At 61.0% G+C, this 56799-nt stretch carries 59 protein-coding genes (1 of these 59 only partly in view); 31 read left to right on the top strand and 28 right to left on the bottom strand.

Annotation, left to right across the window (positions count from 1 at the left end):
• The 5 genes from LC298_RS10275 to LC298_RS10255 all read left to right on the top strand — a co-directional run.
• A protein-coding gene (locus LC298_RS10275) for a cupin domain-containing protein (protein WP_131566706.1) crosses the window boundary here: on the top strand, positions 1-660 show its 3' portion. 333 nt of this gene lie to the left of the window's left edge; the window shows 660 of its 993 coding nt (coding positions 334-993); its start codon lies off the left edge, out of view; its stop codon occupies positions 658-660.
• A complete protein-coding gene (locus tag LC298_RS10270) occupies positions 657-1790 on the top strand; it encodes a cobalamin-independent methionine synthase II family protein (RefSeq protein WP_131566703.1) in 1134 nt (377 codons plus the stop codon). Before LC298_RS10275 ends, LC298_RS10270 begins: the two co-directional genes overlap by 4 nt.
• A gap of 2 nt (positions 1791-1792) precedes the next feature.
• Entirely contained in the window at positions 1793-2500 is a 708-nt protein-coding gene (locus LC298_RS10265; RefSeq protein ID WP_131566700.1) for an alpha/beta fold hydrolase, read from the top strand.
• Positions 2501-2586: 86 nt separating this feature from the next.
• On the top strand, positions 2587-2844 hold the full coding sequence (locus tag LC298_RS10260; RefSeq protein WP_131566697.1) for a hypothetical protein: 258 nt from the start codon (positions 2587-2589) through the stop codon (positions 2842-2844).
• Between the two features lie 58 nt (positions 2845-2902).
• On the top strand, positions 2903-3568 hold the full coding sequence (locus tag LC298_RS10255; RefSeq protein WP_131566695.1) for a ferredoxin reductase domain-containing protein: 666 nt from the start codon (positions 2903-2905) through the stop codon (positions 3566-3568).
• A gap of 90 nt (positions 3569-3658) precedes the next feature.
• On the opposite strand, the gene LC298_RS10250 is transcribed toward LC298_RS10255, so the two are convergent.
• From LC298_RS10250 to LC298_RS10235, 4 genes are all read right to left on the bottom strand, one after another.
• A complete protein-coding gene (locus tag LC298_RS10250; protein ID WP_131566692.1) occupies positions 3659-4093 on the bottom strand; it encodes a hypothetical protein in 435 nt (144 codons plus the stop codon).
• Between the two features lie 2 nt (positions 4094-4095).
• Positions 4096-4440: an ElaB/YgaM/YqjD family protein gene (locus LC298_RS10245; protein ID WP_131566689.1), complete on the bottom strand. Its 345-nt coding sequence runs from the start codon at positions 4438-4440 to the stop codon at positions 4096-4098.
• The gene (locus LC298_RS10240; protein WP_131566686.1) at positions 4437-5579 is read right to left on the bottom strand and encodes an AI-2E family transporter; all 1143 of its coding nucleotides are present in this window, start codon (positions 5577-5579) and stop codon (positions 4437-4439) included. The genes LC298_RS10245 and LC298_RS10240 overlap by 4 nt, the downstream gene beginning before the upstream one ends.
• A 61-nt stretch (positions 5580-5640) precedes the next feature.
• Positions 5641-6591, bottom strand: a complete 951-nt coding sequence (locus tag LC298_RS10235; RefSeq protein ID WP_158284706.1) for a PRC-barrel domain-containing protein — start codon at positions 6589-6591, stop codon at positions 5641-5643.
• Positions 6592-6867: 276 nt separating this feature from the next.
• Here LC298_RS10235 and LC298_RS10230 point away from each other — a divergent pair, with 276 nt between their 5' ends.
• From LC298_RS10230 to LC298_RS10205, 6 genes are all read left to right on the top strand, one after another.
• A complete protein-coding gene (locus LC298_RS10230; RefSeq protein ID WP_131566680.1) occupies positions 6868-8478 on the top strand; it encodes a phospholipase D-like domain-containing protein in 1611 nt (536 codons plus the stop codon).
• A gap of 78 nt (positions 8479-8556) precedes the next feature.
• Positions 8557-8724 carry a hypothetical protein gene (locus tag LC298_RS10225; RefSeq protein ID WP_199223220.1) on the top strand — a complete coding sequence of 56 codons (168 nt, stop codon included), beginning with the start codon at positions 8557-8559 and terminating at the stop codon, positions 8722-8724.
• Between the two features lie 62 nt (positions 8725-8786).
• Positions 8787-8981: a PLDc N-terminal domain-containing protein gene (locus LC298_RS10220; protein ID WP_131566674.1), complete on the top strand. Its 195-nt coding sequence runs from the start codon at positions 8787-8789 to the stop codon at positions 8979-8981.
• Positions 8982-8996: 15 nt separating this feature from the next.
• Positions 8997-9224, top strand: a complete 228-nt coding sequence (locus tag LC298_RS10215; RefSeq protein ID WP_131566671.1) for a hypothetical protein — start codon at positions 8997-8999, stop codon at positions 9222-9224.
• Positions 9221-10300: a DNA topoisomerase IB gene (locus LC298_RS10210; protein ID WP_131566668.1), complete on the top strand. Its 1080-nt coding sequence runs from the start codon at positions 9221-9223 to the stop codon at positions 10298-10300. Before LC298_RS10215 ends, LC298_RS10210 begins: the two co-directional genes overlap by 4 nt.
• Positions 10301-10444: 144 nt before the next feature.
• Complete coding sequence (locus LC298_RS10205; RefSeq protein ID WP_131566665.1) at positions 10445-10804, top strand: response regulator; 360 nt, start codon at positions 10445-10447, stop codon at positions 10802-10804.
• On the opposite strand, the gene LC298_RS10200 is transcribed toward LC298_RS10205, so the two are convergent.
• Complete coding sequence (locus LC298_RS10200) at positions 10805-11365, bottom strand: sigma-70 family RNA polymerase sigma factor (protein WP_131566663.1); 561 nt, start codon at positions 11363-11365, stop codon at positions 10805-10807. It lies immediately after the preceding gene.
• Entirely contained in the window at positions 11358-11627 is a 270-nt protein-coding gene (locus tag LC298_RS10195) for a NepR family anti-sigma factor (protein WP_223385628.1), read from the bottom strand. Before LC298_RS10195 ends, LC298_RS10200 begins: the two co-directional genes overlap by 8 nt.
• Positions 11628-11692: 65 nt before the next feature.
• Between LC298_RS10195 and LC298_RS10190 the strand changes: the two genes are divergently transcribed.
• The 3 genes from LC298_RS10190 (at position 11693) to LC298_RS10180 (ending at position 13754) form a co-directional block, all read left to right on the top strand.
• Positions 11693-12484: a response regulator gene (locus LC298_RS10190; RefSeq protein ID WP_131566657.1), complete on the top strand. Its 792-nt coding sequence runs from the start codon at positions 11693-11695 to the stop codon at positions 12482-12484.
• Positions 12485-12556: 72 nt separating this feature from the next.
• A complete protein-coding gene (locus LC298_RS10185; RefSeq protein ID WP_131566654.1) occupies positions 12557-12721 on the top strand; it encodes a DUF1328 domain-containing protein in 165 nt (54 codons plus the stop codon).
• Positions 12722-12791: 70 nt separating this feature from the next.
• Positions 12792-13754, top strand: coding sequence for a sensor histidine kinase (locus LC298_RS10180; protein WP_158284704.1), 963 nt, complete (start codon positions 12792-12794; stop codon positions 13752-13754).
• A 4-nt stretch (positions 13755-13758) separates the two neighbouring features.
• Here the strand turns inward: LC298_RS10180 and LC298_RS10175 are convergent, their stop codons facing one another.
• Positions 13759-15120: an NAD-dependent succinate-semialdehyde dehydrogenase gene (locus tag LC298_RS10175; RefSeq protein ID WP_131566648.1), complete on the bottom strand. Its 1362-nt coding sequence runs from the start codon at positions 15118-15120 to the stop codon at positions 13759-13761.
• A gap of 440 nt (positions 15121-15560) precedes the next feature.
• Positions 15561-15917 carry a hypothetical protein gene (locus LC298_RS10170; RefSeq protein ID WP_131566646.1) on the bottom strand — a complete coding sequence of 119 codons (357 nt, stop codon included), beginning with the start codon at positions 15915-15917 and terminating at the stop codon, positions 15561-15563.
• A 305-nt stretch (positions 15918-16222) separates the two neighbouring features.
• On the opposite strand from LC298_RS10170, the gene LC298_RS10165 reads away from it, so the two are divergent.
• Positions 16223-17497, top strand: a complete 1275-nt coding sequence (locus LC298_RS10165) for a DUF2254 domain-containing protein (protein ID WP_158284703.1) — start codon at positions 16223-16225, stop codon at positions 17495-17497.
• Positions 17498-17499: 2 nt separating this feature from the next.
• Positions 17500-17682, top strand: coding sequence for a hypothetical protein (locus LC298_RS10160; RefSeq protein WP_131566641.1), 183 nt, complete (start codon positions 17500-17502; stop codon positions 17680-17682).
• A gap of 51 nt (positions 17683-17733) precedes the next feature.
• Here LC298_RS10160 and LC298_RS10155 read toward each other — a convergent pair whose 3' ends face one another.
• From LC298_RS10155 to LC298_RS10140, 4 genes are all read right to left on the bottom strand, one after another.
• The gene (locus tag LC298_RS10155; protein ID WP_131566638.1) at positions 17734-17931 is read right to left on the bottom strand and encodes a CsbD family protein; all 198 of its coding nucleotides are present in this window, start codon (positions 17929-17931) and stop codon (positions 17734-17736) included.
• A 124-nt stretch (positions 17932-18055) separates the two neighbouring features.
• On the bottom strand, positions 18056-19072 hold the full coding sequence (locus LC298_RS10150) for a YihY/virulence factor BrkB family protein (protein ID WP_131566635.1): 1017 nt from the start codon (positions 19070-19072) through the stop codon (positions 18056-18058).
• Positions 19073-19139: 67 nt separating this feature from the next.
• Positions 19140-19634, bottom strand: coding sequence for a DUF992 domain-containing protein (locus tag LC298_RS10145; RefSeq protein WP_131566632.1), 495 nt, complete (start codon positions 19632-19634; stop codon positions 19140-19142).
• Positions 19635-19704: 70 nt separating this feature from the next.
• Entirely contained in the window at positions 19705-20433 is a 729-nt protein-coding gene (locus LC298_RS10140; RefSeq protein ID WP_131566629.1) for an HAD family hydrolase, read from the bottom strand.
• Between the two features lie 179 nt (positions 20434-20612).
• Between LC298_RS10140 and LC298_RS10135 the strand changes: the two genes are divergently transcribed.
• Complete coding sequence (locus LC298_RS10135) at positions 20613-21839, top strand: urate hydroxylase PuuD (protein ID WP_131566626.1); 1227 nt, start codon at positions 20613-20615, stop codon at positions 21837-21839.
• On the top strand, positions 21839-23152 hold the full coding sequence (gene guaD, locus LC298_RS10130; protein ID WP_131566623.1) for a guanine deaminase: 1314 nt from the start codon (positions 21839-21841) through the stop codon (positions 23150-23152). The genes LC298_RS10135 and guaD overlap by 1 nt, the downstream gene beginning before the upstream one ends.
• Here the strand turns inward: guaD and LC298_RS10125 are convergent.
• The 4 genes from LC298_RS10125 to LC298_RS10110 are packed head-to-tail and all read right to left on the bottom strand — an operon-like array spanning position 23137 to position 28168.
• Positions 23137-23763 carry a sarcosine oxidase subunit gamma gene (locus LC298_RS10125; protein ID WP_131566620.1) on the bottom strand — a complete coding sequence of 209 codons (627 nt, stop codon included), beginning with the start codon at positions 23761-23763 and terminating at the stop codon, positions 23137-23139. The two genes, guaD and LC298_RS10125, sit on opposite strands and share 16 nt — an antisense overlap.
• Positions 23756-26641 carry a 2Fe-2S iron-sulfur cluster-binding protein gene (locus LC298_RS10120; protein ID WP_131566618.1) on the bottom strand — a complete coding sequence of 962 codons (2886 nt, stop codon included), beginning with the start codon at positions 26639-26641 and terminating at the stop codon, positions 23756-23758. Before LC298_RS10120 ends, LC298_RS10125 begins: the two co-directional genes overlap by 8 nt.
• Complete coding sequence (locus tag LC298_RS10115) at positions 26638-26898, bottom strand: sarcosine oxidase subunit delta (protein WP_131566615.1); 261 nt, start codon at positions 26896-26898, stop codon at positions 26638-26640. Before LC298_RS10115 ends, LC298_RS10120 begins: the two co-directional genes overlap by 4 nt.
• 10 nt (positions 26899-26908) lie before the next feature.
• Positions 26909-28168 carry a sarcosine oxidase subunit beta family protein gene (locus LC298_RS10110; protein WP_131566612.1) on the bottom strand — a complete coding sequence of 420 codons (1260 nt, stop codon included), beginning with the start codon at positions 28166-28168 and terminating at the stop codon, positions 26909-26911.
• A 314-nt stretch (positions 28169-28482) separates the two neighbouring features.
• Between LC298_RS10110 and LC298_RS10105 the strand changes: the two genes are divergently transcribed.
• From LC298_RS10105 to LC298_RS10080, 6 genes are read left to right on the top strand one after another with little or no spacing between them, the layout of a single operon-like run.
• Positions 28483-29940, top strand: coding sequence for a UbiA family prenyltransferase (locus tag LC298_RS10105; RefSeq protein WP_131566608.1), 1458 nt, complete (start codon positions 28483-28485; stop codon positions 29938-29940).
• On the top strand, positions 29924-31297 hold the full coding sequence (locus tag LC298_RS10100) for an FAD-binding oxidoreductase (protein ID WP_131566605.1): 1374 nt from the start codon (positions 29924-29926) through the stop codon (positions 31295-31297). Before LC298_RS10105 ends, LC298_RS10100 begins: the two co-directional genes overlap by 17 nt.
• A 31-nt stretch (positions 31298-31328) precedes the next feature.
• Complete coding sequence (locus tag LC298_RS10095) at positions 31329-31751, top strand: EamA family transporter (protein ID WP_131566602.1); 423 nt, start codon at positions 31329-31331, stop codon at positions 31749-31751.
• Positions 31748-32764, top strand: a complete 1017-nt coding sequence (locus tag LC298_RS10090) for an NAD-dependent epimerase/dehydratase family protein (RefSeq protein WP_131566599.1) — start codon at positions 31748-31750, stop codon at positions 32762-32764. The genes LC298_RS10095 and LC298_RS10090 overlap by 4 nt, the downstream gene beginning before the upstream one ends.
• Before the next feature lie 11 nt (positions 32765-32775).
• Entirely contained in the window at positions 32776-34260 is a 1485-nt protein-coding gene (locus tag LC298_RS10085; protein ID WP_131566597.1) for an aspartate aminotransferase family protein, read from the top strand.
• Between the two features lie 5 nt (positions 34261-34265).
• Complete coding sequence (locus tag LC298_RS10080; protein ID WP_131566594.1) at positions 34266-35441, top strand: hypothetical protein; 1176 nt, start codon at positions 34266-34268, stop codon at positions 35439-35441.
• On the opposite strand, the gene LC298_RS10075 is transcribed toward LC298_RS10080, so the two are convergent.
• Positions 35442-37184, bottom strand: coding sequence for a hypothetical protein (locus tag LC298_RS10075; protein WP_131566591.1), 1743 nt, complete (start codon positions 37182-37184; stop codon positions 35442-35444).
• Between the two features lie 231 nt (positions 37185-37415).
• Here LC298_RS10075 and LC298_RS10070 point away from each other — a divergent pair, with 231 nt between their 5' ends.
• The 4 genes from LC298_RS10070 (at position 37416) to LC298_RS10055 (ending at position 42403) form a co-directional block, all read left to right on the top strand.
• The gene (locus LC298_RS10070; protein WP_131566588.1) at positions 37416-39977 is read left to right on the top strand and encodes a GcvT family protein; all 2562 of its coding nucleotides are present in this window, start codon (positions 37416-37418) and stop codon (positions 39975-39977) included.
• Positions 39978-40088: 111 nt separating this feature from the next.
• Complete coding sequence (locus tag LC298_RS10065; protein WP_131566585.1) at positions 40089-40649, top strand: peroxiredoxin-like family protein; 561 nt, start codon at positions 40089-40091, stop codon at positions 40647-40649.
• 183 nt (positions 40650-40832) lie between these two features.
• Positions 40833-41606: a DUF1194 domain-containing protein gene (locus LC298_RS10060; protein WP_223385627.1), complete on the top strand. Its 774-nt coding sequence runs from the start codon at positions 40833-40835 to the stop codon at positions 41604-41606.
• Positions 41564-42403, top strand: a complete 840-nt coding sequence (locus tag LC298_RS10055) for a DUF1194 domain-containing protein (RefSeq protein WP_199223218.1) — start codon at positions 41564-41566, stop codon at positions 42401-42403. The genes LC298_RS10060 and LC298_RS10055 overlap by 43 nt, the downstream gene beginning before the upstream one ends.
• Before the next feature lie 27 nt (positions 42404-42430).
• On the opposite strand, the gene LC298_RS10050 is transcribed toward LC298_RS10055, so the two are convergent.
• The 9 genes from LC298_RS10050 to LC298_RS10010 form a co-directional block, all read right to left on the bottom strand.
• Positions 42431-43429 (bottom strand): GlxA family transcriptional regulator, encoded by a 999-nt coding sequence (locus tag LC298_RS10050; RefSeq protein ID WP_131566582.1) that lies wholly within the window; start codon positions 43427-43429, stop codon positions 42431-42433.
• 138 nt (positions 43430-43567) lie between these two features.
• On the bottom strand, positions 43568-43714 hold the full coding sequence (locus tag LC298_RS10045; RefSeq protein WP_199223217.1) for a hypothetical protein: 147 nt from the start codon (positions 43712-43714) through the stop codon (positions 43568-43570).
• 276 nt (positions 43715-43990) lie between these two features.
• The gene (locus LC298_RS10040) at positions 43991-46036 is read right to left on the bottom strand and encodes an ASKHA domain-containing protein (protein ID WP_131566580.1); all 2046 of its coding nucleotides are present in this window, start codon (positions 46034-46036) and stop codon (positions 43991-43993) included.
• An 8-nt stretch (positions 46037-46044) separates the two neighbouring features.
• Positions 46045-47004 carry a methyltetrahydrofolate cobalamin methyltransferase gene (locus LC298_RS10035; protein ID WP_131566577.1) on the bottom strand — a complete coding sequence of 320 codons (960 nt, stop codon included), beginning with the start codon at positions 47002-47004 and terminating at the stop codon, positions 46045-46047.
• A gap of 74 nt (positions 47005-47078) precedes the next feature.
• Positions 47079-48191, bottom strand: a complete 1113-nt coding sequence (locus LC298_RS10030) for a methylenetetrahydrofolate reductase (protein WP_131566574.1) — start codon at positions 48189-48191, stop codon at positions 47079-47081.
• Positions 48188-48784 (bottom strand): methylenetetrahydrofolate reductase C-terminal domain-containing protein, encoded by a 597-nt coding sequence (locus LC298_RS10025; RefSeq protein WP_131566571.1) that lies wholly within the window; start codon positions 48782-48784, stop codon positions 48188-48190. The genes LC298_RS10030 and LC298_RS10025 overlap by 4 nt, the downstream gene beginning before the upstream one ends.
• Positions 48777-49079: a virulence factor gene (locus LC298_RS10020; RefSeq protein WP_131566568.1), complete on the bottom strand. Its 303-nt coding sequence runs from the start codon at positions 49077-49079 to the stop codon at positions 48777-48779. Before LC298_RS10020 ends, LC298_RS10025 begins: the two co-directional genes overlap by 8 nt.
• A 974-nt stretch (positions 49080-50053) precedes the next feature.
• Complete coding sequence (locus LC298_RS10015; protein ID WP_131566565.1) at positions 50054-50707, bottom strand: exopolysaccharide biosynthesis protein; 654 nt, start codon at positions 50705-50707, stop codon at positions 50054-50056.
• A gap of 78 nt (positions 50708-50785) precedes the next feature.
• Positions 50786-51412 carry a DUF1638 domain-containing protein gene (locus tag LC298_RS10010; protein ID WP_131566562.1) on the bottom strand — a complete coding sequence of 209 codons (627 nt, stop codon included), beginning with the start codon at positions 51410-51412 and terminating at the stop codon, positions 50786-50788.
• Positions 51413-51522: 110 nt separating this feature from the next.
• Here LC298_RS10010 and LC298_RS10005 point away from each other — a divergent pair, with 110 nt between their 5' ends.
• A complete protein-coding gene (locus LC298_RS10005; protein ID WP_131566559.1) occupies positions 51523-52614 on the top strand; it encodes a glycosyltransferase in 1092 nt (363 codons plus the stop codon).
• A gap of 22 nt (positions 52615-52636) precedes the next feature.
• Here the strand turns inward: LC298_RS10005 and LC298_RS10000 are convergent, their stop codons facing one another.
• Entirely contained in the window at positions 52637-53335 is a 699-nt protein-coding gene (locus LC298_RS10000) for a corrinoid protein (RefSeq protein ID WP_131566556.1), read from the bottom strand.
• Positions 53336-53611: 276 nt separating this feature from the next.
• Between LC298_RS10000 and LC298_RS09995 the strand changes: the two genes are divergently transcribed.
• A complete protein-coding gene (locus LC298_RS09995; RefSeq protein ID WP_131566553.1) occupies positions 53612-55204 on the top strand; it encodes a trimethylamine methyltransferase family protein in 1593 nt (530 codons plus the stop codon).
• Positions 55205-55419: 215 nt separating this feature from the next.
• Complete coding sequence (locus LC298_RS09990; protein WP_131566551.1) at positions 55420-55809, top strand: DUF6481 family protein; 390 nt, start codon at positions 55420-55422, stop codon at positions 55807-55809.
• Here LC298_RS09990 and LC298_RS09985 read toward each other — a convergent pair.
• Positions 55806-56480: a hypothetical protein gene (locus LC298_RS09985; protein WP_131566548.1), complete on the bottom strand. Its 675-nt coding sequence runs from the start codon at positions 56478-56480 to the stop codon at positions 55806-55808. The genes LC298_RS09990 and LC298_RS09985 overlap by 4 nt on opposite strands.
• Positions 56481-56799 lie beyond the last annotated feature (319 nt).

Genomic DNA, 56799 nt, shown 5'->3' with positions numbered 1-56799 from the left:
ATAAACATCCCGACCGGCATCTTCCGCGGCTTCGAGAATATCGGCACCGACTACGGAATGATCATGGCGATCCTCGGCGGCGACGACGCCGGGGGAGGGGTGATCTGGGCCCCGCAGGTGATCGAGGATGCCAAGGAGCATGGGCTCGTACTCGGCGAGAACGGCAAGCTTTACGACACCAAGAAGGGACAATCGCTGCCCGAGGGCGTCAAGCCGATGCCGTTGCTGAGCGAGGAGGAACTGAAGGACTATCCCGAGATGAGTCCGATGCAGGTGATCGGCATGGGGGTCCGCAGGTATTGGGACATGGTGGCGCTCGCAGGGGACCGGCCCGCCAAGGTGATTGGCGAGAAGGGAATCATCCGCGACAAGCCGGGCTTTGAGGTCGATTTCATCACGGGGTCAGCGGCGAGCGAGGAGATGCACCGTCATGACCGCCCATCCGTCCTGATGCCGGTCAAGGGGCATTGGCGTGTGACGTGGGACGCCAATGACAGCTATGCCGCCGGTGAAGCGACGCTGGCCCCAGGCGACACGATGAGCGTACCCGAATACCTTGATCACGCGGCCTTGCCATCGATGACCGGGGAAGCAGCCCTTTATCACATCGTTGCGACCGACGATCCCGCCGGACCGACATGGCAGGGGCAGCCATCATGAGCAAAATACTGACGACCCATGTCGGTTCTCTTCCGAGAATCCAGAAGGTGGTGGACTTCATTTTTGCCCGCGAGAACGGCGAAGCCTACGAAGAGGCCGACTTTGACAAAGCCATGACGGAAGCGGTGGACGAAACTGTGCGCCGGCAGGTGGAGGCCGGCGTCGACATCGTATCGGATGGCGAGACCTCGAAGATCTCCTATGCGACATACGTAAAGGATCGCTACACGGGATTTTCCGGCGACAGTCCGCGCAACGCGCCGGCCGACCTCAAACTCTTCCCCTCATTCCTCCAACGACTCGCCGAATCCGGCGGTACGCCGCAATACGCGCGTCCAATGTGCACCGGCGAGGTGCGTTCGAAGGGGCAGGGCGAACTGCAAAAGGACATCGCCAACCTGAAGGCGGCGATGGCAAAGCACGGCGCAAAACGCGGTTTTATGAACGCGGCGTCTCCCGGCGTGATCTCGCTGTTCCTGCAAAACGATCATTACCCGACGCGCGAGACTTATCTCTCGGCGCTGGCCGACGCCATGAAGGCGGAGTACGAAACGATCGTCGATAGCGGCCTCGACCTGCAACTTGATTGTCCGGATCTGGCTCTTTCGCGCCACATGCTGTTCAACGATCTCTCGGACGAGGAATTCGTAAGGATCGCGACGGGGCATGTCGAGGCGCTCAATCATGCGCTTCGCGACGTGCCGCACGATCGCGTGCGCATCCACATCTGCTGGGGTAACTACGAAGGTCCCCATGTCTGCGATATCGACATGGCGAAGGTCTTTCCGGTGCTGATGGGCGCCAAAGCCCGCTATCTGCTGTTCGAGACTTCGAATCCGCGCCACGCACACGAGTGGACGGTATTTCGCGACCGCAAGAACGAAATCCCGGATGACAAGATCCTGATTCCAGGCGTCGTCGACACGACGACCAACTTCGTAGAGCATCCGGAACTGGTCGCGCAGCGCATCGAACGTTTCACCGCGATCGTCGGCCGCGATCGTGTCATCGCGGGGTCGGATTGCGGTTTCGGCACCTTCGCCGGCTTCGGGGCGGTCGATCCGGAAATCGCCTACGCCAAACTCACGGCCCTGCATGACGGTGCCGCGCTGGCGACTTCGCGACTCTGAAAATGGAGCGCGAGACGCTGGTCTTGCTGCCGGGCATGATGTGCGACGCCCGAATGTTCGCGCCGCAGGCAGCGGAGTTCGGCAGCGAGTATGACGTGGTCATCGGCGATCTGTCCGGCGAGCGCAGCATCAGCGGGCTTGCCTCGGGGCTCTTGGCGACGCTGCCGCCGACTTTCAATCTTGCCGGTCTGTCGATGGGCGGTATCGTCGCCATGGAGATGGCGGGGCAAGCCCCGCGGCGGGTGAAGCGCCTTGGCTTACTCGACACCAACCATCGCGCCGATGCGCCCGAGCGCCGTGAAATTCGCAACCGGCAAATCGACGCGGTTCGCCGAGGCCGTTTGCGGGACGTTATCGTGGAGGAAATGAAACCGAACTATCTCGCTCCGGCCAACCGCTCGAACCGGGCGTTGCTCGACCTGCTTGTCGACATGGCCATGGATCTCGGTGCCGATGTGTTTGTCGATCAGACGCTGGCGCTGCGTGATCGGGAGGAACAAACAGATGCGCTGAGAAAGTATCCGGGCCCGGCCCTCGTCCTGTGCGGCGAGCACGACACGCTTTGTCCTCCTGAGAGGCACCGCGAGATCGCCGGACTGCTTGCACAATCTGAACTGGCGCTGATTCCGGATGCCGGTCATATCTCAACGCTCGAATATCCCGAGGCCGTAAACACCGCCTTGCGGAGCTGGCTTGCGCGGGCAGGCTGAGTTTTCCGCAGGCCGCTGATCTGCCCCATGGAACATCACAGTTCCCAGACCGTTTCTTGTTCTCAACCAATAGACAGGAGAGTGACATGGCACGCCCGCACGATGACAAGACCACCGAAACAAAGGACACCGACCTGCAGCGCGCCGACCTCGCGTCAAGAGAAATGGGCGACAACGACCTTCAGGGTGACGATCAGGCCAATGTACGGAACCAGCGGCATGCAGTTCCTGACGTGAAGACCGAAGCGGACGATGTGATCGAGAGCTTCGAGAAGATGGACAAGGATGTTCGCGCCAAGGAGGATCTCGGCAAGGGCAACCGCTCATCGAGCGACGAAGATTAGGCGCGATTTTCGTATAGAAGAATGGTTTACGATCTGAACTTCCGATCAGGGATTGCCCATGACACATACATTGACGATCAAGGCAATTTCGCCCGATGCGCGAAATGTCTTTTCGTACGACCTCGAAAAGCCCGACAGCTTCAGTTTCCAACCCGGGCAGGCGACGGAAGTCTCCATCGACAAGGACGGATGGCGGGATCAGAAACGCCCCTTCACCTTCACCTCTCTTCCGGGCTGGGATCGGCTGCAGTTCACGATCAAATCGTACCACGATCACGACGGCGTCACCGACCAACTGTCGAAGCTGCTGGTCGGTGACCAGCTTATCATTGACGATCCCTGGGGGGCGATCACTTACAAAGGGAAGGGTGTATTTATCGCAGGAGGCGCTGGGGTGACCCCCTTTATCGCGATCTTTCGCCAACTGCATGATGAGGGAAATCTCGCCGGTCACACGCTTCTTTTCGCCAACAAGACGGAGCGCGACATCATTCATCGTGAGGAGTTCGAGGCGCTGCCCGGCCTGACCGTTCGGCACATTCTGAGTCAGGAAGAGCGCTCAGGACTCGATCATGGTCACATTGACGGCGACTATCTGCGAGATCACGTCTCCGACTTTGATCAACATTTCTACGTTTGCGGTCCCGATCAGATGGTCGAAGAGATCAATGCGACACTCTCGGACCTCGGCGCCAAGCCCGACTCCTTGGTGTTTGAGAAGTGAATCCCGGCTGATGAAGACTTGAAGCGAAAAGGGCCACGCCGAAATCAGCGGCGTGGCCCTTGCTTGCATCGGCGCGCGGGGCGATCCTCTTCAGCCGTCCTCTTCATCCGATCCGCTCAGTGCAATGTTGGTCAACACGAAGGCGGCTATGCCGAGGATCGGGACAAGTGCGGGGCTCACCTTCCTGAGCGGGGTCGCGCCAACGGCGGCCGCGTTGGCGATCAGCGCCGCCCGGGCCGCGCTGGAGCGCTTCTTGCGGCGACGGTGACGTCTTGCCAGAACCCAGTTCACGACGAGTGCGAACAATCCGGCGATCACGAAAAGGCCCGACCCTATCAGCAAACCGGCGTAGATGCCGAAGTTCTCGACAAGTGCGACGATCCCGGCTCCCGCGGCAAGCAGGATCGCGATCAGAAAGGTAAAGCCCGCGAGCCCGAATAGGGAGCCAGAAACCATCAGGCGCGCCTTCATGCGCGCGATGTCGGCCCCGGCGAGGCGAAACAGGCCCCTTATACCTGTAAACATGCTTATCGGCGCGTCAGAAGCGCCGCAAGAAATCCGATGCCGACGGCAAGGCCGACGGCCTGCAGCGGATGCTGACGGATCGAACGAACTGCATCCCGTTCAAGATCGGTCGCGCGCGAGGTCAGGTCCGAATAAAGCGCTTCGCCCCTTTCCATTGCCACCGCTTTTGCGTCGCGCGAGTATTCCGAGGCTGCACGGACGCCGGCGTCGCTTATTTTCGAGAACCGCTTGGTCAGGGCGGCGAGATCCTCGCGAAGGCCTTCGATCTCTCTTGAAAGTTCCTTTTCGCGTGCGGATGTATTCGCGTTGGATACGTCGGATGAACCAGCAGTGGATTTCGTGGTCATGGTGAACTCCTTTCAGGGGCGTGGATAACTGTCTCCGGAGTGGGATCCGGAGTCTCCGGTCTGCTATGGCTGGCGCGCGGTGAGATGAACCGGCGAAGACTTCCCAGCGCCTTGGTTTTGTCGGCGACCGCCTTGAGAATAACAAGGGTGGGCACCGCAATTATAAGACCGGCGAAGCCCCATAGCCATCCCCAGAACACAAGGGAGAGGATGATCGCGAGCGGCGCGACCTTAAGGCGCCGTCCCAGAAAATGCGGCGTCACCAAATTGGCTTCAATGAAGTTGATGACAAGGTACGCGACGGGCGGAGCCAGAATTTCCAGCGGAGTCTCGAAAGTGAGGATAGAGGTAACAAGCAGCGATATGGTGCCGATGGCCGGACCCACGAACATGATGAAGTTGAGCAGCGCCACGGCGATGCCCCACACATGCGGCATCGGAACGCCTAGGCCCCATAGTACCAATCCGACGGCAATTCCCAGCCCCACATTGATCGTTGTGGCAACAAGATAATAATAGCTGACTTCCCGCTCGACCGCCTTCCAGATTCGGGCGGCGTGAAGCTTGGAAGCGGTAGATTTGAACGGCATGGTCGCCAGCGTCAGGAAGGGCCTTCGGGTCGCCAGAATGAAGCCGGCGATTGTCAAGGTCAGAACGATCCCTGTGACAACTTCGGCAACCGAGTTTGCTGCAGTGGCAACGAAGTTCGGGTCCTTGACTACGACTTCCTGAACCGCCGGATCCTTGACTATTTCCTTTACGTCATCGGCGACGCGGGAAATCGCGTCGCCCGCTTCTTCGGCGGCGCGAAATGATTGACGCAGGCTCAGCAATTTGCGCTTCAACTCCCCGGCCAGGTCGGGATATGAGGTGACGGCTTCGCGTAGCGGTCCGAAGAGAAGAAAGGCGATAAGGCCGGTCAAAGCCCCCAGCGCAGAAATAAGGAGTATCACGGAGAGGGTTTGGGGTAGTCCGGCTCTTTGAGCAGCCACCATCGGAAGATGAAGCACAAGTGCGATCAGGAGAGCGAGCGCAACGGGAAGAAATATGGCCTCGGCGAAGAACAACGCCGCAACAATCGCAATCAGAAGTGAAATCGTCGCCAGCGATCTAAACAGCAGACTGTCGAATGCCAGCACGGGCGTCGTTCCTTAAAAAGGGCCGCACCCCGAGTTCGGGATGCGGCAGCCAGTTAACGGTTTACTGAACCGGAGCGACGAGGATTACTGCTTCCTTGTCGGCTTCGTATTCGGACTTGTTGTAAGCCTTGTGCTCTTCGAGCGCTTCGGCAGTGAGCCCGGTTTTGATGGTTGTCCAGTCTTTCGAGCCTTCGGCCCGCGCGATCTGAAGTTCATTGAAGGAGACAGCAACCGGCTTTTCGTTCATACCGAGGAAACCGCCAACGTCGATGAGGACAGCTTCAACTTCGCCGCTGTCGCCGATCAGGATTTCCGAAACTTCGCCAACTTCCTCGCCATCGGCGCCGGTTACGGACATCCCGATGATCTCGGTTGCTTCAAGCTTGGCGTCGGCAGCGGTGACGGTCTCCATCCGCGGTGTCGATGCGGTAGTAGTTTCGTCGGTCGGCTGCTTGGCTTCAGCCGTTTGCTCCATGGTTTCCGTTGCAGGCTGCTCGGCTTCTGCCGTCTGCTCGTTTGCCGGAACCTGCTGACCTTCCATCACAGCAGTCTTGCGGTTCTCGATGTTATCGCGCTCGAATGCCGGTGCGGCTTCAAGCTGCTCCTTGGAGAACTGGCCCACAAGAATCTGGTCGCCGTCGGCATCGGTCGTCCACTGGAGCTGATCCATCGACACAGCGACTTCCTTTTCGCCAATTCCGAGGAACCCGCCGATTCCGGCGATCACGGCTACGGCCCGGCCATCCTGCGTCATGATGATGTCGTTGACGTCGCCGACCGTTTCGGCATCTTCTCCGGTGCCATTATAAATGTAGGCGCCGATGAAGCGTGTCGCGAGAATCTGGCTCGGATCGGCTGCGTAAAAACCGTCGACGGGCGCCATGTTTTCATTGCGTTCCTGACTGAAGACCGAGGAGGTCGCCGGGGTGGCGTTGTCGGCGTTCTGAGCCATCGCCATCGGAGTTGCGATAAGGGCGATTGCAGCAGTGGTAGCCAAGAGATGCTTTTTCATAATAAATTCCTTTTTGTGAGTGTTGCTACTCGCGCACCCGATGGCCCAAGCGTTTCCAAAACCGGTCATCGGGTGTCCTGCACTCAACGCGTCAGCGGGTTTGCGGTTCCGAAGCGGCTCACGAAAACGTCATGAGCGATTTCTCGGCTCTTTGTAGCGACGTCGCGGAACGCTTAGCGGTCGTTTTCATTGTTGAGGGCAAGACGCGTATCGCCCGGTGCTACGCCCATCCCTGCCCGAGATACGTTCGCCGACGCAAGAATAGAGGCCGAATCCGTGACCAAGGTTTTCGAAGAACAGCGTGCCGCGAAAACCGCTCCACCTGAATCGCCGGACCTGAAATTTTTGCTGACGGCGGCCCAAGCTTTTCCGAAGATGGAGGAGCTCATTCTTTCAGCTACGAACAGCCTTGATCTGTCATTTCATTTCTTTGCTCCCGACACGCGGGTGCGAAGCAAGAAGGCCAAGGCCTCAGGTTTTTCGGACTGGGGCGATTTGCTGGTTGATGCTGTCGCGCGCGGGGTGCGTGTGCGACTACTGATAAACGATTTCGATCCGGTTGGCGCACCGGATGAGCACGCCCAAACGTGGCGCAGAATGAATGATATCCTCCAACGGCGCGACCGCCTTCCGCAGCAAGCGCGCGACAATTTTCAGGTGGTGGCGGGATTTCCCGGAGGACAATCCGGGTCGATTATCCGCACGCTCATATGGCCGTGGGTGCGCCAGACGGCCGCGGATCTAGTCGCCAAGGCCAAGGGCGATTTGCCGCCGGGGCTGAGGGCGATCCTCGACCGAAGGGGTAATTTACGCTTTTGGCCTCCTGCGTCGAATTTTACACAGGCATATCACCAGAAGTTCATGATCGCTGATGGCGACCGCGCGATCATCGGCGGTCTCGATGTTGACGAGCGCCGCTTTGACACGCCTGATCATCAAAGACCTGCCGAGCAAACTTGGCACGATGTCGACATGCAAATCAGCGGCCCGCCGGTCGCCGATCTGTCGGTGCATTTCGAAGATAGCTGGCGGACGGTTCTAACCAGGGGTTTCAGCTTTGGGGATCGCCCGAACTTCCCCGCCGCTACTGCCGGGCCGCCACCCGAACGCGTAAGAACAGGGGAGCGGGTGCGGTTTGTTTCGACACGCGCCTACCGCACCGCAAATCCCTTCGCGTTCGGGCCGAGAACGAATTACGCCGGCATCGAACGCGCGCACTTGGACATCATCGGCTCGGCACGGTCGCTCATTTATATCGAGACGCAGTTTTTGCGGTCGAAGCCGATCCGAAACGCTCTGGTCGCCGCGGCGGCCCATCCGTCACTACACCTCATCGTGCTGCTTCCTGGCGCGCCGGACATTGTGGCGTTCACCGGGGACCGCTCCGCCGTGCACCGCTACGGCGAATGGTTGCAGCTGCGCGCACTCAATCGCTTGCGGCTTGTCTACGGAAACCGCTTTTCTGCCTTCTGCCTGACCAATGGCAAGCCCCGCGAGGAGCGGCACGAGCGTGACGCAATCAATGGAAAGGCGATGGTTTACGTTCACTCCAAGGTGCTCGTCGCCGACGACCGGACCGCTATCGTTTCGTCGGCAAATTTGAACGGCCGGTCGATGCGGTGGGATTTCGAGGCCGGTTATGTTCTCGAATGGCCGGAACGGGCGGCGGAGTTGAGGCAGAAGCTTTGGAGACAGCATCTGGGGGAGGATCTGGCACTCGAGGACGCGGCGCACAATCCGGCCGCTGCTATGGCTGCGTGGCAGAATTGTGCGGCGCAACGCTCCTCCGATGCGGGTCAGTGTGCCGGAGGTGTTGTTCCCTTCCCCCACAAGAAGACCGAGCGCTTTTCGAAACGCCACGCGTTCATCCCTTCGAACATGGTTTGAAGGGTCTCGGGAACCAAATTGCTGCCGGCGCATTTGACGCCTGTGTCCCGCATGAATGCTGACCTGAAAGGACAGGATTTGACCAAGCTAAACAAGACTGAAGCAAGACAGGGCAGTTGGGGAAAGCCGGTGCTCTATGTCCTTGTGGCCGGACTTGTTCTCGCGGGAATCGGAGCAATTACACTTGAGGCATTCGATGCCGACGAGGTCACCGCCGATATCGGTGGCGAAGGACCTGCGCAATAAGTGAGCCAAGGGCAGGCGTCCCGGCAGCGCCATAATGTCAACCCTCAAATCGGAGTGAGCCAATGGGCATAGAAGTTGGAGGCATTTTGGGGCTGCTCGTCCTGATTGCCGATATTTACGCGATCATCAAAACGATTGGGTCGTCAGCATCGACGGCAAAAAAGGTCATCTGGATACTCCTTATCCTGATATTGCCGGTTATCGGCTTCCTGCTGTGGCTTCTCTTCGGTCCGAGCGACAAGCGCGTCAGCGTCTAGCGAGGGAGGAAGATAATGATCAGCGGTTCCACGAGCGCCATGGGTCATCATCTTACGCCTGAGCAGGTTGCCCGAAGTCCGGTCCTTACCCGTCAGGAGAAACTAGAGCAGCTTTATGAGCTGCGTGACAAGGCCGTGGCGCGCCAGAGCGCGTTCGCAAGAGAAATGCCCGAGGCGACGCAGAACAAGCCAGACGGTCTTCGTATGATCGATGAGCTAATACAGGACGTCAAAGCGCCTTGATCAGCCGCACCGACCGCCGGGCATACGAACGATATGCGCAGGACCATCAAGTCGTTCTATGCGAATCACGCGATCTGACCGTCCGGCGCGAACCTGCGGCGGACGGATTTTCGTACGTGCACGGCAGAAACGGAAAGCCGGTCTCCGCCAAGACCGCGGTCCGGATCGACAGCCTTGTCATTCCACCCGCCTGGGAAGATGTCCAAATTGCAAATGATCCGGCTTTTCATATCCAGGCGATCGGGACGGACGAAGCCGGAAGGCGCCAATATTGCTTCCACCCCGATTGGGAGAAGATTACCAGCGCCGTGAAAGCGGACCGCCTTTATGAGTTCGGCCGTTCATTACCACGGATTCGCCGCAAGGTTCAGCGCGATATCAAGAGAACCAGTGCGACCAAGCCGCTGGCCGCGGCCACCGCCACGTGGCTTCTCGACAAGGCAAATATGCGGCCAGGCCACGAGGCTTACGCCGAAGAGGGAGGCAGGGGCGCAGTCACGCTGCGGAAATCAGATGTTCGCATTCAGCGAAATGGACGGATCGAGCTTCGATACAAGGGCAAGTCTGCCAAGCGCCACCACGTCACCGTCAAGAACTCTACCTTGGCTAAAAAGCTGGACCATCTGCGTCGTCACAGCGAAACGCGGCGGGTCTTCGTCTATGGCCAGCAGCGGCAGTTGACTGCTAGCGCTCTGAATTCCTATCTGCGCGATGCCGCTGGTCGGGCCATATCAGCCAAGGACTTCCGAACTTTCGCGGCCACTGCCTACGCGCTCGACAAGCTCGCGCGTTGCGCTGCAAAAACCGAAAAGGCGCGGGACCGCACCATCGCGAACGTGAGCAGGGAAGTGGCTGACATGCTTCGCAACACGCCGGCGGTGGCGAAATCCAGCTATATTCACCACGACGTGCTTCAGGAATACAAGGGCGGTCGACTGGACCCGGCACTCGTGCGCGGGCGGCGGCGCCAGCTTTTGTCGAGGGCTGAAACAGCCCTCATGCGCTTTCTGGAACAGCGCAGGCAGGCAGGCAGCGCATCAAGCCGCCCACTGAACCAGGTACCAAAAAAGACCTAACCAGACCGGTCATGGCCCATGCGATGATCGCCACCACGTGGGGTGTTAAGTTCCGGGCACGCTTACCGGCACTATGTCAAAGTTGAATGACGTTAGGGAGGTGTTCGCCTAACGCAGGATATTCCGATTTCCGAAAGCGCCCCCATGCTGAATGGTAGGAACGTTCTCATTGTCGAAGACAATGCGCTCATTTCCCTGGAACTCGAGTCGATGGCCCTTGACTTGAATGCGGGAACAGTCGTGAGCGCTCGCAGCGGAGGGGACAACAAGCTACCGTTTCCGGATCAACTGTCCCTTGGCTTGGCCATTCTGGACTTGCGGTCTCTCGCGAAGGTCAGTGCACGGTTGTACGACTATCTCTTGCACAACAGAATTCCCACGGTCTTTTTGACCACTGAATCGATCATCGAAAACGCTGCGAGTGCGCGCAACCCCTCGGCAACGATTTCGAAGCCGTTTTCGACGGAAGACCTGACGACCGCGGTCGCAATAGTTATCGGCTGATCAGGCGGCGCTGTTGACCACCGAACGCCCCATGACATGGGCCGCCACACCGTCCGGTCCGTATTCGCTGCTGTCCTTGATGTCGAGAAGTTCGGATAATCTGGCCCGCGCCCGCGAGACGCGGCTCTTCACCGTTCCGACTGCACATCCGCAAATCTCGGCTGCCTCTTCATAGGCCATGCCCGACGCACCGACGAGCACGATGGCTTCGCGCTGGTCATCCGGCAAGGTCATCAATGCCTTCTGGAAATCCTGAAGATCCATTTTGCCGCTCTGTTCGGGGTGAGAGGCCATCGCATTGGTGAGCGCGCCGTCGGCGTCGGAAACCTCGCGACCGCGCTTGCGCATCTGCGAATAGAACTCGTTGCGCAAAATGGTGAACAGCCATGCCCGAAGGTTCGTTCCCGGCTGAAACGACGATTGCTTGTCCCAGGCCCGAACCAAGGCCTCCTGCACGAGGTCGTCGGCGCGATCCGCCGCGCCGCAAAGCGAAATGGCAAAAGCGCGGAGATTTGGGATGGCAGCAAGCAGGCCATCCTTGAACTCGACCTGATTACTCATCCCGCGAGGTCCCTCCGGATCCCTCTTCCGCTTCCTCAAGCTTCTTCAGGAGATCACGGAATCGATCCGGAACCGGTTCATTTAGTACGGCATCGAATTCGTGACGCAACCGCTTGCCTATCTGGCTGGTCGCTAACTCGTCCACCTTTGGTGGTTTTTTTCCTTCACTCGGCATTTCAGAATGCGTCGAACCCATAATTGCAGTCATCATTACCTTCCCACCGATCAGACCCTGAACGTCCGAGAATGGAATTGGTTGCATAAAAACGGAACCTATCCTTATTTGCGCCGTTAGGATACGGGAAAAAGCATCCACAGGAGAGAAGCATGTCGCTCGCAGCCGAGCTTTCGGGTCATATTCCATACCTACGGCGCTATGCGCGTTCCGTCATGGGGTCGCAGTCAAGCGGGGACAACTATGTTGCGGCACTGCTGGAAGCGGTCGTTTCAGACCCCACTCCACTCAAGCAGGCGGAAGACCTGCGCTCCGGCCTCTACAGGATGTTTGTCAAGCTTTGGTCGTCGATCGACATAAACCTTCGCGATCAAAGCGACTCGGATGTCTCGGAGCAGGGCGCGCGGAACCTTCATGCAATCTCGCCGCTGCCCCGGCAGGCCTTTCTCCTGACTTCAGTGGAAGGGTTTTCACGCGAGGAAGCGGCTTATGTTCTCGATGTCGACACGCCCGCCCTTGACGCCCTTATTGAGCAGGCCGGCCAGGACATTGCGCAACAGGTCGCAACAAACGTCCTCATTATTGAGGACGAGCCGCTGATCGCGATGGACATTCAGGCGATGGTTGAAGAACTTGGTCACTCGGTGATGGGCATCGCGCGCACACACACCGAGGCGACGGAGATGGTATCGCGCGAAGAGCCCGGCATCGTGCTTGCCGACATCCAGCTGGCTGACGGGAGTTCGGGCCTCGATGCGGTGAATGAAATTCTACAGAAGATGACGGTCCCTGTTATTTTCATCACCGCGTTTCCGGAGCGTCTGCTGACCGGCGAACGTCCGGAACCTGCCTTCCTCGTGACAAAGCCGTTCGAACCATCGTCGGTCTCGGCGCTGATAAGCCAGGCGCTGTTCTTTCGCGAAGAGGTAAAAGACGCGGCCTGATCGCGCCGAACGGGGAACCACATCAGGGGGCACACGTTATTTTTCTCGTAGTGGCAACACAGGAGAAATGTCATGCTTGGATGGGCTTTAGCTTTCCTCGTAGTGGCTCTGATCGCGGCGTTCCTCGGCTTCGGCGGCGTCGCAGGGGCATCGGCCGGGATCGCGCAGATACTGTTCTTTATCTTTCTCGTCCTTTTCGTGGTCAGCTTGGTTTTCCGGCTCATGCGAAAAGCCTGATTAATTGGCGGGCGGTTCCCATATGACCGCCCGTCCATCTCACGAAATCGGTTTAGAGTATCGCTCTGAAATGCCCGATAAAGATCTCGTGCTAAAGTCATTATCCGGCAGTGCAGTCACGATCTTTTTTCAAGACGTCGAAGGTGTATTCCGGTGGTTCGTCAACCCGCAGTCGCTCTGGGCCACCGGCGACCTGACTGGGCAGAAAGAAGACGTCGTCCTGGGGTCAGAGGCACTGAAAAAGCTTCAGGAAGCAAAGCGGACCGTGCTTGCCAGCGGCGAGCGCGGCGCGGTCGAACTCGCCGTCACCCCTCCCAACGACACAGGCGACCCGCGCCCGTTCTACATCAAGTTGACCATAGAGCCCGCTTTCGACGCCAAACGCGATGTCGAGGGCTTTGTTTGCTCGTCGATCGACATTTCGGAGCAACTGAAACGCGAGCAGACGCTGAAAAACCTGCTGCGCGAGGTCGCCCACCGCTCCAAAAACATGCTGGCCATGGTGTTGAGTTTGTCGGGGCAGACGGCGAGAGTCGCATCGACGAAGGATGAGTTTGTGCGGCGTTTTACCGGACGCCTGCAGTCGCTCGCGAAATCTCAGGATGTCATAACCGAACGTGACTGGCACGGCTCGGCATTTTCCGATCTGGTGAAGCGTCAAGTGATAGACGTCGTGCCTTTCCAGGACGGGCATATCGAGGTGACCGGGGAGGATCCCGAACTTGGTCCCAACGGCACCCTACACGTTGGACTGGCGCTTCATGAGCTTGTCACCAACGCTCTCGTGCACGGCTCACTTACCCGCCCGGGCGGGCGCGTCGAAATCAATTGCGAGGATCTCGGGGATTACGGTTTCCGTTTGACTTGGACGGAGAGTCCCCGAGTGATTTCGTCGGCGCCAAAGGCAAAGAGTTTCGGGCGAACGATGCTGGAACGTATCGTTCCGTCGGCGGTCAACGGCCAGGGGACCCTCGACATTACAGACGACGCCGTCATCTATTCGCTGGACATAGGACGAACCGAAATCGTCTAGGCCTCTAGTTCATTGAGACCGTTTTCGCGTTGACGAAGGCTAGAATTCCCTCGCGCGAAAGTTCGCGGCCGTAGCCGGAATCCTTTATCCCGCCAAAAGGCAGCCGCGGATCGGAGGCCACCATCGCATTGACGAATGTCGAGCCCGCCTCAATCTCGCGGATGAACATTTCTTGTTCGTCCGAATCGCGAGTCCAGACCGAACTGCCCAGGCCGAAGGGGCTGTCATTCGCGATAGCGATCGCGTCTTCTGCGGACACGGCCTTGAACACCAGTGCGACAGGTCCGAAAAACTCTTCGGTTCGCGCGCTCGCGCCCTCCGGAATATTCGCCAAAATGGTCGGCTCGAAGAAAAATCCGTCACCTTCGACGACCTTTCCCCCGGTCACACAGGTCGCGCCTTCCTCGACCGATTTCTTGACCTGCTGAGCGATATCGTCACGCGCCTGCTTGCTGGAAAGAGGACCCATATCGACGTCCTCCCGCATTGGATCCCCTATTTTCATCGCCGAGACCTTCGACTTCATGGCGTCGAGAAAGTCATCGTATATGTCGACATGCACTATGAAGCGCTTCGCCGCGATGCAGCTCTGTCCATTGTTGATCATGCGTGCCTTCACCGCCGTCTCGACCGCCTTTTCTAGGTCGGCGGATGGCATCACGATGAACGGGTCGCTCCCCCCGAGTTCGAGAACGCTCGGTTTGAACCGATTGCTCGCCGCGCTCGCGACAGCCGCACCGGCAGGTCCGCTACCCGTCAGGGTGACCGCGCGCAGTCTGTCGTCATCGATGATATGCTCGACCTTGCTGGAACCGATCACGAGGGTCTTGAACACCCCCTGCGGGGCGCCCGCGTCGAGAAAGATTTCCTCGATGGCCAAGGCGCACATCGAAACGTTGCTCGCATGTTTCAACAGGCCGACATTGCCAGCCATCAGGGTCGGCGCGGCAAAACGGAAAACCTGCCAGTAAGGGAAATTCCAGGGCATGACTGCAAGCACGGGGCCGAGCGGCCGATAAGCAACGAATGCTTTTTTCGCGTCGCTGTCCCGCGGATCGTCCGACAGGAAGGCTTCCGCGTTTTCGGCATAGTACCGACACACCCAGGCACATTTCTCGACCTCGGCAACGGCTTCCTGGAGGCGTTTACCCATTTCCCTGGTCGCCGTTCTGGCAAGTTCGTTCTTTCGCTCTTCCAGCAGGTCCGCGGCCTTGTTCATGATGCTCGCGCGATGGGCGAATGACGTCTTCTTCCATTCGTCGAAAGCGAGTTTCGCATTGGTCAGCGCGCGCTCGATATCCTCATCGGAATGACCTGCGATCTCTTTGATCGTTTCACCGGTAGCGGGATTGATGCTGGTAGGCATTGGGGATCTCCTTGTAGCTTCGAAAATCACATGGAGCCCGAAAAGAAAAGAGAGAACCGGGGAGGGGGGCCGGTTCTCTCTTATAATTCGGCGTTTTCGGGGTGGGGGGAGGAAGGACGCCGAATTCCTGGAGGTATTTTCTTCTTTTCACCATCAGAACGACCGTCGCCGATAAAGGTTCCGCACCGTTCTCAAAAAACACGATAGATTCTGAGGGGGTCCATCAATTCATCGCTGCCCGTGCCGGACCGGCGCTCGACTTGCAGTTCACGAGTGCGTTCGGCCAGCTCGCCTTCTTCCATTCTTCAGAGGGAGCGGGTTGTCTGCCTTCCGTCGAAGGAGGCTGTTGTCGCTTGCCTGGGCGTTGGCGGTCCGCGCCGCCTTTTCTTTGAGATGCCGTCCTCGCGAAGCGCTTCCAAGTTCTTGGCCCTGTGGGACTCCTAGTCCCGACTGACGTCCGCCTCCGGGGAGCGCAGATCGGAGCGATTTTCGCGGTCCATGGCCAGTCCGGTCCTCGTGGCTGTTTCGCCGGCTGTTTGCCCGAGGGTTTCAATCGCCCCTTCAACTTCGTCCAGAAGTGGGTCGAATTCGCCGCCACGGTCGGCCGACTTGCGGGCCTGCAACTCGGCTTTGACGGCCTGTAATTGTTCGCGCCGTGTTTCGATTGGTTCGCTCGAAATGAGGATCGCCTGAATATCATCTGATGTGATCGTCTGCGCTATTCCATCAAAATCGGCATCTCCGCCTATCTGCACGTCGACGGGATCGACGACCGTGTCCTGTTTTCTCGTTGCCATTGTGATCTCCTTTCGGGACAAACGCGGGGCCGCCAGGAAAGTTCATCCGGGAACGTTCGGGCCACAATTTCGTTGACGGGCAATGTGCGGGGAGGAGAAGGATACCAGCGGGGATCATCGCAGAGGGCAAATCGGGACCGGGAACGGGCTTCAACGATGTCGCACCATCAGACGCTCCCTATTGTGACACAGCCGATAAGCGGAGCGGAAATGACCCGGAATATATTGGAAGAGGACCCGGCCTGCATGATCGGGCATAGCGATCGAGACCGGATGCCTAATCCCCAATCGGAGAGATACGAGGTTTGATACGCGCGCTCTCTCGCCTGAACAGCATTGGCGGCCTCATTACCATTCCGGGCACGATTGCGCTCGGAATATGGCTGCTGAGTGTTCCGATGCTGCGCATCGACCATGTTTACGGCCCCCTTTTCCCGACATTGTTCGGCGATATAGTCGACATCTCACTCGCCACGGCAGACGCCGTCTTGTCGACCATCGCTGCGGCGGCCATGACGACTCTCAGCCTCGTCTATTCGCTGGTGCTGGTGGTCTTCACTCTCGCTGCGGGCAACATCGCTCCACGGCTTCTCAGGCGGTTCACAAACGATCGCGTAAATCAGGTCACGGCGGGCCTTCTGGGGGGGACATTTCTTTATTCCCTAACCGTCCTGCATCAAACGCAACCGGATTTCGTGCCCCTGATGTCGATCGTCGGAGCGATGGTTCTCGCAGTAATCTTCGTGCTTCAGCTCATCTTGTTTGTTCATACAGTCTCGAAGAGTGTCACCATCGATGAGGAGATCGCCTCGATTTCAGAGCAACTTCGTACTCAGGTTGCCGCGATGGTGACGGAGGACAAGGACGGCAATGACGCACCAGAGGCCGGAGGCGAGTTCCCCTATCGCATCAAGAGCCTGACGTCCGGCTATCTCAGCGCGATCGATGAGGACACGCTGCTGGGAATCGCGATGGCGCGATCGATGACGGTGCGGTTGCTGATAAAGCCGGGCGGATTCGTCGTGGAAGGCCAATCGCTGATGGAAACTTCACACGAGCCGGAGGAAGGCTACGAGGAGGAATTCAACGAACTCGTGCAGCAAACGCTGCATGTCACCCAGTCGCGCGGCGCCGTGCACGACATCGAATATTCGATCAATCTGCTGCTCGAGATGGCGCTTCGCGCGCTTTCGCCGGGGGTCAATGACACGTTTACCGCGATTGCCGCCTTCGACCAGATGAGCGCTGCGGTTTCAGATGCGGTGCAATGCGGCCTCCGGGGTCGCAACAGGCTCGACCAGGACGGCAATATCCGCGTCGAAATTCCCGGGCTGACGCTCGAGGATCTCCTGAACACGGCGATCCATCCGCTACGCCAGGCTGCTGCCGGCAACATGCTGATGCTGCATCACATGGCGGACGGGCTGGGGCGGCTGTACGAGATTGGGAACCGTGAGGCGCGGTCGCTCATTGAATCCCACGCGGAGTTGCTGCTCGCCACCTGCGAGGCTTCGAGTCCTCTCGAGGAGGATTACCGCTTTCTGAAAAACCGCTTGGAGTTCATCGAAACAGGAGACTGAACATGCCCGAAGAAAAGGTTACAAACATCGACCGCCAGAACCGAGAAATCGAGCAGATGGCTCAGACGGACACAGATCTGGAGACCGTCGTGCCGCCGCGCTGGGGACCCGCGTCGTGGTGGCGGATCGGCGTCGCCATTCTCGGCGTTCTCATCATTGCCGTTGTCATTTTCCGGGCGCTCTGAACCAAAAAAGACCGCCCAATGAGCGGTCTTTCTTTTTCTGATTTGCCGGGGTCAGAGGTTGTTCGCCCAGTTGTCGACCTCCCGCTCGGCCTCTTCCTTGGATTTGCCGTAGCGCGCCTGCAGTTTGCCGGCGAGTTCCTCGCGCTTTCCGTTGATCTTGTCGAGGTCGTCATCGGTGAGAGAACCCCATGACTGGCGCGCCTTGCCCTTCATTTCAGTCCATTTGCCTTCGATTTGATCCCAATTCATATCTGTTCTCCTTGTTGAAATCGTACAGGAAAAGAACGGATCAGGAGATTTCCAGTTCCGGCCAACGGGGGAAAAAATTCGCGTCGTTCGGAAGTGGTTCGCGAGTATGCCGCCGCGGACGGCATCAGGTCTCTGTCGATGCGGGCTCGTTCGTCTCACCGCCTGACTGCGGTTCGTAATGATCGGCGTCGGCGCCGACGATGTTGTCGGCGACGAATGCCCCGCGCGATCCCATCGGCTTGGGCGGGCCGACCGTCGTGTCGGCGGCGGTCTGATATTCGAGCTGGGCATTGAGGATCGCCCCCAGGACGAGTACGAGGGCCGAGACATAGAGCCAGAGCATTAGCACGGCGGCTGCGGCGATCGATCCGAATGTGGCGTTATAATTGGCAAAGTTCTCGATGTAGAACGAGAAGGCGATCGATCCGCCGATCCAGAGAATGGTGGAAAGAATGGCGCCCGGCATGACCCACCTCTTGCGGGGCTCCGTGCGATGCGGCGCTTTGGCAAAGAGAATGAAAATTGCGGCGAAGATGGTAATCGCGGCGACGGGCCACCTCAGCCAGAGTGCAAGCGTTTCCTGCCCCTGGGGAAGGGGAAGGAGGGATGTGGCTATCGGGATGATTGCGATTGCGCCGATCAGAAAGGCCATCAGGGCGAAACCGGCGATGGTGAAGGCGAACGACATAAGTGCGGCGCGCACGAAATTCCGATCGCGGGTTTCCAGATGTGCGCGGGTGATGGCGTGCACGAGCGCGTTAACACCGCGCGAGCCACTCCACAGGGCCAGCACAAGGCTGATCGCGAGCCCGATTCCCAGGCTTTGCTCGCGCCCGGCAAGCGCCTTCATCTGAGTTTCGAACAGCTTGACAACCGTTTCCGGCATCAGGGCGCTCATCATCGCCACCTGCTCGTTGATCGATAGCGGGTCAGCAAAAAGGGCATAGATGGCGACGGCCGCGGCCAATGCGGGGAAAAGCGAAAGGAAACTGAAGAACGCAACGCCCGCGCAGCGCAAAGACGTGTCCAGTTCAGCGGTTTCGGCGAGCGTGCGCTTCGTGACGTCGAAAAGTGCGCGCTGGGAAAAACGAGCTGGCGAGCGTACATGATGGGCTGGGGTAAGAGTGTCGGTTTTTTCCATTAAGCTGTCCGAAGGGGTTATCTTCGCAATGGTGCCGCCGGGGGGCGGTGCCGCTTAGCAGTCCTGATTAGTCCGCTGACGACCGCAGCTCGAGTTCGCTGACGCCGAGCGCGAAGTTGAGGCCGGTCTGGCCGCTGACAGACAGCGGCTGGAGCGCGATGGTCTCGTCCGATCCGCCGAGAAGAGCGTTGGCGCCAATTCCGGCGCCGACCGTAGCCTCTGCCGAAACGCCGAAATAATCGCCGGCGAGGGCGCCCGGGCGATACGGATCATCCGTCGGCGCAAGCACGGCCCAGGTCATGTAGCTGGCCTCGGTGGTTCCGATATCGACGCCGTATTTCGAGATCACGCCGAAATAGGTTTCTTCAGGCGCTCCATCAGCAGGCTTGTAGGTGCAGCCGACATCCTTCGTCGAACCGAAAATATAGCCGGTGCCGCCGCTGACGACGCAGTCCAGTACGCCGATTTCGACGCGCTCGATCAGCGTGTCCTGTGCGACCGCGCCATTGAGGGCGGTGAGGGAGCCGATCGTGGCGGCGAGGGCGATGTTGCGAATACGCATTGGTTGCTCTCCTGTTTGTCTTCTGATTGGGGGGCGCCCGGTCTTTCCCAGGCTGGCTTTGCGAACCGTTCTATTCAGCGGCGATCGCAGCAGCGCGGAAGGAAGTTCGCGGGCGTTCGCCGCGCGCCATACGGGCGGCAGGGGAAACGCTGATTCCAATGCTTCTCGGGTCGAGACGCCTGGTGAAGTTCGGGAGCCCCACTGCATGTGCTTCCGATGTCAGAAATGCGACCGACGGGATGCGTGCGCGTGTCGCCGCGGCGAGGCCGGCGGGCGTGTCCTCGATCGCGATCGCGTGGTCCGGCCGAACCCCGAGCACCTCGAGTGCCTTCTGATAAATGCCGGGCATCGGCTTGCCTTGCCATACGGAAGAATCATCTCCGATGAAGGAAAAAGAGCACGGAGATACCGAATGAGCGATCGAGCGAAGAAACGTCGTGTTCGCCGACGCCGACTCGGTGGAAGCAATACCGATGAGCAAGCCGCTGGCCTTGGCGGCGCGAACCACGTCTCGAACGCCGGGGCGCAGCCTCAAGGGGTGCCGTGACAGCATCTGCTTGAAGATTTCGTCCTTGAGCCAGTTCAACGTGACGACATCGACATTGTCGCCTCGTAGCCGTGCATAGTCGGCGATGAAATTTGCGCTGTCGCTTGTCGCCGCCAGAGCGTCAAACAGTGGTTCCGTCCAGACCCACCCAGCGCCCACTTCCGCAAATGCCGCGTTGAAGGCTTCGCGCTCGATATCCTTGACGTCGGCTATGCTACCTCTGGAACCGAACAGGATGGCGCGCGGTTGCATTTGCAGTTTTCCTCAATGGGTTTACTCGCAAATCAACGTGCGACGCGACGTCGGGTTCCATCGGCTCGCGCCGCCCTGTCCGCGTGACGCGAATTGTCGTTGGAGGTAAGCGGCGGGGAATACTCTTCGCTTGCCTTCACGAAGATGATCGGCAAGGTGGAGGCGAAGGGGATGCTGTCTTGCTCGATTTCGCAATAACCTGGGACTGGATAGTCTTCGCAGTCCGCTGGTTGCACGTGATCACCGCGATCGCGTGGATCGGCTCGTCATTCTATTTCATTGCGCTCGACCTAGGTTTGCGGCAGGCCGCCGGCTTGCCGGAAGGCGCACACGGCGAGGAATGGCAGGTCCATGGCGGAGGATTCTATCATGTCCGCAAATATCTCGTGGCCCCTGCCGAGATGCCGGAGCATCTGACCTGGTTCAAGTGGGAATCCTACGCGACGTGGCTGTCGGGCTTCCTGCTGCTCGGGATGATCTATTATGTCAGCGCCGATCTCTATCTCGTCGACCGTAACGTGTTAGACGTGTCGGCCTGGGTCGCGATCCTGATCTCGCTGGCTTCCCTGACGATCGGGTGGCTCGTCTACGATCTGCTGTGCAAGTCGCCGCTTGGCGCGAGTGACACCGGACTGATGCTCCTCCTTTATCTCCTGCTCGTGATCATGGCTTGGGGGTACACCCAAATATTCACGGGCCGCGCGGCCTTCCTTCATCTCGGTGCATTCACCGCGACCATCATGAGCGCTAACGTGTTCATGATCATCATTCCGAACCAGAAGAAGGTCGTCACCGCGCTGATCGCCGGAAACAGGCCGGACCCGGCCCTCGGAAAACAGGCCAAGCAGCGATCGCTCCATAACAACTACCTTACGCTGCCCGTCATCTTTCTGATGCTCTCCAGCCACTATCCCCTGGCCTTCGCGACGCCGTACAATTGGGTAATCGCCTCGCTCGTGTTCATTATGGGCGTTCTCATTCGGCACTATTTCAACACCAAGCATGCCCGGAAGGGTGAGCCCCACTGGGTCTGGCTGGCAAGCGCCATCGTTTTCGTCATCATCATCTGGCTGTCCACGAACCCGATCCGCCCAACCGATGAAACCGCTGAACTCCCCTCTCCAGCAGCGCAAGGGATGATGGCGTCGGCGGGTTTCGCCGAAGCCCGGGATGTCGTTCTGTCACGGTGCTCGATGTGCCATGCGTCCCAACCGGTCTGGGAGGGGATATACTGGGCGCCGAAGAACGTCCGGCTGGAGACCGATGTCCAGATCGCCGAGCACGCCCGCGAGATCTATCTGCAGGCGGGAGTGAGCCACGCGATGCCGCCCGGCAACCTTACATCGATCACAGCGGCGGAGCGCCTGACGCTCGCGCGCTGGTACGAGGCCCGCGGCGGTACGTGATGTCAGCAGAAGTTTTTCGGGGGAGATTACTCTGGTTCGAACGCGAGCCGGCTGGCAGCGAGGATGAAGATGCTTATCACTACCTCGAAGACGGCGCGATCGCTGTTGCCGACGGCCGTATCGTCTGGTCGGGAGACTGGCCGGACTTGCCGTCTGCCTGGCGCGATGCGCCGGTGCGTGACCACCGGCCGCATCTCATCGTCCCCGGCTTCATCGATTGCCATCTGCATTTCCCGCAGGGGCAGGTCGTCGCTTCCTATGCCGGAAGTCTGCTTGAGTGGTTGAACACCTACACCTTTGTCGAGGAACAGAAATACGGCGACCCCGATCACGCCGGGCGCATGGCGAAAGCGTTTCTCGACATGCTTCTTTCGCACGGCACCACAACGGCGGTTGCATTCGGCTCAGTCCACAGGACATCGGCGGAGGCCCTCCTGGGCGAAGCGGTGAAGCGCAACATGCGGATTGTCACCGGCAAGGTGATGATGGACCGCAACGCGCCCGATGCCCTGACTGACACCGCACAATCCGGATATGAAGACACCAAGGCGCTGATCGCCGAATGGCACGGCACGGGCCGGGTCGAGGTGGCGATTACGCCCCGTTTCGCCCTGACCTCCACGGAGGCGCAGATGGAGGCGGCTGGTACGCTTGCCAGAGAGCATCCCGAATGTCTGATGCAGACGCACCTGTCGGAAAATCGCGCCGAGATCGAGGTCGTCGCGGGTCTGTTTCCCTGGTCAAAGGACTACACGGATGTTTATGACCGATACGGCCTGCTAAGCCCGAAAAGCCTGTTCGGGCATTGTATCCACCAGAGCGAACGCGAGATCGCGCGCATGGCGGAAAGCCGGTCGGTCGCTGTGTTCTGCCCGACCTCGAACCTCTTCCTTGGCAGCGGGTTGTACGACCTCGACAAGATGAAGGCGGTCCATCCGGCTGTGCGTCATGCCATCGCGACCGACATCGGCGGCGGCACGTCGTGGTCGATGCTGCGCACGCTTGACGAGGGCTACAAAGTGCTGAACCTGCAGGGCCAACGCTATCACCCACTCCGGTCATTCTATCAGGCGACGCTCGGCAACGCGAAAGCGATCGGCATGGATGACAGGATAGGAAAGCTCGCTTCCGGCTATGAGGCCGATTTCATCGTCCTCGACAGCCGCGGCACGCCCGCAATGGCGCTGCGGGCCGAAACGGTCTCGACCCTTGCCGAGGAACTCTTCCTGCTGCAGACGATGGGCGATGACCGGTCTGTGCGCGCGGCGATCGTGTCGGGCGCAACGGCTTCGGAAAATCACGTCACGCGGTAGCCGGTCTCCTCGGACGACCGGCAAAGAACATGCCAGAACGAACGTGCGAATGAACGGAACACGATGATGTCGAAGGCATCCGCGCCGCTTCTCTGAATTGCCGCATGGATGTCGTGATGTGAGGTCGAAACGCCGTGTCCGACCGGCCACACCCGTTCGGAAAAATCGATCGCGAAGAGCTTCGAGAGCACCCACCGGCTTCTGGGGCCGTCGATCCGTATGACCGTCCGGCCATGGCTGAGATCGGTCAGCGTGCCGGCCGTCCCCGTCTGCCCGGCCAGTTCGGCGGCCAGCTCCGCTTTTTCTCCGCTGACGAGCCACCGCCCGGGCGCCGTATTGAATGCGGAGCCATTCTCACCCGCAGCGCCGGAACCGGGCGCGCCTTCCAGCTTCAGGTTCATGACCGATGCAACGGCCGAGCGGATTTTTTCCTCGTCGCCGCGCCACGCGGCCAACTCAACGATAGTCAATCCGAAGCGCTCCGAAAGGGTGACCCCGGGGTCATTGTCCGCGAGTGTGCCGAAATCTCCCGGCTGATAATGGCCGGTCAGCGGTGATTCCGCGCGATCCCGCAGCACCGGATCGGCAACGAAGCTTGGATGCTCAGCCATGCATGCGTTTCCCTTCCGGATCGTAGAAATGGTGCCTTACGATCTCTATGGGAATGTGTGTTCCGGAGCGGGCGGGATCGGTGGCCCAAGCGCGCGAACCGATCCGTCCCGGGCCGTTTTCGACAAGCGCCAGCCCGATATATTTCCCCATGGCCGGCGAGTAGCACATCGCTGTCAGATGGCCGAGACTGCGGCCTGGATCTTCGCGGTCCGCTCCGTTCACGACATGGCTTCCGCCGCGCAGTCTTTCGCCCGAGAGCGAGACGACGCCGACCAGCGACCAGCGGGACGGGTCCATCAAACCTTCGCGGTCGAGCATCGCCGAGCCGACGAACGGCTTCTTCGACGAAATCATCCAATTGAGATGCAGATCGTGAGCCGTCGTGCGTCCGTCGATTTCTGCTCCCGTGATGTGGCCTTTCTCGATGCGCAGCGTGCCGAGCGCCTCGAGCCCGTAAGGTTCGATGCCGAATTTCTCGCCGGCCTCCATCAGCGCGTCCCAAACGTGCTGACCGTGATGCGCGCCGCAGTAGACCTCGTAGGCGCGCTCCCCGGAAAAGGACAGGCGGCAGATCATCACCGGCACACCGGCCACCGCCCCACGAACGATCCCCATGAACGGAAGCGTCGCGTGATCGACCGCTGCTCCCTCGACGCAGGCGGCGAGAACGTCGCGGGCATTCGGTCCCGCAATGGCGGCTGCCGCCCACTGGTCGGTGACGGATGTCAGGTGCACACGCAAATCCGGCCAGATGCAGTCGAGATAGAACTCCATATGCTGCATCACCCTGGCCGCGTTCGCGGTGGTCGTCGTCATGAGGAAGCGTTCTTCGGCAAGGCGCCAGGTGGTGCCGTCATCCATGGCGAAGCCATCTTCGCGCAGCATCAGGCCGTAGCGGGCCTTGCCGACCGGAAGCTTGGCGAAGCCATTGGTGTAGATCCGGTTGAGAAACTCCGCCGCGTCGGGACCCTGAACGTCAATCTTGCCGAGGGTCGAAACATCAACAATACCAACGCTTTCGCGAACGTTTCTCGCTTCTCGGATGTAGGCCTGCTCGACCGTCTCGCCGGGCCTGTTGTAGCTTTCCGACCGCATCCACAGCCCTGCGGGATACATGTGCGCGCCCTTTTCCGCGTGCCAGTCGTGCATCGGCGTCAGCCGGTGCGGTCGCAGATCGCCGTAGCGTTCGGCGGCCAGTGCGCCGAGGGAGACAGGCGTGAACGGCGGGCGGAAGCGCGTGGTCCCGACCTGCGGGATGGGCGCGGCGAGCGCTTCGGCCATGATCGCCATGCCGGAAATGTTGGAGGTCTTTCCCTGATCCGTCGCCATGCCGAGCGTGGTGTAACGCTTCAGATGTTCGACCGAACTGAAACCCTCGCGATGTGCAAGGCGGACATCGTCGGCGGTCACATCGTGCTGGAGATCGACGAACGCCTTGCCGCCTGTCGAGACGATCTCGAACACCGGCGCGGGCGGATCGAGACCTTCTCCCGCAGCCGAACCGGCGGCCGTCCACCGGCCGTCGCCTTCGGGCGGCACGAAGGCCTGCAACTGTTCGTCCCAGACCGGCCGGGCGCCAGCCTGCGAGGCTAAATGGAGCACCGGCGACCAGCCGCCGGAAACGAGCAGCGCGTCACATGTGAGGGCCCGTCCCGAACCCGGAAGGATACCGGTGCGATGGTCGAAGGGCTGGGCGAATACCGACGAGACCTCCGGTCGGCCCTCGGTTTTCACCACCGCATGGCCGGCGATGACCTCGATGCCGGCCGTTTCGGCGTCGGCGCGGGCATCACCCTCGACCTCGGCGCGCACGTCGATGATGGCGGGGACATCGGCGCCAAGCTCTTTCAGACGCATGGCGACGCGGTAGGCGCTGTCATTGTTGGTGAACAGCACCATGCGCTTGCCGGTCAGAACACCGAATTCCTCCGCAAACCGCATCGCGGCGTCGGCGAGCATCACGCCGGGCCGGTCATTGCCGGGAAAAACCATCGGGCGCTCCAGCGCGCCGGTGGCGATCACCACCTGACCGGCACGGATGACCCAGTGACGGTGGCGCGGCGCGGGCGTGCCGCGCTTCGGCAAATGGTCGGTGACGCGTTCGAGCGCCGCGACCGTGTTGCCGTCATAATAGCCCCAGGCGGTCGTTCGCGTCAGGAGCCGGACATTTTCCATCTCGCCGAGTTCGCCGATCAGTGTTCGGGCCTCGTCGGACTGCGTCTCGTCGCCGCGCCAGTTCGTGCATCCGCCCGCAACCGGCATGGTTTCGCAGACGATTACCGTCTTACCGGTGGTTGCCGCGTCGCGCGCCCCCCGCAGTCCGGCGAGGCCGGAGCCAACCACCAGCACGTCGCAAAACGCGTTCATCCGCTCGTAGCGGGCGGGATCGGGCGTGGTTCCGGCCCTTCCCAGCCCGGCGGCGCGGCGGATGAAGGTCTCGCAGAACATCCAGAACCGGGTGCCCTTCAGAGGTCCGATCACGGGGCCCATGAAGGTCTTGTAGTAGAAGCCCGCACCCAGCAGCTTTCCGGTGAACTGGTTGATGGCCATGACATCGAAGCGCAGCGACGGAAAGCGGTTCTGGCTTTCGGCGACGAGGCCCTCGAAAATCTCGAGTTCCGTGGCGCGGATATTGGGCTCGCGCGCACCGTCGGTCAGCACCGTCACCAGCGCGTTCGGTTCGTCGTAACCCGCCGTCAGAAGGCCACGCGGCCGGTGGTACTTGAACGACCGCCCCAGAACCCTGATACCGTTGGCCAGGAGCGCCGATGCAAGCGTATCACCGCCATGGCCGTAATACCGCTTCCCGTCGAAGGTGAAATGCACCCGGACGTCCCGGCCGATCCGGCCGCCGGTCGGGAGGCGATGCGACGTCATTTCCGCTCCCCGGCGAAGCGCACATCGGTAATCGCGTGTGTCAGCGTGTTCCGGGAGACCACGACATGACGTCGGCATCCGCCGGAATGCTGCCAGTATTCGCGGTGGTCGCCCGCCGGGTTGGTGCGGTCGTAAACATAGGCGTTCCAGGCATCCCGGTCGGTCGAGGCCGGGTCGGGGCGTGTGAGCGTTGCGTCCCCGTGATAAGAGAACTCGGCCAGATCGCGCGGGCCGCAATGCGGGCATTTGATGATCATGCCGTCGGCCTCAGTGCTTCCATGGCGTCGCGCCCTGACCCTTTTCGTCGATGACATAGCCGCGGTGGAACCGGTCCAGCGTGAATGCTGCGCTCAACTCATGCGGCTCGTCGCGGGCGATTGTATGGGCAAAGCACCATCCGGAAGCGGGCGTTGCCTTGAAACCGCCATAGCACCAGCCGCAATTCAGATACATGCCCGTCAACGGTCCGGTCGTGATGATCGGCGTACCGTCCATGCTCATGTCCATGATGCCGCCCCACGAGCGCAGCAATCTGACCTTCGCGGCAGCCGGGAACAGCGCCACGGTCTCCGACATCACCTCTTCCACGACCGGGAGATTTCCGTGCTGCGCGTAGCTGTTATAGCCGTCAATATCGCCGCCGAAGACCAGCCCGCCTTTGTCCGACTGGGAGATGTAGAGATGCCCACCGCCGAACGTGACCACCGTGTCCAGAAACGGCTTCAGCGCCTCCGACACGAAAGCCTGCAAGACGTGACTTTCGATCGGCAGCTTTTCTATGCCCGCCAATTTCATCATATGGCTGGTCGATCCTGCCACGCAGACCGCGATTTTCCTGGCCCGGATCTCTCCGCGTGATGTTGCGACCCCGGTCACTTTGTCCCCGTCGCGTAGGAAACCGGTCACTTCGCAATTCTCTAGAATGTCCACGCCGCGCCGGTCGGCGGCACGGGCATAGCCCCACGCCACCGCATCGTGCCTGGCCGTGCCCGCGCGCGGTTGTACCAGCCCGCCCAGCACGGGAAACCGCGCCGATGCGGACAGGTCCAGACCGGGCACGCGGCGGGCGAGATCGCGCGGCGTGAGCATGCGCGCGTCGACGCCCATCAGACGCATCGAATTGCCGCGCCGCGCCGTATCGTCGAGTTGCGCCGGGGTGTGACACAGATTGATGATGCCGCGCTGGGAAAACATCACGTTGTAGTTCAGTTCGTGGCTCAAATTTTCCCAGAGCTTCATCGAATGCTCGTAGAAGGGGGTGTTGCCATTCAGCAGATAGTTCGAGCGCACGATGGTGGTGTTGCGGCCGATATTGCCGGAGCCGAGCCAACCCTTTTCGCAGATGGCGACATTGGTGATGCCGTGATTGACAGCGAGATAGTAGGCAGTGGCGAGACCGTGCCCGCCGCCACCAATGATGACAACGTCGTATTGCTGCTTCGGCTCGGGCTTGCGCCATGCCTGTTTCCAGCCGGTGTTGCCGGTCAGGCCGTTCTTGAATACCTGAAAGGCAGAATATTCCGCCATTGGGTCGTTCTCCGATCGCAGGTACCTTAGCGGGCGGCGGGCAGGATTTCATTGCAGAAATGCGTCCCGCATTTTCATCTGGACGACCGCAGACGATTGCGCGCCGGGGGAGCGGGTTCGCTCGCTGGCCGGTGGGTGCGGAATCGCTAAAACTTTATGGAGGCCGTTAATCTCCCGTCAACCAGAACCGTAAATTTTCTCTGCCATTTCCGTGGTTTGCCAAGCACTTTCACGATTTATCTCCTGCCTTGAAGTAACTTCGCCGCGGGTGTCCGCGAGAGGCGGGCCGATTGCCGGGGAATGGAGTCGCACCAGTGGATGCACGCGTTGACAAGGGCGCAGCGGTTCTCGCCGTCGACCTCGACGGGACGCTGATCGCGACCGACCTGCTGTGGGAATGCCTCTTCACGCTGATCCGGCAGAACCCGCTCTGTCTTCTTCTTCTGCCGCTATGGCTCGCGCGCGGCAAACCCCGCTTCAAGCATGAGATTTTCTCGCGTGTTGATCCCGCGCCCGAAACGTTGCCGTATCGCGAGAGCGTTGTTGCACGTCTGCGCGACGAACATGTCGCCGGCCGGCGGATCGTTCTCGCCACGGCCAGCTGCAGGCGTCACGCCGAGGCCATCGCTGAGCATCTCGGTTTCTTCACTTCCGTGATCGGCTCGGATGCGAAGAACAATCTCAAGTCGAAGGCGAAGGTCGTTGCCCTGAAGGCGGCGTATGGCGATTGCGGGTTCGATTACATGGGCAACAGCCGCGACGATATCGCGGTGTTTGAAACGGCGCGGCGCGCCATCGCCGTGGCGCCGGACCGTGCGGCTGCCGGTTGGGCCCGCGCCCATAATGCAGAGATGCTGGAGCCGCCTGAGCCGGTTTCGCTGAAGACCGTTGCCAAGATGCTGCGTGTGCATCAGTGGTCGAAGAACATCCTGATCGCCGTGCCCGCCGTTCTCGATCACAAGATCCTCGAGCCGACCGTGATTCTGCAACTGGCCGGAGCATTTTTTGCGTTCAGTTTTCTTGCCTCGGCGTTCTACATCGTCAACGATCTCTTCGACCTGGCCGCCGATCGCGGTCATCCCAGCAAATCGAAACGGCCGTTGGCGGCGGGCGTCGTCGCCCCTGCATTCGGAGTCAGAACTGCGCTTGTGCTGATTGTCGCCTCGTTGGCAATTGGCACACTGTTGCCTCCCGCCTTCCTTCTCGTTCTTGCGGGTTATACAGTCGCGACCTTCTCCTACTCGCTCAAGATCAAGCGCTGGCTGCTGATCGACGTGCTCGTGCTTGCCAGTCTCTACACTGTGCGCGTCATCGCCGGGTCTGCGGCAACCGACATTCCTCCGTCTCCCTGGCTGCTGGCGTTCTCCATCTTCTTCTTCCTGTCGCTTGCGCTGGTGAAGCGCTTTGTCGAACTGGATCAAGCAGGAATTCCGGAAAAGGAGCGGCTGAACGGGCGGGGGTATCGGCCCGAAGACAAGGAGACGATCTCCCAGGCGGGCATCGGGTCCGGATTCGCGGCAGTTGTGGTTCTCGCGCTGTATTTGGAGAGCAGTCATGTACACGAGATATATGAGTTTCCGTGGGTGTTGTGGCTGCTCTGTCCGTTGGTGCTCTATATCATCCTCCGGATCTGGATCCTGGCGCGCCGGCGTGAGTTTTGTGATGATCCGGTCGTCTTTATTGCATCCGATTGGCGCAGCCAGTTGATGGTCGCGTTGGGGGGTGTTCTGATCTTGGCCGCAACACCGTTTCCCTATGCGCTCTTCACATGACAGCTTCGGGCGGCTGAAGCGCCGCGCCCGCAAGGCGTTTGACGCCGCCGGTGCGCCCGGTCGCATCGATCATGCGGGAATCGGGGGCGTGCTGCCGTTCGGCAACGGGCGCAGCTACGGCGACAGCTGTCACAATGATGCGGGAATGCTCGCCGATTTTCGCGGCAGCAATCGGATCGTTGCATTCGACCCGGACGGCGGCATCATGGAAGCCGAAGCTGGCGTCATGCTGCATGAGATCATTGATCACGCTGCGCCTTACGGCTGGTTCCTGCCGGTAACGCCGGGAACACGCTTTGTGACTCTTGGCGGCGCGGTAGCCAACGATGTTCACGGAAAGAACCATCATCGGCGCGGGACATTTGGATGCCATGTGACGGCGGTCGAGCTGAGGCGCTCGGGAGCCGGACCGGTGTGGCTCGACCGTGACGACGAGACCGGAATGTTTTCGGCGACCATCGGCGGGATGGGGCTCACCGGTCTCATCTTGCGCGTGCGGTTAAAGTTGATGAAGATCGGTTCTCTCGATGTCGTCGAGACGGTGACGCCATTCGCTAGGCTCAGCGAATATTTCGACCAGGCCGAGCAAGCCGATGCGGCGAATGAATATGCCGTCGCGTGGCTGGATCAGCTTGCAGGTGGCGGCGAGACCCGCGGCGTTCTCCTGACCGCGAACCATGCCGAAAACGGCAATTTCGATTCGGGATCGCATCGCCCCGGTCTTTCCGTGCCGTTCGACCTGCCGTTCAATGCGCTCAATCCGCTCAGCCTGCGTCTGTTCAACGGCGCCTTTTATCGTGCCAAGGCACAAAAGGCCGGGCGTCAGCGTGTAAGCGGTTATCAGGGATACTTCTATCCGCTTGACGCGGTGCGCAACTGGAACCGGCTCTACGGGCCGCGTGGGCTGTTTCAGCACCAGAGCGCACTTCCCTTCGAAACGGCGCGAAACGCAATTCCGGAACTGCTCCGTGCGTCGCGGGCAGCCGGCGAGGCCTCCTTTCTCACCGTCCTGAAGCGGTTTGGTGATGTTCACTCCGGTGGCGTCATGTCGTTTCCAATTCCCGGATATACGCTGACCCTGGATTTTCCGAACCGCGGAGAGCGAACACTTGAACTTCTCGAGACGCTAGATCGGATTACGATCGATGCGGGCGGCCGGGTGAACCCTTACAAGGACGCCCGAATGAGTCCCCGAACATTCGTCCTATCATTTCCGCAATGGCGCGAGCTGGAAGCGAAGCGCGATCCCCACATCTGCTCCGATTTTTGGCGAAGAACTACGCTGAGTCTGTCGGAAAACGGGGTTGTGGACAATTTTAGCGACCGGCTTGAGCCGATCCTAACCGCCATGACCTAGCGTCCGCGACGGGAAAAGGTTCGGGACAACGATGAAATACATACCGTTCATTCTGTTCACGGTGCTCACCAACGCTGCCGCACAGCTCATGCTCAAACAGGGCATGATGACGCTCGGGCCGGCGATCACGGGGCAGGAAAATCTCATTATGAAGACCCTGCAAATCGTGTTTCAGCCGTGGGTGTTCTTCGGGTTGGCGACGTTCGTGATCTCCATGGCATCGCATATGTTCGTGCTGTCGAAGGTAGACTTATCCTTCGCGTATCCGTTTCTAAGCCTTGCCTATGTCGCGGTCGCGGTGATGGCGTGGTGGCTCTTCAAGGAAGATCTCGGCGCCTACAAGATGGCGGGGATCGCCTTCATCTGCGTCGGCACGATCCTGATTGCTCAAAGTGGCAGTCCGGTCCGCTCGCAAACCGCTCCCACTATCGAAACAGGTGAGTTGAAATCATGAGACATGTGCTCTTCGGAGGCGACGGATTCGTCGGACGTCAGTTGGCCAAGGATTTGGTCAGTCGTGGCGAGGAGGTGATCGTCGCCGACATAAACAAGGGTGACGAGCCGCATTATCGTGATGCTCGCTTCGTTCGGTGCGATGTGACCGACAAGGCCTCGGTGCGCGCCGTCGAGATGAAGGCCGACGACATGGTCTACAATCTGTCGGCGAAAATGCTGTCACCGATCCAGGTGCGGGCGAAGAGGCACGATTTTTTCTGGCCGGTCAATTATCACGGCACGGCGCATATTATGGAAGGTGTCGCGGACGCCGGGGGCGACAGGCTCGTGCATTTCACGACTGACATGATCTACGGTCACACCAAAACCTGGCCGATGACCGAAGAACATCCGGTCGAGCCGCTTGGCGAGTACGGTTTGTCAAAATGGAAGACGGAAGAACTTGCTCAGGAATGGCGCGGGAGAGGGATGCGGATCTCGATATTCCGGCCGCGCCTGATTATCGGACCAGGCCGGCTCGGCATCCTGTCGAAGCTCTTCAAGCTTATCGACCACAATTTGCCCGTGCCGATGATCGGATCAGGCAAGAATCCCTACCAGTTCATATCGGTGTTCGACTGCGCAAAGGCGGCGCGCCTCGCCTGGGAGCGGGATGTGCCGAATTCGGCCTACAATCTGGGCTCCGACAATCCGCCTCCGGTGCGCAACTTGCTGGGGGACCTGATCAACCATGCGGGGTCGAAATCCATCCTGATCCCGACGCCGGGTTTTGCAGTCAAGCGCACGCTCGATCTGCTGGACTTCCTGAACATGCCGTTGATGGATCCCGAACAGTATCTCATTGCCGACGAGGACTGCCTGCTCGATTGTACGCGCGCCAAGCGCGAACTCGGGTGGGTGCCGGATCACCGCGACGAGGACATGCTGATCGCCGCCTACCGGGAATATCGCCGCGGTCTCGAAGGCAATGACGCCGACCTTGCCGACGCAGCCCGCGTACCGGCAGAATAAGGAACGCAACCATGCTGGATTTTCTCAACCGAAAAAAAGCGCGCCCGGTTGTCGAAGCGCCGTCGGTCGCCATGCCGGAGCCGGTCCGGGACGGGCCGGTCAGCAAACCCGACCTTCTCTCGGTCGAGGACGCGAAGGCGCTCGACGTCGGCACCATGACCGATCTGTTCAAGGAACACCTCAATCCCGGCCAGTTTCATTTCATGAAGCTGCTCGGCTTTCACAAGGTGAAGATCGACCGCGCCGAAGGCATGTATTACGTTGATCAGGACGGGCGGAAAATCCTCGATTTCTTCGGCGGCTTCGGATCCCTGGCGGTCGGTCACAACCATCCCAGAATCCTCGAAACCCGCAAGAAGTTTCAAGATGAGAAGCGTCATGAGATCGCGATGGCGTTCATGTCGCAATACGCCTCGGCGCTGGCGCACAATCTCGCAAAATGCTCTCCGGGCGAGCTCGACATGGTGTTTCTCGGCTCTTCCGGCTCCGAAGCGATGGAAGCCGCTCTGAAGGTTGCCGAACGCGCCGCTGGCCCGAAGCGTCCGGTGGTCGTGTATGCGGAGAACTCATTCCACGGAAAGACAAAGGGTGTTCTGTCGATCACCGACGGACCGCTCTATCGCGGCGAGTTCAAGCTCCTCGAGAACGGAATCAAGGTGCCGTTCGGCGATATCGATGCCGTTGAAAATGCGTTCAAAGCGCATCCGGAAATCGGCGTCATCTGTCTGGAGACTGTTCAGGGGGGCGGTGGCATCATCTCCGCCGACACGGCGTATTGGCAGAAGCTGCGCAAGCTTTGCGATCAATACGGCGTCATCTGGGTCGCGGACGAGGTCCAGTGCGGGCTCGGCCGCACGGGGCGCTTCTATGCGTTCGAGCATCACGGTGTAGTTCCCGACGTCACCGCGCTGGCGAAATCGCTCGGCGGGGGCAAATGCGCCATGGCGGCGATGATCGCCAAGCGCGATATCTACATGAAGGCCTACGGCACCCCGAGAACCGCAATGATCCATGCGCAGGCGACGTTCGGCGGTATCGGCGAAGCTTGTGTCACCTCCATCGAGACGCTGAACGTGCTCTATGAAGAGAAGTTGATCGACAATGCCGCTGAAACCGGCGCCTATCTGATTTCCGAGTTGAAACGCCTCCAGGCCAAGTACCCGGCGATCATCAAGGAAGTGCGCGGGCAGGGTTTCATGGTCGGTCTGGAGTTCGAGGATTTCAGCCAGACGCTGCCTGCTGTCGTTCGCCCGATGGTGTCGATCCTCGATGACAAGCTCAAGGGATCGCTGTCGGGCTTCGTCGGCGCGCTGCTCCTGCGCGACTATAATGTGCTGGTGGCGTTCACCGAGTACAATCGCAATGTCATTCGCCTCGAACCGCCACTCATCTGCGGCCGGGAGCATGTCGACGAGTTCATCGCGGCGTTCGACGCCCTGCTTGGCCGCGGCATCGTTGCGATCGTCAAGGACTTCGTCAAAAGCCAGGTGGGGTAGCGTTCGTGAACGGTCTGGTTTCCATCGTTGACCGGATGGCCCTCGCTGGCGGCGAACGCGCGATCCGGGTGTGGTCGTCCCAGGCGGCGCGCTTCGGTCTGGCCGCGCTGGCATTGTTCACCTTGGCCGTCGCGGTGGTCGCTTACCTGTTCCCAATCACGAACTGGGATATCTTCGCCTATCTTGCCAGCGCCTATGAAACGCCGGGCATGAACGCGGAGGCGTTGCATCGTCACGCCTATGAGACCGTCCGCAATTCGGTGACTGACGGACGGTTCACCGTCCTTACCGAAGACCGGGAATACCGGATACGGCAGTACGCCGACCCGCAGGCCTTCGCGACGATGCTGGGCTTCTACAAGGTCAAGTGGCTCTATACCGCATCGATCGGATGGCTCTCGGAGTTGACGGAGCCGCTGAACGCGATCCGGCTGATTTCCGCATTGTCGGCGGCGGCGATCGGCGGGCTGTCGATTGTCTGGCTGTGGCGGGAACGAGCCCTGCATTTGGCACCGCTTGCGATCGCAGCACTGATGCTCGCGAATTTTGGCGAGATCGCCCGGCTCGGCACTCCCGACGCATTCTCCGCGGCATTCTTCCTCACGGGAATTCTTGCGTTTCTGCGAAAGAGCGAGATCGCGGCGGGCGTACTGCTGTTCCTGGCGTTTCTCGCCCGGCCGGATCACGCCGCCTATATCGGTGTGCTTCTCGCCGTATCGTTGCTGCTGCGTTCGTTTAGTTGGGGGGTGCTGGCAGCATTCGCCGGTGCGGTGATTGCTTATGTTCCGATCACCCAGGCGGCAGGCCATCCAGGCTGGTGGATACATATGTGGTTCACGCACATCGAGTTTGTTGAATCCCTCGAGGGATTCGATCCGCCATTTTCGCTCCTGGTCTACGGTCGGATCGTCGTTCAGGCGCTCGCACGTTCATTCATCGAAAACCAGTGGCCGGCGGTGCTCGTCGTGGGATGCGCGGGCTGGTGGCTGCTGTCCCGAAACCGGGTTGAGCTGGCCCGACGCGAGGTCATCATTCTGGTGACGACGTTGCTGGGCATCGCTGCCAAGTTCGCAGTCTTCCCCCTTTACGAAACGCGTTTCCATTTCGCCTATCTGGTGGCATTCAGCCTGGTGCTGATCGCAGCACTGGCCCGCCTGCCCAAAAGGTGCGCCACGGTCTGATTACGAGTCGGCCGCTGCCACGAACGCATCTTCCAGCTCCGGATGAACGTAGACCCTGTAGCAGGGCGTCAGCATGTGCCCGCGATGCGCGCTCAAAGCCTCCGCATAGATTTCGCGCAACTCCGCGACATTGGCGCTGTAGGGGCATTGCGGCTCAAGGACGAGATCGGCTTCGCGAACCGCCTGGCGTGTTTCTTCATCCAACGGCGGCACCGCTCGCCAGGGGTCGGCGCCGATCGCGATATGCCGGGGAGCCCGCTTGTCAAGCAGCCAGGGAAACGGATTCGTGAAATCCAGGGTCATCACGGTCTGGTAATCGAAGCCGGCGGCCTCGCGGCGTTTCAATTCGACGACCGCCTCGTCGGCGGTCTGCAGCAGACCCAACTGGAAATCGAAATCCGCAAACAGGAGGAAAGAGTGCAATTCGCCCGATTTGGCGAGCGCGGTCATCGCTTTGGGATAGGCAAGATAGCTGGCGCGCATGCGCTTACGCCTTTCAAAAACGCGCGGTTCCGCGGTGATAGCACCGAGCGTGCCGAGATGCTGATGCGCCAACGGCGTTTGGCGCGCCATGCGCACTAATGCCCGGGACGAGTGGTGGACCGTGTTCACGAGGGGCGGCAGAACCGCAGAGGCTGCCAGCAGAGCGACTGCGAACATGACTGTCGGGCGACCGGCATATGTCATCAGCTTCCGCGACAACATGATGATGACCGGCCAGACGAAGATCAGCTCCTGGCTGCCGGTGTTCTGACTCTCGAAGAACCATGCGGCAAGCAGCGCCACGGCGAGCCAAAGAAAGTGGCGGTCGAGCAGTTTCTTTAGTGACTCGAAGCTCCGGTCGCGGCCGAGCTTTCTTGCATCCGCCAGGATGGCCGGCCAGTCCGCGAGGAAAAGAACGCCGCCGAGACCGATGATCGCAAGCGTGGGCCCCGCCGTTCGTGATGCCGCCTGGACCAGCCGTAGCGCGAGGCCGTCCTGATTCAAGGAAATCAGGAGGGCGATGTCGCGCAGATAGGCCGAGATCATGCCCGTGGCCGCCTCCACCGCGCCCACAACCGCGAGGAATGCGACCGCGCAGGTTGCGGCTGTCCTGACCGAGACACGTCCGGTCAGCAGGGCGAAGAGGCAGAGCAGTCCGCCCGACAGAAAGCCGGTGATTTTCACGCCGAACAGAGCGAACATCGCGCCGGTTACGATCACCGCCAAAAGCCGTTGGTCGCGCATCGCGATCAGTGCCGCCATAAGCACATAGAGCAACTGGCTCGACTGGCGGTTGTAGATGCCGAAGCCATCGGCGCCGGCAAACGGGTAGTAGACGCTCGTGTTGAAGGGCAGAAACGAATAGATCAGGAAGGGAACCACGAGCAACGTCGCAATCATCCGCGAGCGCCGCGACACTTCCCATGCGACCACCGCCATCAGCGGCAGGGTGACGATAAGGACCGACCAACTGGCGATCAGCACCGGGTGTCCATTGGGGAAGATGGCGAAGAAAAGTGCGGCGAGATAATAGCCGAGCGGACCGGCAGGAATGAAGAAGTCAACAGCCGGGATCTGGCCGGACCAGATCCGGTTGGTCGCGTCGAGGTAGAGGCTGGTGTCCCAATACATCGGTCCGATAGGAAGAACGACCGGCAGCCAGAGCAACGTGGCGACGGCCAGCGCAGTGAGCGCGATGAGCGTCACTGCCGGATTGATGTGTGTCGATGTGTCGGCGGTCTGCGCCCCTGTCGTCGCCAATTCAGGCCTCGTGGCTGATTTGAGATGCTGCGGACAAGGTACGGGAGCATGTTTACCGCGCCGTTAAGCGATGAGCGGGTCGGTCGCTCCGATCCGGTGGACAAGCCAGTGCCCGACCTGCACTTTGCGGAAGTGGTCGCGGGGCGCTTTCCCGATGTCGCAAACAGGCTGTAACCATGGCGTTTCGCGGCCCTATTGTCTGGCCGCAACAGCACCTCGGAGTCGCGGGCAATGGCAAAATTTCCGGAACAGGCGAAGGTCGTCATCATCGGCCTCGGCGGCATCGTGGGGGCCTCGGTCGCCCATCACCTGATCGAGCGCGGCTGGGACGACATTGTCGGCATCGACAAATCCTCTATTCCGACGGACATCGGCTCGACCTCCCACGCCTCCGACTTCTGCTACGCGACGAGCCACGATTTCCTGTCCTGCTGGACGACGCTTTACTCGATCGACTTCTTCGAAAAACGCGGCCGTTACGCAAAGGTGGGCGGTCTGGAGGTCGCGCGGGTCGGCGATGACGCGCGCATGGACGAGATCAGGCGCAAGGTGGCGTCGGGCAAGGCATTCGGCACCCGTGCGCACCTGGTCACCCCGGCTGAGATCAAGGAGAAGTTTCCGTTGATCGAGGAGGAAATGGTGCAGGGCGGCCTGTGGGATCCGGATGCGGGCCTCGTCAAGCCGCGCTCGCAGACGGTTTCCGGCGAGCTGGTCGACGAGGCGGTTGCCAGCGGCAAACTCAAGGCCTTCGCCAACACGCCGGCGCAGGATCTGATCATCGCGGACGGCCGCATCCGGGGCGTGAAGACGCATCGCGGCACGATCATGGCCGATTACGTTGTGGTTTGCGCCGGGCTGTGGGGACGCCTGATCGCGGAGATGGCGGGCGAGGACCTGCCTGTGATGCCGGTCGACCACCCGCTCACTTTCTTCGGGCCGTACAACGAGTTTGCCGGAACCGGGAAGGATATCGGATATCCGCTGCTCCGCGATCAGGGCAATTCCGCCTACATGCGCGATACGGGCGATCCGAGCACGCCTGAAGGCGGGCAGATCGAGTGGGGTTATTACGAGGAGACCAATCCGCGGCTCTGTCATCCGCGCGATATTCTCGACAAGAACGAGGCCCGGCTGTCGCCCTCACAGCGCGATCTCGACATGGAGCAGATCATCGAGCCGCTGGAGCGCGCGATGGAACTGACGCCGATCCTCGGCGAGCTCGGCTACAACGAGAGCCATTCCTTCAACGGCCTGTTGCAGGTGACGACAGACGGTGGACCATCGATGGGTGAGAGTCGGAAGGTGAGGGGGCTCTGGTACGCCGTCGCCATCTGGGTCAAGGACGGCCCGGGCATGGGCAAGCTCATCGCCGACTGGATGACCGACGGGCGCACCGGAATCGATCATCACGCCATCGACTATGCCCGCTTCTATCCGCACCAGACGGAAGAACAGTATATCCGTGACCGCTGCACCGAGACGGCGATGAAGATCTACAATCCGGCCGTCCATCCGCGCGAGCCCTTTTCAAAGGCGCGTGACGTTCGTCGTTCGCCCTTCTGGGAGCGCGAGAAGGAACTCGGTGGGCATTTCATGGAGCTTGGGGGCTGGGAGCGTGCGCATGGCTACGCCGCCAACGAGCATCTTCTGGAAATGCACGGCAACCGCGTGCCCGTGCGCGAAAACGAGTGGGACAACCGGCATTTCTGGCGGGTCTCCAATGCCGAACACCTCGAAATGAGCGAGAATGTCGGCATCGTGAACCTTTCGCATTTCGCGATCTACGATGTCGAGGGGCCCGATCACGTCGCGCTGATGGAATGGCTCTGCGCCGCTAGGATCGGTGGCGATGCAAATGTCGGAAAAGGCATCTACACGCACTTCCTCGACGACGAGGGCATGGTTCGAGCCGACCTGACCGTGATCCGTATGGAAGACCGCTGCCGCGTGATCGACGGGGCGGACGCCGGTCCGCGCGATTTCCACTACATGCGCCGCACAGCCGAGGAAAAGGGCTTCGACGTCACGGTGACCGACGTCACCGACCAATACGTCACAATCGGCATATGGGGGCCGAATGCCCGTTCGACACTGCAGCAGGCCGTCGAAGATCCGGACGCGCTGACCCACGAGAACTTCCCCTTCGCGTCGCTGAAGCCGGTCAGAATCGCCGGAAAGGACGTGACCGCCTTCCGCCTTTCCTATGTGGGCGAGCAGGGCTGGGAACTGCACATGAAATACGAGGATGGCCTCGCGGTGTGGGACGTGCTGCGCGAAACGGGCGTGATGGCCTTCGGCGTCGAGACCTACGCCAATTCGCGCCGGATGGAGAAGAGCCTGCGTCTGCAGAATGCCGACCTCTTGACCGAATACAATCTCTACGAGGCCGATCTGGCGCGCCCGAAGGTCAAGGAGGCCGATTTCCGCGGCAAGGCAAAGCATCTGGAATATCGCGCCCGCGAGCACCAGCCGGCCATGCTCTGCACGCTGGTGATGACCGACAACACCGACGCGAACGGCGTGGCGCGCTATCCGGTCGGCATCATGCCGGTGATGGATCCGGAGACCGGCGAAACGCTGGTAGACGAACTCGGGCGCCGCTCGTTCACGACGTCCGTCGCTTACGGGCCGACCATCGGCAAGAATATTGCGCTCGCCTATCTCCCGTGGAACTACTGTCAGGAAGGGCGCAAGCTGTCTGTCGAGTATTTCGGCGAAACCTATCCGGTCGAAGTCGCCGGTGTTGGCTACAAGCCGCTCTACGACCCGGAGAACCTCAAGCCGCGGAGCTGATCGCTCCGACAGAAGACGCGAGGGTCACATTCGCGAGAGGAGCCGCCTCCAGAGGAACACTTTCGCTCCGCAGCCGTTGGCGACCGACGAGTACCGAAGGAGATTATGTATATGGCTCATAGCCACACCACCCCCATGCCCGGCGAAAAGGCACCGGCCCTGCAGTTCGACCGCATTGAAGGCGAGAAATTCGATCTTCGCGACTCTCATCCGGAGAACTTCACGGTCATCGCCTTCTACCGCGGCGTACACTGCCCGATCTGCAAGAAGCAGCTGGAGGCGCTCAACGGAAAAATAGGCGATTTCCGCGAGAAAGGTATCGACATCGTCGCCGTCTCCATGGATTCTGTGGATCGCGCCGAACGGCAGAAATCCGAATGGGATATCCCGAATCTCAATATCGGATATGGCCTACCTATCGAGAGCGCCCGCGATTACGGCTTGTTCATCTCGGCCAAGGCAAAAGACGCCGAGCCCGAACGGTTTTCTGAGCCGGGTATCGCCGTTATCAAGCCAGACGGCACGCTTTATGCCCTCTATATCCAGAACACACCGTTCGGCCGTATCAGCTTCGATGAACTGATGTCGGGTCTCGAGTTCATCACGAAAAACGACTACCCGATTCGCGGAACTTCGAAAGACGACGACTTCACGAAAGTTGCCGCTGAGTAGATGTAGAAGGCGGCCCTCATTCGAGGGCCGTCTTTCTTCGGTTTTTCAAATGGATAAAGTGTCTTGTTGCCGTGTAGCCTCAATTTCTTGCAAAATTGAGTGATGCCTCATTCGGCGTAGTGGCGTATTCTCGCCTTTGTGCGCAAAGATCTGCTCTTCACTTTCGCGACTGCCGCCGCTCTTGTGGGCGAGCCGCCTTCTTCAATGTCGCAGCAAGCGGTCGATGTCGCGCTGGTTTTGGCGGTCGATGTCTCCCTGTCGATGTCGGCGGAAGAACTGCAAATTCAACGTGAGGGATATGCGACCGCCATCAGCAGCCCCGAGGTGGTAAACGCCATCCGGCAGGGCGGGCATGGGCGCATAGCTGTCACCATGTTCGAATGGGCAGCCGACAGCCATGCCCGCGAAGTGCTCGGCTGGACGGTGATTGAAACCAGGGACGATGCCGAACGTATCGCCGCAAGTCTCGTTGACTCGATGAGCTATGGGCAGCGGCGCACGTCGATTTCGGGTGCGATCGTTCATGCCTCGAGTCTTCTTCAAGAATTGCCCTTTGCCGCGCAAAGGTACGTGATCGACATATCCGGTGACGGGCCGAACAATCAGGGCGCTCCGGTTGTCTGGGCGCGCGACGAAGCGCTGAGGAAGGGCTTTACGATCAACGGCCTGCCGCTCATGACGAGGAGCGGGCCGGGCGAAGCGTTCAATATCAGCGATCTCGATACCTACTATTCACGTTGCGTCATCGGCGGGCCGGGCAGTTTCATGATTCCGGTCAACGACTGGGATCAATTTGCCGAGGCCGTGCGGCGCAAACTGGTGCTGGAGATCGGTGAATTGAGCTCGCCCGGCTTGCCCGTCGTGAAGGTGCAGTTCGAGCAGGACGCTTATGATTGCCTCATCGGTGAAAAGATATGGCAGCAGCGTTTGTGGCAGTACGACGATTCTGCGCGGTGACGATGTGGCGCGCAGCGTTTGTTTTTCTTCTGTCCGCAGTCGGATCCGCCAGCGCGCAGGAACGCGTCGACGCGGAACTGGTGATCGCCGTCGACGTGTCCGATTCGATGGGGCTCGCCGAATTGCGTCACCAGCGGCGCGGCTACGTGGCCGCCTTTCGGTCGCCGGAAGTTGTTTCGGCCATACGCGAGGGGAGGCTTGGCCGGGTCGCGGTTACCTATGTCGAATGGGCACGCGACGACCGCAAGAGAGTCATCGTGCCGTGGACGATCGTTGAGGATGAGGAGACGGCCGGCGCAGTCGCCACGCAGCTGGAGATAGCGCGGGTTCGCAACATGCGGCGCACCTCGATCAGCGGGGCGATCCGATTTGGAATCGAGGCTCTCGCAAGCAACCGGATAGAAGCCGACCGCCAGGTGATCGACATATCCGGCGACGGGCCGAACAACCAGGGCGAGCCGGTCTCGTCCGCGCGCGACCTGGCCGTGGCCCGGGGCATCACGATCAACGGTCTGCCGCTTCTCGTGCAGCCCTGGTATCCCGGCCTGCGGCTGGGCGCACCTGGTCTCGACCTCTACTACGAGCAATGCGTCATCGGCGGCCCCAATTCCTTCATGGTGCCGGTCCGGTCATGGGAGGAGTTTCCCGCAGCGGTGCGCCACAAACTCGTCATCGAACTGGCGGGCCGTCCGCCGGAAGACGTGGTGGTTCGCGCCGATCTGAAGATCGGGCCGGACGTCGATTGCCTGATCGGCGAGCGGGCGCGACGGGATTTCGAAAGCCGGTATCCCGGCTGACGTGGGAAGATCCGGCGGGAGCGGGCCTCAGGCGACCAGAAGCTGTTTGCGTTCCGCGCGTTCCTGCTGCGGCGATTTCGAATAGACCTCGCGGTAGCACTTGGAGAAGTGCGAGGCGGAGACGAAACCGCAGGCGATCGCCACCTCGACGACCGGCATCGACGACTGGATGAGAAGGTGCCGCGCGCGGTCGAGTCGGATCTCGAGATAGTAGCGGGCCGGCGAGCGCCCCATCTCCTGGCGGAACAGCCGCTCGATCTGGCGGCGCGACAGGCCGACATGATCGGCGATCTCGAGCAGCGACAACGGCTCCGACAGGTTGGCTTCCATCAATTCGATGATCGTCAGAACCTTGGCGTTCTGGACGCCGAGACGCGCGCGCAGGGGCAGACGCTGGCGGTCGGTCGGGCTGCGTACCCGGTCGGTCAGCACCATTTCGCAAATACGGTTCACGGTGTTGTCGTCGAAATCGTCACCGATAAGCGACAGCATCATGTCGAGGGCGGCGGTCCCGCCGGCGCAGGTATAGATGCTGCCGTCCACCTCGAACAGGTCCGAGAACACGCTCACCTGCGGGAAAGCCTCCTGGAAGCCGGGAAGGTTCTCCCAGTGGATCGCGCAGCGCTTGCCGGTCAGCAGGCCGGCGGTGCCGAGGGTGTGGGCACCCGTGCACAATCCGCCGATCTTGACGCCGCGATTGTGTTCCTCGCGGAGCCAGGCGGACAGCGATTTTGACTGGTATTTCTCGACGTTCAGGCCGCCGCAGACGAACAGGATGTCCGGCCGGTGCTCGCCTAGCATCAGCTTGCGCTCGTCCTCGATGGAGCTGCTGGCGGCCACCTGAACGCCGTTCGAGGCCGTCACCGGGCCGCCGTCGCGGCTGGCGATGCGCCAGACATAGGCTTCGCGGCCGAGGATCCGGTTGGCGCCACGCAGCGGTTCGATTGCCGCCGTGAAGGCGATCATCGTGAACTCCGGCATCAGATAAAAAACGATCGTCTTTTGCGACGCGGATGTGTCCTTCATCGTGCCATCGTTCCTCCCGGATCCGGCATTATTGTGTTTGCGAAATTCGGAAAAGACAACTCATCCGTTCATGCAGAAAAAACAACCCCGGCGTGATCGCCGGGGTCGTGTGCACAGTCGCTCGCCGCCGGAGGCGGATCAGTTGATCAGGAAGCCGTAGCGGGAGCCGGCGCGGGCGGCGGTTTCGCCGGGCATCGTCCTGGCCAGCCGGGCGCGCTCGAACACGGTTGCGTCATTGCCGGAAACCTTGCGGTTGCGCCGGAAGAATCTTGTGATCACGGACATTGTTTTACTCCATGCAACGGTCGGTTTCACACGGAGCAGCCAGTTTCGCGTCAGACAGTCCCGACGGCGCTGTGGACGCGCCGTTTGGCAGGGACGTGCCAGCTATTTTAAGAGCGGGAACCGGTTGCTTGGGTTCAACCGGCAGAACGCTCCCGTATTGGTCAGCTCGCTGAGCCAGATATGGTTCTTCCGCCGGGGCGGCGCAATTTGGATTGCGAAGGATTATCGGACTTTTGCGACATTTCCGGCGTCGCGATCGGCACGGTGAACGAGGGGTTAAGGACGGGCGCGCTCGCGGCGTCCGCCGCCGCGCCGCCGCCCGGCGCCGTCTCCGGCGTCTTCGGCGCCGCCCAGCGTCTTGCGTTCCGGCAATTTGACCGCGTTGGCCAGTTGCGGAAACGGATCGATCTTGTTCGGCAGCGCCATGGCGGCGACGAAATGGTCCTGGAACTTGGCCTCCAGCGCCGTCTCGATCTTCTCGATGGCGCGGACCGTGCCCTCGATCTCGCGGCGGTAGTCACGGTTGACCAGGGCCATGCGGGCCCCGGTTCCGGCGGCGTTGCCGACCGCGGACACGTTGGCCAGCTCGCAGTCAGGGATAAGGCCCAGCACCATGGCGTATTTCGGGTCGATGAAGGAGCCGAACGCGCCGGCGAAACGTATCCGGTCGACATGGTCGATGCCGAGCTTGTCCATCAGCAGCTTGATGCCGGCGTAGAGCGCCGCCTTGGCGAGTTGGATCGCGCGCACGTCGTTCTGCGTCACCGTGATCAGCGGATCGCCGTCGTGGAGGACGTAGGAGAAGGTCCGCCCCGTCGCCGTGATGCGCGGCGACCGGGCCGCAAGCGAGCCGTCCACCACGCCGTCCGTAGAGATGATTCCGGCGAGAAACATTTCGGCAACGACTTCGATGATCCCCGACCCGCAGATACCGGTGATGCCGGTCGCCGTGGCGGCCCGGGCGAAACCCTCCTCGTTCGACCACAGTTCCGTGCCGATGATCTTGAAGCGGGGCTCAAGTGTTTCCGGGTCGATGCGCACGCGTTCGATGGCGCCGGGGGCGGCGCGCTGGCCGGAGGAGATTTCGGCTCCTTCGAAGGCCGGGCCGGTGGGAGACGAGGCCGCAACGACGCGTTCGGAATTGCCGAGGACGATTTCGGCGTTGGTGCCGACGTCGACGAGCAGCATCATCTCGTCCTGGCGGTGCGGTCCCTCGGCAAGCGTTGCGGCTGCGGCATCGGCGCCGACATGGCCGGCGATGCACGGGATCATGTAGACGCGGCACCCCTCGTTGGTTTCGAGGTCGAGCTGTCCGCCCCAGGAATGGACGGCGCCGGAGACGGCGAGCGCGAACGGCGCGCCGCCAAGTTCCGTCGGATCGATGCCGAGGAACAGGTGGTGCATGATCGGATTGCCGACGAAGACCGCGTCTAGGATGTCGTTGCGGTGGACGCCGGTCTCGCCGCAGACGTCGCCGATCAGGTCGTCGACGGCCTTGCGCACCGCGGCGGTCATCGCCTCGCGGCCTTCCGGGTTCATCATCACGTAGGAAACGCGGCTCATCAGGTCCTCGCCGAACCTGATCTGCGGGTTGGATGCGCCCGCTGATGCAATGACGCGGCCGGAAAGCAGCGAGACGAGATGCAGCGCGATCGTGGTCGAGCCGATGTCGCAGGCCAAGCCATAGGCCTCGTTGTGCAGTCCGGGCCACAGCGCAATCAGGCTAGGCTGGCCGGTATCGGAATCCTTGTGGATCGCGGCGGTCACCGCCCACTCGCCTTGCCGCAGAATTTTCTGCACCTGCGGGAAGAGGTGCTGGTCGACGAGGATGTTGGAGAATCCCCAGTCTCTTTCAATGGCATCCTTCAGACGGTCGAGATCGCCGAGCGGCTTGTGCATGTCGGGTTCCTCCACCTCGACATAACAGAGCTGCACGGCCGGCTTGCGTTCGAAGACACGGGTATCTGCCGCCTTGCGGATGATCTGCGCGTTGATCTGCACGTCGAGCGGTATGTCGATGACGACATCGCCCTCTACCGTGGCGGAACAGGATAGCCTGCGCCCGGGCTTCAGGTCGCGCTTCTCGGCGTAGCGCTGTTCTTTCGGGCCGACCGGGGAGAGGTGATCGGCCGCCGAGGTGATGCCGTGCTTGGCGAACTGGCCGGCCTGAACCTCGACCTGGCAGCGTCCGCAAATCCCGCGTCCACCGCACACGCTCTCCACATAGACCCCGAGCTGGCGCGCGGCCTCCAGCACGGGCGTTCCGGCCGGAAAGCGCCCGCGCTTGCCCGATGGCATGAAGAGAACGAGGGGATCTGCCATGCTTGTCCCTATCCGCGGGCCCTGCGAGCCTCCCTGCCGCCCCGGCGTCGTCCGCCGGCGTCGTTGTTGGCCACAGCGGCCGGGGCTGCGGCTGCGCCCGGTACGTGCGGCTGGTGGTTCTTGTAGGTCCTGATCCAGTTCATGCAGTCGGGATCGGTACCGTTCAGCACGTTGGCGGCGTGGACCGCTTCCATCTCCTGCGGGCGGCATGGATTCATGATCGCCGAGGTCATGCCGGCGCCGATCACCATCGGAATGAAACCGGCATTGATGCCGTGGCGATGCGGCAGGCCGAACGAAATGTTGGAAAGCCCGCAAGTCGTGTTGACCTTGAGTTCCTCGCGAAGCCTGCGCAGCAGCGCGAAGACCTGCTTTCCGGCCGTGCCCATCGCGCCGATAGGCATGACCAGCGGATCAACGACAATATCGTGGGCCGGAATGCCGAAATCGGCGGCGCGCTCCACGATCTTCTTGGCCACAGCAAACCGGACATCGGGATCCTCGGAAATGCCGGTCTCGTCGTTGGAGATCGCCACGACCGGAACATCGTATTTCTTGACCAGCGGCAGGATCGCCTCAAGTTTTTCCTCCTCGCCGGTCACAGAATTGACCAGAGGGCGACCCTTGGCGACTTTCAACGCGGCCTCGATGGCGGCTGTGACCGAGGAGTCGATGGAAAGCGGCACGTCGACGAGGTCCTGCACGATCTCCAGGGTCTGGACGAGGAGCGCAGGCTCGGTAGCGTTGGGATCGACGGCCGTCACGCCGGCATTGACATCCAGCATCGTCGCGCCGGCGGCAACCTGCGCCAGCGCGTCGTTGCGCACCGTATCGAAATTGCCCTCGACCATTTCCGCGGCGAGCTTCTTGCGCCCGGTCGGGTTGATACGTTCGCCGATCACGCAGAAGGGCTGATCGAAGCCGATGATGATTTCGCGGGTGCCGGAGGCAACGATGGTGCGGGTCATGGGATCCTCGTTCGAGATATAAAGATTTGTTTATATCGTTATGTGGCGCCGATCAAGGCGTTCACGGAGAGCGGTCAATGGGCCTTTTCCCCGACGATGTCCTGGGGCGGCCGGTGATTGTCGGCGTGGAGGATGTCGTCGAGGCGATCGGCAACCAGTTGGTCGTCAGCGCGGACCTCGCGTTTCCAGGGTTTTCGGCCGCGAAGAGCACCGGAGTCGTGGACGATTTCGGCAACGAACTCCTCCTGCCGGTAGGCCATCACATGGACGCCCGAAACCCCTTCGATTTCCTTGACTTCGTTGATGATGTCGATGCAGAGGCGCTTGCCCTCGGCCTTCTGGTCGGTCGCGCCCTCTAGGCGCTTGACGACATCATCCGGAATATGAACGCCGGGGACGTTGGAGCGAATCCAGCGCGCGGTCTTGGCCGAAGCAAGCGGCCCGACTCCGCACATGATGAAGCATTTCTCGTGCAAGCCCATGTCGCGAACGCGCTTCATGTACTCGTGGAACATCGGCACGTCGAAACAGTACTGGCTCTGCACGAATTGCGCGCCGGCCGCGATCTTCTTTGCGAGCCGCTGCGGGCGGAAATCGTATGGTGGCGCGAAAGGGTTGATCGCCGCTCCGAGAAACACGTTGGGGGCGCTGGTCAGCTTTCGGCCCGAAAGGAACTTGCCTTCGTCCCGCATGGTGCGGACCGTTTCTAGCAGCGACATGGAATCGAGGTCAAAGACTGGCTTTGCGCCCGGCTGGTCGCCCGCCTGTACGCCATCCCCCGTCAGGCAGAGGATATTTGCGACGCCCATGGCCGCGGCCCCAAGCACGTCCCCCTGGATCGCGATACGGTTGCGGTCGCGGCAGGAGATCTGGAACACCGGGGCGTACCCCATTCTGGTCAGGAGGGCACAGATGCCGACGGACGACATATGCGCGTTGGCGCCTGATGCATCCACGGCATTGATCGCATCGACCCAGCCGTCGAAAACCGCCGCGCGTTCATAGACATCCGCGGCATTGGCGGAATCCGGCGGATTGAGTTCCGCGGTGACCGCGAATTCACCGCGCCGGAGTACCCGTTCGAGCCGTCCCAGCGAGGAATGGCCGGGGAGGGGATCGAGCGGCAGATCGATGCCGAGCGGATTTTCGTCCGTTTGCGGGGGGCGGGGCGGACTGCCGGACGTCATTGCGGGTTCGCCTCTTCACGTTTAGCGGCCGCCTGGGCCGTGACTCGCAGCCATGAGGAGGTTTCGCGGAGCGATTGGTCGACGGGCTTCTGCACGTCGAGAATCGCGTCGCCCTTGCGCATCGCGCGCGACCCGCTCCACGCCTGAACCCAGACGCAGGGCATGTCAGGCTCGATCTCGCAATTTCCGTTGGCGCGAACGCCACCGCACGGCCCATTTCGCAACTGTTTCGGGCAGTTCATCGGACAGGACATGCCCGTGGAGGAAAGGATGCATTGTCCGCACATGCGGCAGTCGAATAGCAGGCCCTTGGCGCGCCGTTCGATGAACGTGACCGGTCCTTCCGCGCGGTGGTAGCCGACGGCCTTCCAGAACGGGTGGAGCGCGAGAAACGCATCCGCGAAATGCCCGTAGACCCATTCCAGCGCGCGCGAGTGACGAACCGACCAGAGGCGTATCGTGTAGGTCTTCCGCAGTCGCCGGATAGCGGTTGTGTGCGCGGGCTGATAGGCGCCCCGCGAAGCGGTCTTGCGGTTCAGTGCCTCGGGCGAGTTGCCGGGCCGGGTGCGTCTGTCGATCTTCAGGCTAGGCATTCATGCGTCCTTCGGATTTCACCATCGCCTTCAGTCTGGCGTCGTCGAATTCCTCGAGAATTTCGGCAAGCGCGCTGTCGGCCTCCGCTTCCATATCGTCGCCGACCGCAACCGGCTCCCCGCGCCGCCACTCCGCGAGGTAGGCGTCGGAATCGCGAGCCCCCACGCGCATCGCGCACATGTCAATCGCTTCCGTGAACCGCAGCGGCAATTCGCGTTTGACCGCCTTGCGCCCCTGCTTGACAATAACCTGCGCGGGAATGTCGCGCCAATAGACGATGATCTTGTCAGCCACGTTCGTTCTCCATCCTTGTTCCAGCAATGCCGCAGGTGCGGCGTGTCGGCTTGTTACGCGACGACGCGGGCCCATTCAAAAACGACAGCACGCCGGGTCCAAGCCACACGGCTAACCGACAGACCCACGGGAAAAGAACCGAAGCGTAAGGGAGAAGGGGAGAGGGACTCAGCCCCCGACTGCGACGTCGAGCGCTGCGGGCGCGGACTCTCGAAACGCGGGGAAGAAGGATTCCAAGACGTGGATAAGTTTTTTGCCCGGTTCTCGCTAACGCATTGTCCTGACTGGTTATTATATTTTTTCCGCCGAAAACTTATCAACACCTCTCACGCCTGCCGCATACTGTTCCCGTCTCTCGCAGGAAGCCTGGGTGCACACCGGTACAAAGGGAGAGGCCGGCGCCTGACGGGGCGGGGAGAGGTCCCTGCCTGGGTGATGAACCCCCACGTCGGGCCGGAAGAAGGTTTGCGGTGTTGGAGCGACCCCGCCCGGACAGCGGCTTGCCGCTTACGAGCGATAACGTAGCGGCTTGCCGCTGGAAGGGTGTGTCGGAAAGCGGCTTGCCGCCGACGACAGTGAAGCCGGCGTACCGCCGGTGACATGGGAAGCTCCTCAATCCCCGCCCGGCCAAGAGGTTCCGTCGCTTGCGGACCGAAGGTTTAACCGCCGGGGCAGTCGGGACGAGCGATCTCCCAGCGCCAATGCATTCCCGAACCGGAAGAACGCCGAAGGGGCGGTCGGAAGATCGCACATACATACTAGACAGAGCGATCCCCCGACCGCCCGTCTTCCTGAATTTCGAGCTCACGGCAGTCCACGCTGCGCGTGGACGCCTCCGCATGGGCGGCCAAAAGTGGCCGACGGCCAGTCGGCCTTTTGGGGCCCGCCAGCGACGAATGAAATGAGGAGCTTAAGGGCGGGACAGAAGACTCGGCGTGGCAACGCAGAGGCGCGCCTCCACTTCTCTTGCGCGGTCAGAACCCCAGCCAGGACTGGGCAGCGGCGCCGGCGACCAGCACCACGCCGATCATGATGGCGATCGCTATGATTCCGGTGACGATGCCGACGAGCAGCCAGAAGCCGTCGCGTTCGGATAGCGCAACGCCGCAGATGAACACCGCGAGTGCCGGAAGCCAGTTGCCGAAAGGAATCGGAATCACGACCGCGATACCGTAGATCAGTGCGATCAGACCGACGGTCTTTTCGCCGCTCTCCACACAGCGGAACGGCCAATAACGCGGCCTCACCCAGGTCTCCATCCGTTCGAGGAACGGGATGAGACGGGTCGTCATCTTGTGAAAGGCTTTCTGGCTCAAGGAGCGGCGGAGAAAGAATCTCGGAAGCCAGATGGTCGGGTATCCCATGATCATCTGGAACGCGACGAGAACGATCGGAATGCCGACGACCGCCGATGTTCCGGGTGGGATCGGCAGCAGGTTCAGCGAGGCGGTGAAAACGAGAAAGGTCGCGAAGCTGCGGTCGGCAAGCGCGGCGCGCACGCGGCCGACTGAAACGGTCCCGTGCTCCCCTTCCGCCAATCCGCGAAGAACCGCCGAGAGGGGACGCGGATTGCGATATGCAATCGCTTCTTCCGCTCGCTCGAAATGATCCGCATGCTGCTGCAACATGTCCGCTCGCCAGAATCTAGCCCTCACATGACGCCGAAGCGCTCACTTCAATCTAGGGTTCAAATGCGACGATTTGGTTTACGAAATATGGCTTTTTGCCAGCCGGTTGGCGGTCTCGAGCGCCGGTGTCAGATCACCGAAACCGGTCAGGCGGCGTTCGAACGCCAGGCCTAGGAAGTCAGCCGCGGCTCGGGCCTTCGATGTGAGGTCGGGGTCATCGTTTTGCGCGATGTAGAGCAGGCGCTCGTAGTTCCCGAAATACATCTCGCGGAGTTCCGGATGCCGGTCGAGGCCGAGGGGTTTGACCAGAAAGGTTTGAAAATGGCGCGCGAGAAAGTCCGTGACGAAGAATGTCGTCATGTAGGCGCCGTTATCGGCCTCGAAGGACTCATTGCCGATATAGAACGAAAAACAGTGCGGTCCCGCGATACGTTCGACGCCGTGTTTTTCGCATATCCGATCCAGATCACCCCCGGTTCCGCAGTCTGCATAGCCAATGAAGATTTGTTTGAAACCTTCCGCTCGGGCCTTGACGATGGCCGCATCAACGGCCGGTGCGATGCGCTGCGGATAATGGTGGAATTCGGCTGGAAGGCAGGTCAGCGAGATGTGCTGGAGCCCGTTGACGCGGCAAACGTCCAGAATTTCGCGGGCGATCATGCCGCACGCGATAACTCTGACCCTGCCGTTTTGCCGGTTTTGCATCCTTCAAGCTTTCTCAACGCAAGGCATCCATAATGCCGAAAACGGGGTTTTACCATGGCGATCATTTGTCAAAGCGGCGCACCATAGGCAAGCGTCCGGCCGGGAGCCGGATGAAAGCGCCGAAATTATCGATCATTCTGCCGGCCTATAACGAGGCGAAAAACATTCCGCTGATCGTTGGCAAGATTGCCGAGGCGATGGGCGATGTTGCCCATGAAGTGATCGTTGTCGACGATGACAGTCCCGACGGGACGTCCGGCGTTGCCCGCGAGATCGGACTACGCGATCCTGTCGTGCGGTGTATTCGCCGGGTCAACCGACGGGGCCTCTCAGGGGCTTGCATCGAGGGCATGATGGCCGCCCAGGCGCCGATCGTTGCTGTGATGGATGCCGACATGCAGCACGACGAAACGCGCCTGCCTGTCATGCTTGCCGAGATTGAAGGGGGCGCGGATCTCGTCATTGGCAGCCGATACCTCGATGGCGGCGACGCTTCCGGCGGGTTTCATGAGAATACCCGTGCCAGGGGAAGCGAACTCGCCACCGCCCTGGCCAACCGGATTACGGGCGCCTACACCACCGACCCGATGAGCGGGTTTTTCATGATGACGCGTGATCTGGCCGACAAGGCCGCGACGACCGTGTCGCGCGACGGTTTCAAGATCCTTTTCGATATCGTGAGCCGCTATGGCAGCGAACTGACCATCCGCGAGGTTCCCTTCCGGTTTCGTGAACGCGTCGAAGGCGAAAGCAAGCTCGGCTTTCTCGTGACCGTGCAGTTTCTGGGTCTGCTGGTCTCGCGCTATACCGGCGGCCTGATCCCGGTGAAATTCCTGCTCTATGGTTTGGTCGGGTTCTCGGGGTTATTCGTTCACATGGCGACGCTGCTCGCCTTGAACGGTTTTTTTGGGGTCGGGTTTGCAGCGGCGCAGGTCTTGGCGACGTTTGCTGCGATGACCACGAATTTCGCCTTCAATAACGAGGTGACATATGCTCACAGGAAGTTGACCGGCAGGCGTTTCCTCACCGGTTTGCTGACCTTCTACGCAGTCTGTGGAATAGGGGCGCTCGCCAATGTGTCGATCGCTGTCCGCCTGTTTGAATGGGACTGGTCTGCGGGCGTGGCCGGCTTTGCAGGTGCGGTGATGAGCGCGGTCTTCAATTACGCCGTCACGAAGCTGGTGACCTGGCGCGACACGTGAGCCGCGCCGGTACGACCAGAGGTCAGGCAGAGGCCCTCTGGTTGTGCTTGCGCGTCATGAATTCCTTGGCGGTCTCCACGGCAACAGCAGCGTCACGGCAGTATGCGTCCGCCCCGACCGCCTTTCCGAATTCCTCGTTCAGGGGTGCGCCGCCCACCAGCACGATGTAATCGTCGCGGATACCCTTTTCCTTCATCGTATCGATGACCACCTTCATGTAGGGCATGGTGGTCGTCAGGAGCGCCGACATTCCGACGATGTCGGGCTGGTGTTCCTCGATCGCTGCGATGTAGTTTTCGACCGGATTGTTGATACCGATGTTGATGACGTCGAAGCCGGCGCCCTCCATCATCATCGCGACAAGGTTCTTGCCGATGTCATGAATGTCCCCCTTGACGGTTCCGATGACCATCTTGCCCAGTTTCGGGGCTCCGGTTTCGGCGAGCAGCGGGCGAAGTATCGCCATCCCGGCCTTCATCGCGTTGGCCGAAAGCAAAACCTCGGGAACGAACAGGATGCCGTCTCGGAAGTCTTCGCCGACGATGCGCATACCCTCCACCAGGGCCTTGGTAAGAACGTCGTAAGGCTCCCATCCCCGTTCCAGCAGGATGTCTGTTCCTTCGGTGATTTCTTCCTTCAATCCGTCGTAAAGATCGTCGTGCATCTGCTGCACGAGCTCCTCGTCGGACAGTTCGGACAAAATGATTTCATCATCAGACATGGTCTTGATCTCGTTTTGGCTACTGCTGGAACGGTGACGCCACCTCTCTTGAACACGATAGTGAATTGTAAATCATCAAAAAAGCGCTTCAATTGCGACGGCCCCGAATGGTTTTGCGACCGGCATGCACGCACCCCGGACGCTGAATGCCTCTCCCTGTCGCGCCCGCGTCAGATGCTGGCGCGAATTGAAAGGCCTGCAATCGTCGTCGCGCCCATTGTCCGGCCAAGGTTGCCGGACGATTGTTTCGGCACATCGGAGGCGTCTGGAGAATCCATGTCAGATACGGCTGTCGGAACAGAAAATGCGGGCGATGAAAACGCCGAGGGAAGAGCACGAGGTGGTCGGCGGTCCGCGGGCGGCGCCGCCGCCCGGCGCGCGGCGCGCAGCGGCGGCCAGCGCAGCCCGGCCATGCCTTACATCACGCGCAAGGTGCCGATTTACGAAGTGCTCGACGAGGAAGCGCTCGTCACCATCGAAACCAATGCCGATACGGTACTCGAGGAGTTGGGCATTGAATTCCGCGACGATGAGGAAGCGCTGAATTTGTGGAAGCACGCAGGCGCGGATGTGAAAGGTCAGCGCGTCCATTTTCCGCCGGGTCTTTGCCGCGACCTGTTGAAGTCCGCACCATCCATCTTCACACAGCATGCCCGGAATCCCGAGCGCAACGTGCAGATTGGCGGCAATGCAACGGTTTTCGCGCCGGTTTACGGACCGCCCTTCGTGCGCGACCTGGAGGGTGAGCGGCGCTACGCGACGATCGAGGATTTCCGCAATTTCGTGAAGCTCGCCTACATGGCGCCGTCGATGCACCATTCGGGTGGTACCGTTTGCGAGCCTGTCGATGTTGCGGTCAACAAGCGGCATCTCGACATGGTCTACAGCCACATGTCGTTGTCCGACAAGCCGTTCATGGGATCGGTGACAGCGCCTGAGCGCGCCGAGGATACAGTGGCGATGTGCAAAATCCTGTTTGGCGACGAGTTCGTCGAAAACAACACCGTCGTAATCAACCTGATCAACGCCAACTCGCCGATGGTGTTCGACGACACGATGCTCGGTGCGGCTAAAGTCTACGCCCGCCACAATCAGGCCTGCATCGTCTCTCCCTTCATTCTGGCCGGCGCCATGAGCCCGGTGACGGTTGCCGGCACGCTGACCCAGGTGCTGGCCGAGGTGCTGGCAGGCGCCGCCTTCACGCAGCTCGTGCGCCCTGGCGCGCCGGTACTGTTTGGAACCTTCGCCGCTTCGATCTCCATGCAATCCGGCGCCCCGACATTTGGCACGCCGGAACCATCGCTGGTTTCCTATGGCGCTGCCCAACTGGCGCGACGTCTTGGACTTCCGTTCCGGACTGGCGGTTCGCTGTGCGGATCGAAGATACCCGACGCGCAGGCCGCCCACGAGAGCGCGGCGACGTTGAACATGACGCTTCTCGCCGGCACCAATTTCGCCCTCCATTCGGCGGGCTGGCTGGAAGGCGGACTGGTCTCGTCGTACGAGAAGTTCATGATCGATGTCGACCAGCTCGGCATGCAACAGCGGTTCGCCGAAGGCGTCGACATGAGCGAGAACGGACAGGCGATGGACGCCATCCGCGAAGTCGGGCCCGGCAGCCACTATCTCGGCTGCGCCCACACGCAGGCCAATTTCGAGAATGCGTTCTACCGGTCGTCCATCGCCGACAACAACTCCTTCGAGCAATGGGACATCGAGGGCCGCAAGAGCGCCGACCAGCGGGCCAACGAACTGGCGCGCCGCTGGCTCGAAAGCTACGAGCGCCCGGCGCTCGATCCGGCGGTCGACGAGGCGCTCCAGGCGTTCATCCGTGAACGCAAGGACTCCATGCCCGACGCCTTCAGCTGAGAGGCTCCCGCGAACGCCAGGGAGACAGGCGGGAGGGGAAAGGTCACCGGCCTGATCCATGACGAGGTCTGGCGCGGGGGCGCCTGACCGGCCGCGGATGCGCCGGGCCCGCGCACAAGGCGGTGTGGCGGGTTTTATTTTCCGTAGCTTTGCCCTATAGCGCCGGTGGCGCTCACCGCCCCACCCTCCCGGATATCTGAAAGGACGACCACCGATTGAGACACGCTGATTCGAAAAACTTTGCCGACCGCCGCCAGGACGCTGCGGAGGCGAAAAGAAAGCTTCTGGAGAAATTCGCCAAGGCGCCGAAGGCCGACGATCCCGAACTCGCCGCCAAGCTGGCCGAACGCGCAGCGATCGCCGCAGCCCGCGAGGAACGGCACGCCGAGCGCGAACGCCTGAAGCGGGAGGAGCAGGAGAAGAAGGCGGCGGAAGAGGCTGCCCGCGCCGAGGCCGCAGCGGCAAAAGCTGCGGAGGAGGAACGCCAGCGCGACGCGAGCAAGCTGGCGATGATCGAGCAGATCGCCGCCGACCAGGCCGCCAAGAAGGCCGAGCGCGATCGCCGCTACGCCGCCCGCAAGGCCCGAAAGGCCGGCAAGCGCTAGTCATTTTTCACCGCGATCCAGATGACGTGGCGTGCGCCGCGCTTGCCGCGCGCCCTCACCCTGGCTTCCTCGACCGCAAATCCCGCGCCGCGCAGACGTTTCGTAAAGGCCGGGTTCGGCTCCGACGACCAGACCGCGAGGACACCCGCGGGGGTTAGCGCACGGCGCGCAGCGGCAAGGCCGGCGAGCGAATAGAGCCCGTCATTGGCCGCCCGCGTCAGGCCCTCCGGGCCGTTGTCGACATCGAGCAGGATCGCGTCGAACGTGTTTTCGCGCGTGCCGATCGGCCCGCCGACATCGCCCTCGTGAATGCGGACGCGCGGATCGTCGAGGCTGCCGGCGAAAACCGGGGCGAGGGGACCGCGCGCCCAGGCGACCACCGCCGGCACCAGCTCGGCAACGGTGATGTGCGCGTCATCGCCCAGTTCGGCCAAAGCGGCGCGCAGCGTGAATCCCATGCCGAGCCCGCCGATCAGGACATGCGGCGCCGCGCGGCCGCGGATCTTCTCGCACGAAAGCCGCGCCAGCGCCTCCTCCGATCCGTAGAGCCGGCTGTTCATCAACTCGGTCGCGCCCGCCATGATCGAGAATTCCTCGCCGCGCCGCTTGAGCCGCAACTCGCCGCCATTGCCGGGCACGGTCGCGGTGTCGAGTTCGATCCAGGGGAGCATGGCCGTTCTTTCGGGGTTGGGATGGCGGGTGGGCGTCGGTTGGAGCGGGGTGAGCAGCGTTAGCGGTTTCTTCCTTTCTTTGCGAGTTGAAAGGGGAGGCACGGGATGTTCGCCACGAGCAGTCTGTCCCGCCCTTAAGCTCCCTATTGTTTGCCCTGCCTTTAAGCGCCTCCGCTTCGCGTCGTTGCTGGCCCCCTTGCGGGCGCGCCTCTGCGATCCCGCGCCGCAGGGCCGGGTTTGTGTCAAAGATCAGGAAGACGGGCGGTCGGGGGATCGCTTCGTCTATTGTAGTAGTGCGATCTTCCGACCGCCCCTTTCG

This window comes from Oricola cellulosilytica, from assembly GCF_019966575.1.
Classification (GTDB): domain Bacteria; phylum Pseudomonadota; class Alphaproteobacteria; order Rhizobiales; family Rhizobiaceae; genus Oricola; species Oricola cellulosilytica.
The sequence above is the reverse complement of the archived record's forward strand: the minus strand, read 5'-3'. Positions and strand labels throughout refer to the sequence as shown.

Bases quoted from the DNA above. Each gene is read 5' to 3' on its own strand.
- LC298_RS10160 (WP_131566641.1), top strand. From the start codon at position 17,500: ATGCCCGAAGAAAAGGTTACAAACATCGACCGCCAGAACCGAGAAATC.
- LC298_RS10170 (WP_131566646.1), bottom strand. From the start codon at position 15,917: ATGGCAACGAGAAAACAGGACACGGTCGTCGATCCCGTCGACGTGCAG.
- LC298_RS10050 (WP_131566582.1), bottom strand. From the start codon at position 43,429: ATGAAGGACACATCCGCGTCGCAAAAGACGATCGTTTTTTATCTGATG.
- LC298_RS10070 (WP_131566588.1), top strand. From the start codon at position 37,416: ATGGCAAAATTTCCGGAACAGGCGAAGGTCGTCATCATCGGCCTCGGC.
- LC298_RS10035 (WP_131566577.1), bottom strand. From the start codon at position 47,004: ATGACCCGCACCATCGTTGCCTCCGGCACCCGCGAAATCATCATCGGC.
- LC298_RS10095 (WP_131566602.1), top strand. From the start codon at position 31,329: ATGAAATACATACCGTTCATTCTGTTCACGGTGCTCACCAACGCTGCC.
- LC298_RS10255 (WP_131566695.1), top strand. From the start codon at position 2,903: ATGACACATACATTGACGATCAAGGCAATTTCGCCCGATGCGCGAAAT.
- LC298_RS10015 (WP_131566565.1), bottom strand. From the start codon at position 50,707: ATGTTGCAGCAGCATGCGGATCATTTCGAGCGAGCGGAAGAAGCGATT.
- guaD (WP_131566623.1), top strand. From the start codon at position 21,839: ATGTCAGCAGAAGTTTTTCGGGGGAGATTACTCTGGTTCGAACGCGAG.
- LC298_RS10115 (WP_131566615.1), bottom strand. From the start codon at position 26,898: ATGATCATCAAATGCCCGCATTGCGGCCCGCGCGATCTGGCCGAGTTC.
- LC298_RS10000 (WP_131566556.1), bottom strand. From the start codon at position 53,335: ATGTCTGATGATGAAATCATTTTGTCCGAACTGTCCGACGAGGAGCTC.
- LC298_RS10030 (WP_131566574.1), bottom strand. From the start codon at position 48,191: ATGACGTCCGGCAGTCCGCCCCGCCCCCCGCAAACGGACGAAAATCCG.
- LC298_RS10010 (WP_131566562.1), bottom strand. From the start codon at position 51,412: ATGCAAAACCGGCAAAACGGCAGGGTCAGAGTTATCGCGTGCGGCATG.
- LC298_RS10090 (WP_131566599.1), top strand. From the start codon at position 31,748: ATGAGACATGTGCTCTTCGGAGGCGACGGATTCGTCGGACGTCAGTTG.
- LC298_RS10235 (WP_158284706.1), bottom strand. From the start codon at position 6,591: ATGAAAAAGCATCTCTTGGCTACCACTGCTGCAATCGCCCTTATCGCA.
- LC298_RS10155 (WP_131566638.1), bottom strand. From the start codon at position 17,931: ATGAATTGGGATCAAATCGAAGGCAAATGGACTGAAATGAAGGGCAAG.
- LC298_RS10175 (WP_131566648.1), bottom strand. From the start codon at position 15,120: ATGCCTACCAGCATCAATCCCGCTACCGGTGAAACGATCAAAGAGATC.
- LC298_RS10040 (WP_131566580.1), bottom strand. From the start codon at position 46,036: ATGGCAGATCCCCTCGTTCTCTTCATGCCATCGGGCAAGCGCGGGCGC.
- LC298_RS10065 (WP_131566585.1), top strand. From the start codon at position 40,089: ATGGCTCATAGCCACACCACCCCCATGCCCGGCGAAAAGGCACCGGCC.
- LC298_RS10100 (WP_131566605.1), top strand. From the start codon at position 29,924: ATGCGCTCTTCACATGACAGCTTCGGGCGGCTGAAGCGCCGCGCCCGC.
- LC298_RS10200 (WP_131566663.1), bottom strand. From the start codon at position 11,365: ATGAGTAATCAGGTCGAGTTCAAGGATGGCCTGCTTGCTGCCATCCCA.
- LC298_RS10005 (WP_131566559.1), top strand. From the start codon at position 51,523: ATGAAAGCGCCGAAATTATCGATCATTCTGCCGGCCTATAACGAGGCG.
- LC298_RS09985 (WP_131566548.1), bottom strand. From the start codon at position 56,480: ATGCTCCCCTGGATCGAACTCGACACCGCGACCGTGCCCGGCAATGGC.
- LC298_RS10180 (WP_158284704.1), top strand. From the start codon at position 12,792: ATGCCCGATAAAGATCTCGTGCTAAAGTCATTATCCGGCAGTGCAGTC.
- LC298_RS10140 (WP_131566629.1), bottom strand. From the start codon at position 20,433: ATGCAACCGCGCGCCATCCTGTTCGGTTCCAGAGGTAGCATAGCCGAC.
- LC298_RS10190 (WP_131566657.1), top strand. From the start codon at position 11,693: ATGTCGCTCGCAGCCGAGCTTTCGGGTCATATTCCATACCTACGGCGC.
- LC298_RS10185 (WP_131566654.1), top strand. From the start codon at position 12,557: ATGCTTGGATGGGCTTTAGCTTTCCTCGTAGTGGCTCTGATCGCGGCG.
- LC298_RS10120 (WP_131566618.1), bottom strand. From the start codon at position 26,641: ATGACGTCGCATCGCCTCCCGACCGGCGGCCGGATCGGCCGGGACGTC.
- LC298_RS10150 (WP_131566635.1), bottom strand. From the start codon at position 19,072: ATGGAAAAAACCGACACTCTTACCCCAGCCCATCATGTACGCTCGCCA.
- LC298_RS10265 (WP_131566700.1), top strand. From the start codon at position 1,793: ATGGAGCGCGAGACGCTGGTCTTGCTGCCGGGCATGATGTGCGACGCC.
- LC298_RS10195 (WP_223385628.1), bottom strand. From the start codon at position 11,627: ATGCAACCAATTCCATTCTCGGACGTTCAGGGTCTGATCGGTGGGAAG.
- LC298_RS10110 (WP_131566612.1), bottom strand. From the start codon at position 28,168: ATGGCGGAATATTCTGCCTTTCAGGTATTCAAGAACGGCCTGACCGGC.
- LC298_RS10045 (WP_199223217.1), bottom strand. From the start codon at position 43,714: ATGTCCGTGATCACAAGATTCTTCCGGCGCAACCGCAAGGTTTCCGGC.
- LC298_RS10145 (WP_131566632.1), bottom strand. From the start codon at position 19,634: ATGCGTATTCGCAACATCGCCCTCGCCGCCACGATCGGCTCCCTCACC.
- LC298_RS10260 (WP_131566697.1), top strand. From the start codon at position 2,587: ATGGCACGCCCGCACGATGACAAGACCACCGAAACAAAGGACACCGAC.
- LC298_RS10270 (WP_131566703.1), top strand. From the start codon at position 657: ATGAGCAAAATACTGACGACCCATGTCGGTTCTCTTCCGAGAATCCAG.
- LC298_RS10205 (WP_131566665.1), top strand. From the start codon at position 10,445: ATGCTGAATGGTAGGAACGTTCTCATTGTCGAAGACAATGCGCTCATT.
- LC298_RS09995 (WP_131566553.1), top strand. From the start codon at position 53,612: ATGTCAGATACGGCTGTCGGAACAGAAAATGCGGGCGATGAAAACGCC.
- LC298_RS10125 (WP_131566620.1), bottom strand. From the start codon at position 23,763: ATGGCTGAGCATCCAAGCTTCGTTGCCGATCCGGTGCTGCGGGATCGC.
- LC298_RS10245 (WP_131566689.1), bottom strand. From the start codon at position 4,440: ATGACCACGAAATCCACTGCTGGTTCATCCGACGTATCCAACGCGAAT.
- LC298_RS10025 (WP_131566571.1), bottom strand. From the start codon at position 48,784: ATGCCTAGCCTGAAGATCGACAGACGCACCCGGCCCGGCAACTCGCCC.
- LC298_RS10215 (WP_131566671.1), top strand. From the start codon at position 8,997: ATGATCAGCGGTTCCACGAGCGCCATGGGTCATCATCTTACGCCTGAG.
- LC298_RS10250 (WP_131566692.1), bottom strand. From the start codon at position 4,093: ATGTTTACAGGTATAAGGGGCCTGTTTCGCCTCGCCGGGGCCGACATC.
- LC298_RS10220 (WP_131566674.1), top strand. From the start codon at position 8,787: ATGGGCATAGAAGTTGGAGGCATTTTGGGGCTGCTCGTCCTGATTGCC.
- LC298_RS10055 (WP_199223218.1), top strand. From the start codon at position 41,564: ATGGCAGCAGCGTTTGTGGCAGTACGACGATTCTGCGCGGTGACGATG.
- LC298_RS10085 (WP_131566597.1), top strand. From the start codon at position 32,776: ATGCTGGATTTTCTCAACCGAAAAAAAGCGCGCCCGGTTGTCGAAGCG.